This window comes from Labrenzia sp. CP4 (assembly GCF_001579905.1).
Lineage (GTDB): Bacteria > Pseudomonadota > Alphaproteobacteria > Rhizobiales > Stappiaceae > Roseibium > Roseibium algicola.
Genome location: NZ_CP011927.1, coordinates 4324477 through 4381117, shown reverse-complemented (window position 1 = coordinate 4381117; position 56641 = coordinate 4324477). Strand labels below are relative to the sequence as shown.

Below are 56641 nucleotides of genomic sequence, written 5' to 3'. Positions count from 1 at the left end.
GCCATGGAACAGATCCGCCAGCTCATTTTCGACGGTGAACTGGCGGCCGGCTCCGATCATCTCGAAAGCGAACTTGCTGACCGGCTTGGCATGTCCCGCACACCGGTGCGCGAGGCAACCTTGATGCTGGCCCAGCAAGGCCTTCTGGAGGTGCGACCACGCAAGGGTGTTCGCATCGCCACCTTGTCGTTGAAGGACATGGAGGAAATCTACGCCATCCTGACCGAACTGGAGAGTCTTGCTGCCGAAGAAGCCGCTGAAAAAGGCTATTCGGAAACGGATCTTGCGGATCTCAAGCAGGCGATCGAGGCCATGGAAGATGCATTGGAGCGTGAGGACCGGGAAGCCTGGGCGATAGCCGATGATGCCTTCCACACGGAGCTTGTCCGCCTCGGTGGCAACTCGCGTGTCCAGTCCATCGTCTCGATGATGTCCAATCAGGTGCGCCGGGCACGCGCCATGACGCTTTACATTCGCCCGCTGCCGGTCAAGTCCAACGAAGACCACCGGGCGGTCTTCGACGCGATCCGCAAGGGCGACGCCCAGGCGGCACGCCAGCGCCACCATCTTCATCGCCAGGATGCCCGCGAGGTGCTGATCGAGCTCCTGAAAAAGCACAAGCTGTTTCAGCTCTGAGCTTCACTCGGATGTATTTCTCTCGTCAGGTTCAACGATAACGGCGTAGGGGGGGTGGCAGCAGGTGGCAGTGCCTACCCGCCTTGCCAGACCTTGATCGCCTCCACCGGGTAGACCAGCATCAGAACGTTCAGCGTCAGATTGTCCTTTATCACCCAGAGCGCAAGCAGTTCGAAAGCAATCCCGACCAGGATCGTGACCCAGACCGGCATGCGCCAGGCAAAGAAGAAGCCGGCGAGCATCCAAAGAATATCGAAGACGGAATTCAGGACGCTGTCGCCGGTGTAACCAACGGCAATGGTCGCTTCGCGGTACCGGTCGATGATCCACGGGCTGTTCTCGACAATTTCCCAGGCTGCTTCGATGAAGATCGCTCCGAGCGCGCGCTCACCGACGGAACTGCGTCTGAAAACCAGCCACAGGAACAGATAGAACAGGAAGCCGTGGATGATATGCGAGGGCGTGTACCAGTCGGCGATATGTTGCGAGGAACCGGCGACATCGCTGGCCGGTGTCCACAACAGGACATAGCCGCAATCACAGATCGGGATCCGCCCCATGGCCAGGAGAATGGCCGCTGTGGCGGCAATCATCACCAGGCCGACGATCAGACATTTGCTTCGGCTCATGGGGTCTCCTCGGACTGTCGGGGCAAATCGGCGATTCTCTACTGGAAATCTTCAAGAATTCTCTCTATGACCTTCCGCCAACGAAACATCAATCCGTCCGGCTCTGAGTGGAAGGTTGCGCCCCGGTTTTCCCGGCGTGTTTGCGCGGCCCCGCCGGATTTGGGATCAGGAGATCTTCATGACTGGCCTAAACGGCACGGCGCCTTATCAGTCCCGGCGCACCTTCGCGATCATTTCACACCCGGATGCCGGTAAGACGACCCTGACCGAAAAGCTGCTGCTTTCAGGCGGCGCGATCCGGGCGGCGGGCCAAGTGCGCGCCCGCGGCGAACGCCGCCGTGCAAGGTCCGACTGGATGAAGATCGAGCAGGAACGCGGCATTTCCGTCTCGTCCTCCGTCATGACCTTCGAGCGCAAGGGCATCGTCTACAATCTGCTCGACACGCCTGGTCACGAGGACTTCTCCGAAGATACCTATCGCACGCTGACCGCCGTCGATGCGGCCATCATGGTGATCGACGCTGCAAAGGGTATCGAAACCCAGACACGCAAGCTGTTCGAAGTCTGCCGCCTGCGCGACATCCCGATCATCACCTTCGTCAACAAGATCGATCGTGAAGGCCGGCATGCGCTGGAGATTCTGGACGAGGTACAGGAGGCACTGGCTCTCGACGTCTCTCCGCAGACATGGCCCGTCGGGATGGGCTCGGACTTCTTCGGTGTCTATGACTGGCAGCAGAAGAAATTCCACACGTCCGACGGCGAGCGCGGTGGTGCCTTTACCCAGACCAAGGACGTTTCCGGTCTTGATGACGAGGTCCTGACCGGCACCGTGTTCGACCGGATCATGGATGAATTGACCGAGAACGTCGAACTGGGCGCCGAAGGCTACGCCGAATTCGACAAGGAAAGCTTCCTGGAAGGGCACCTGACGCCGGTTTTCTTCGGCTCGGCGCTGCGTGACTACGGCATCGAGGAAGTGCTCGATTTTATCGCCGACTTCGCCCCGCCGCCGCATTCGCAGCCGGCGACAGGCGGGCGCACAATCATGCCGCAGGAAGACAAGGTCACCGGCTTCGTCTTCAAAGTGCAGGCAAACATGGACCCCAAGCACCGCGACCGCATTGCCTTCGTGCGCCTGTGCTCCGGCACCTTCAAGCGCGGCATGAAGCTGAAGCACGTTCGCGCCGACAAGCAGATTGCCGTCTCCGCACCGATCTTCTTCTTTGCCGAGGAACGGGAAATCGCCGACCTTGCCTATCCGGGCGACGTCATCGGTGTTCCCAACCATGGCCAGTTGCGTGTTGGCGACACCCTGACCGAAGGCGAGAACATCCACGTCACCGGCCTGCCGGCCTTCGCACCGGAAATCCTGCGCCGCGTACGCCTGTCCGACACTATGCGCGTCAAACAGATGCGTCAGGGCCTTCAGGACCTGGCCGAAGAAGGCCTTGTTCAGATCTTCAAACCGGATCTCGGCTCCAACTGGATCGTCGGCGTGGTCGGCGCACTGCAGCTTGATGTCGTGGTGGATCGGCTGAAGGCGGAGTATGGCACTGAAATCGGCTTCGAAGCAGTGCCTTACACCACCGCCCGCTGGATCGAAACAGACAGCCAGACCCTGCAGAAGATGCTGGAAGGCCACCGCATGTCGATCGCCAATGACCGTGACGACAAGCCGGTGTTCCTGTTCAAGAACGCCTGGGAGATCGGTCACGTAACCGAAAAATTCCCGGACGTGAAATTCCGCGAAACCCGCGAGATCGTCTACGAGGCGTAACCGGAAAACTCGGCTCCAGCCTTTCTCCGTTCACTGAGCGCCCCAGTATCTTTGATATGGGGTTACCTCAGGGGCTGAGAGGAATGAGCATGGGAGCCGGACCACCTGGCTGGCCTCAACCTTTATCAGGCTCTTCGCCGCGCCCCACGAACCGTGCGCTGTCCACGGGGGGCTATGTTATCTCGCTTGGGTTTTTCACAAGAAACGATTTCGAGTTTCAGAAGTTGGCTCGTGACTAATGCGGATTCATGAAAGTTGTTTTGAGGATAATTTATTGTAATTTTTAACGGTTATTGTCTTTCAGGTCGAGTATTTGTGAAATATTTGGCTAAGTATTGATTTTAAATAATATTTCTTGTGTTGATAGAGCTGAAAGGCTTCTCTAGGATACTTGCAGCTGCCGGAATATAGGTATTCCAGCTGGAATGCAGCTAAGAGAGCGAATAAGCAAGTGCGATACGAGCCTGTCGGGCATGGTTCGCCGCCGCTTCAAAAGGCCAAGGGCGAAGCGCAAGCGGTAGAAATCCGCCGTCTGTCCAAGCCGTTCTGGATAACCGTGATCATCAGCGCGGTGAGCCTGATGGCGTTTGTGTCGTTCCTTTCCTGGACCCTTGACCGCAATTCCATCCGATCTTCAGAACATATTTTCACGGCCATGCTTGGCGATCGCTCCGATCATCTGGCGGACATCACGCTTGAGTACGGCTATTGGAACGACGCGGTCGAAAACCTTGTCGAATCCTTTGATATGACCTGGATACGGGAAACCTTTGTCGACTACATGCAGGAAGAACTGCAGATCGACGGGATCCACCTGCTGGATGGCAACAACCAGCCCAAGGTTCATGTGGTGGAAGGCAAGGTCGCCAATACGGACTTGCGGGTTCGCTATGGGCCTTCGATGAGCGTTCTGATTGCCGATGCCCGAAATACGCCGCAGGATGAGGCGCCGGTTCCGGCAACAGGTCTGGTTGGGAACCTTGAGACGCTTTACCTCGCCAGCGCTGTTTTGCTGACGTCCTACACAGAGGACAGCGACACCAGTACCGATCATGTGCTGGTCTTCGCACGGCCTATCAATGCCTCAGTCCTGGCGGATATGGCGGAGAAATATCACTTGCCCGGTCTTGGGTTGGCGCAAATACCCCCGGCCTTCTGGCAGGCTGGATACGACATTGAGACCGTGGACAGGCGGCACCTCGGGTTTTTCGTTTGGAACCCGGAACTGGCCGGATTTCGGATGTTGCCTCTTCTGGCCCTTGGGGTGTTGGCGGTCTATCTCGGCATGTACTTGTCCGCGCGCATGTTCTTCCACCGTGCAACAGATACGGTCCGGGCGCTTGCGGAAGCCAAACACCAGGCGGACAAGGTCAAGGAACTACTGGCCAATCAGGCCAGGAGCGACCCTCTGACGGGGCTGGGCAACAGGCGATTGCTGGATGAAAAGCTGGCGCTCCTGCAAGACGTCAAGCCGTTGGCAGACGGTCACGCGCTGCTCTATGTCGACCTTGATCGGTTCAAGGAAATAAACGACACCTACGGCCATGAAACAGGGGACCTGGTGCTTTTGCATGTCGCGGAAGCTTTGACCGGCCTTGTCAATGCGGACGACACGGTTGTCCGGCTGGGCGGGGATGAGTTCGTCATTGTGTTCGGCAGGGCACGGCGCGAGCGGGTGCTTTCGGCAAGCCGGGCGATCGTGGAACAACTCAGCCGGCCGGTGAACCTGGACGGTGCTACCTATACCTTCGGAGCCAGTGTCGGCGTCGCTTTTTCGCACAAGCCTTCGGAACTGCTTCGCCAGGCGGATGTTGCACTTTATTCGGCGAAACGGCGGGGCAGGGCACAGGTTGCGGTCTATTCTTCCGACCTGCTGGATTTCCGGCATGTCCCCATTCAGTCGGCAGCTCAGCCGGGCTGATAGGAAAAGACCGGCCAGAAGGCCGGTCTTGAACGTCAGGAGGCTTTCGCTGGCGGCAATTCGATATCGATGCCGAGCGTGGTGACGTCACCGGTCCTGTCCATTTCGAGACGGACGGAGTCCGGGTCGATCGCAACGCGCTTTGCCACGACGGCAAGGATGTCTTCCCGCAGACTTGAGATCAGGACCGCGTCGGAGCCGTCGTCGGCCCGTTCGTGCGCCAGCAGAATTTGCAGCCGGTTCTTGGCAACAGAGGCACTTTCACCTCTTTTGCCAAAGAGGCTCAGGATGTTCATGCGGCCCTCCCCTTGAAGAACTTGCCGAACAGGCCCTTCTTTTCCTCAGGGATTGTGACCGGGATATTTTCACCCAGCAGACGGCGCACGGCCTCGGTATAGGCCTTTGCGGCAGGCGAATTTTCGTCCGACAGCGTGATCGGCAGACCGACGTTCGACGCTTTCAGCACGTCCTTGCTTTCCGGCACGACGCCGATGAGCGGCACGGAGAGAATGTCGACGACATCGTCGGTTGCCAGCATGTCACCGGTCTTGGCACGCTCGGTGTCGTAACGGGTGATCATCAGGTGCTTAGGCATCCGGCCGCCGTCTTCGGCAATCTTGGTCTTCGCGTCGAGCAGGCCGATGATCCGATCGCAGTCGCGTACGGACGACACTTCCGGGTTGGACACGATGATGGCCTCATCCGCATGGCGCATGGCCAGCGTCGCACCGCGTTCGATGCCCGCGGGGCTGTCGCAGATCACCCAGTCGAAATACATCCGCAATTCGCTGATGACGCTGGCAACGCCCTCTTCGGTCAATGCGTCCTTGTCCCGGGTCTGGGAGGCCGGCAGCAGGTAGAGGTTGTTCAGCTTCTTGTCGCGCACCAGCGCCTGTTTGATCGAAGCTTCGCCGCGCACCACGTTGACGAGGTCGAACACGACCCGCCGTTCCGCACCCATGATCAGGTCGAGGTTGCGCAACCCGACGTCGAAGTCGATGGCGCAGACCTGGTAGCCTTCTTTGGCAAGCGCCGAGGCGATAGCTGCGGTGGTGGTGGTTTTGCCCACGCCGCCCTTGCCTGACGTGACCACAACGACAGTAGCGTTGCTCATGGTGTTCGTCCTGTTTTTGTTGTCAGTCCGGCGGCCTTCTGCAGCCGGCCCTGTGGTTAGTTCAGCTCTTCAAAGACGAGGGTCTCGTTTTCGAAGCGGATCTGCGCAGGTGCGTTGCGCAGGGCGCCATCGAAATCGTCCGCGACCTTGTAGAGCCCGTTGATGGAAACCAGCTCCGCATCCAGCTTGGAACAGAAGATACGGGCGCTGTCTTTCCCTGCGACACCGGCCAATGCACGTCCGCGCAGGGCGCCGTAAACGTGTATCGAGCCACCGGCGATTATTTCGGCGCCGGAACTCACGGAGCCGATGACAGTGACGTCGCCTTCCGGATGCAGGATGCTCTGGCCCGAGCGCACCGGTTCGGTAATCACGATGGAAGATCCGCTTGCGATGCTGGCCGGCGAGGTCTCCCACGCTTCCGGTTCGACATCGCTGTCACCGTTTGCCTTGCTCTCCTTGGCTTTGGGCTCAGCGGCTGTCTTCTTGGACTTTGCAGTTGTGTTCCTGGTCGAGCCATCTGCGTCCTTGGCGTCCGGCTTTTCGGTTTCAGAACCGTTTCCAGCCACGGCCGAAGCGTTTGCAGGGGGCGGGACATCCACGTCGGACGCCAGACGGCCACCGGAAAAGCTCGGCGGCATGCCGGCTTTCAGGCGTGTTCCGGCGACACCGTCAATTCCCATCACTCGGATCGAGCGTTCGGAAAGTTCGGCAAGAAGCTGTTCCAGCTCTTCAATCGGAATCTTGGTTCCCCGAACGTCCAGAATGATCGGCCTGTCGATGAAAAATCCCGGCGAGCGTTCGATGATCCGGTCGATTTCACGGAACCAGTCCGCGAAGGGCGGTTCCGGGCTCAGAACGATGGCAATGAAGGATTTTCCCTTGAACTTCATCAAAGAGTCCGGCGGCACAATTGGTCAGGTTGATTTGGTCGGATAAACCTATCATTAACCGAACCGGACAATCGGGCAGGCGACCGTTTTCCACCGATATCAATTTTCATCAGATATTTCAGATAATTGGCTCTTCCACCTAGTGCGCTGGTCAATTGCAATGGGACCCTCTTGCCAAAAATACCAAGAGAACCGCCAAGAATCGCAGCATTGCGTTGCTGCCCGCCTGCTTTGCTGGCGCATTGGTTAACTCAATTCCCGTAAAGAACTGGATTTTTGCCATATTGCAGTGCAAAATGTACGTTCTGGTGTTTAGGGCGCAGAGCGTCTTGGGGAAAAGAATGAGTAACTTCAGTGATATGATGACATATCTCGGTCTCGATACGAGTGAGGCTGCGATGGTGCTCAATGTATCTGAAGATGAAATTCTTCGCTGGTGCAATACGAGCGAGGCTCCTCCTATCCATATCTGGCAGGGCCTTGTGCGCATGCTCGACGAAATCCGCCTGTCGGCCGAGGAAGCCGCCAAATCGGCCGATCTCGATCATCTGGATGCAACGGACCTCAACCGGATCAACCTGATGGTGCCTGGCGGAACCACGTCGGATCTTGCAGGCCCGAAGCGGGCCGCAACTGCGCTCGCGGTCGCGACACTGGCACGGGTCTTCGTTTGATCTGAACCGAGCCTTCGGTTCGGTTCGCGCCTGCTCAGGCAGGTGCGTTGAGCTGCATCCCAATCTTTTCGGCCAGTGCTTCCGCATCCACCGGCTTGGGCAGCTTCGAAAAACGTTCCGGAAATCTGTCTGAAAACTGGTCGTCCTGTGGCAGATGCCCCGAAACGGCAACGACCCGGCAATCGGGGTGCACATCAAGAGCTTTCGCCACAAGGTCCCAGCCCGAGTGACCATTGTCGAGCTGCAAGTCCGTCACCATGATCGAATAGGGCATGTCGCGGCCAATCCTGACCTTGGCATCCTCAAAACAATGCTCTGTCGTCACCTTGTACCCGAACCTTGTCATGAGGTCCGATATCGCAGCTGCCGACCTCCGGTCGTCATCAACCACAAGTGCGTGCCCGATCCCGTTTCCGGCCACGGTCTCGACAGAATGGGCGGTTTGTCCACGAGGCTGCTGGGGAAAGGTCAACGTTACGCAGGTTCCGCGCCCCGGCTGCGATGCAATGTGGATGGTGCCGCCTGACTGGTGCGCGAACCCGTGCACCATGGACAGCCCTAGGCCCGTGCCTTCACCGTTCGCGCGGGCGCTGAAGAAAGGCTCTGCGGCCTGGCGCAACGTATCTGCATCCATGCCGCAGCCATCATCCTGCACCGATAGCGAGATCGTCCCGTCTGTCTGCCGCGTCACGGCAATTTCGATATGTCCTTGGTCTTCGATGGCCTGACCTGCATTCACGCACAGGTTCAATATGGCGCTTTCCAGCTGGCCGGGGTCGATCCGCGCATGCATCGGGCCTTCGTCGCACCTGATCGTCAGCGTTACGGTTTCGGGCAGGGCCATCGACAACAGGTCTTCCATGCCTTCCGCAATCACGGCGATATCGGTTTCGATGGGGGCAAGGTGTTGTTTGCGGGCGAAGGCCAGAAGCCTCTCGATCAGCGAAACACCGAGTTCGACGGCGTCATTGATCCTTGCTTTCAGCACGGAGGCCTTGGGGCTAAGCTCGCCCTCCAGCATGTGAAGATTTCCGGAGATCGTGGACAGAATGTTGCCGAAGTCATGGGCAACTTCGCCTGTCACCTTGCCGAGGCTTTCCACTCGCCGGATTTCTTCCAGCCGTTCGTCGATCCTTTTGCGTTCCGTCGTTTCGGAAAACAGCCAAACCGAGCCGCCGTCGGGCAATGCCGACTGGCGCACTTCCAGCACGCGGCCGGTGGTGTCGGCGTATTCGCCAAATCCGGCGCGGTCGTTTTCATTGGCGCGGCGTTCGAACGGTGACTTTTCCAGAAGTTCCGGCAAAGTCATGCGTTTGCCGCGGCCAGCCCTTTCAAGGCGCAACAACTCCCGGACACGATCATTTTCGGCCAGGATCTGCCCGGTTGGCGACAGGACCGCGACACCGTCGCTTATGTTCTGGAAAACGGTGATGAAAAGCTCGTTTCGACGCCAGACTTCCCTGGTTTTCCGTTCCAGGCGCAGGGCGTTGGACCGGAACTTGCGGAAGGCCTCTGACAACTGCCCGATTTCGTCCGACGAGCTTGCCTTCTTGGGGAGCCGCGCCTTCAGGTCTCCTGCTGCCAGCCGCCGCATGACTGCGGTGATCTGGTGCAGGTTGCGAACCACGTAGCGGGAGACAAACAGGGCGGAGCCGATGGCAACAATCAAACTGATGCCGGTCAGGACAAGAATGACGGCCTTTGCAAAGGTAATGCTGGTCGTTGTCTTGTCGCGTGAATCGCGAAGCCGCAGCTTTGTGTCCGTCACCTTCTGAAGGGCGTAGGCGTTCACCTGCGCGAGCTCTGTGCGAATACGGAAGAGTGCGTTTTCGGCATCGAGCTTGGCAGCGAGGCTGGCATAACGCAGCGAGAACAGGTCGCCCCGCCGCATCACGGCGTCATCGACCTCGGCCAAGGCGGCACGTACGGCGGCAGGGGCATTGGAAGCAATGTCCTGACGGATACGCCGGAAGCTGCTTTGCTGCTCGCCGACCTTGATCAGCTCCTGACTGCGCAACGCACCGATGGCCGCCATGACCAGTTGCTGCAGGGCTGACCAGTCCTGACGGTCCTCAGGCGATTGGTCCCGAGATTGTGCGAGCCTCCTGAAGCGTTTTTGAAGGCGCTCCAGATCCTGATCGATCAGTGCGAGTTCTGCAGCGTTCCTGCCTTGTGGAACCATTGCGCGGGCCAGATCGGTGATCGCGACCCGGATGCGGGCAAGAGGCCTGATGAGGTCGGGATCGCCACCACCCAGTGTCTCGATGTGATCAAGCGTTGCGAGAATTCGTTCGGCCTCGCTTTCCAGTTGGAAGCTGGGGCTTAGCGTCATCAGAAAGGGCGCGGAGGCGGCCAGTTTCGACGCGTTGCCGGAAAGTTCCAGGGCGTCGGAAACGTCGCTCAAGGTCTGGTCGTGAAATGTGCCGAGCTGCTCTTCGGCGCTGTTGAGAGTGATGAGGGCAATGGCCCCGACAACCATGACCACGACAAGAAGCAGGCCGATGGAGGAAAGCAGCAGCGAGCGGATACTGGGTTGGCGGAGCCGGGACGTGCTCATGGTCCGTCCGCCTGCAGGACGAAGATATATCCCTGTGCGCGGCGGGTTTGCAGATGAACGGGCTTGGACGGGACGTTCTCGATCTTGCGGCGCAACCTCAGGATCAGGACATCGATGGTCCGGTCGACATAGCGCTGCATGTCGCTGCCGATCTCGCGCATCAGGTCCGTACGGGGGATGATCCGGTCCGGATTCTTCACGAAATATTCCAGGAGGACATATTCCGCATTGGTCAGCGGAATCTCGTCGCCGTTGCCGTCAAGCAGTTCCCTGCGTTTCAGGTTCACCCTCTTGTCGCCGAAGATGATCTCCTGATCCTTGCCGGCTTTCGCAGCTGAAACGCCATGCCCGTAGCGTCGCAGAACCGCGCGGATGCGGGCGACGAGTTCGCGTGGATTGAACGGCTTCATCAGGTAGTCGTCAGCGCCTGTCTCAAGGCCGATGATCTTGTCGATCTCGTCGCCCACACCGGTCAGCATGACGATTGGAAGCTCGCTGGTTTCGCGAATGTGAATGGCAAGGGTCAGACCGGATTCGCCCTTGAGGCGCAGGTCAATCAGCGCGAGGTCGAAATCCTGGGGACTGCCAGCCGCCTTGAAGCCGTCGCTGTCCTGAAACGCAACCGGTTCGAACCCGCTTGCCTCCATGAGAGCAGACAGGGTTTCGCGCACATCCGCGTCATCATCGATGATGGCAATCACCGGTCTTGTCGCGCTTGCATCCATGCCGTCGCTCTCTTGCACCTTCATGAGCTGTCTAACACAAGGACCAGGTTGCGAGACCAGAATATCGTTACAATTGTTTCACCCGCCCATGGGTGGTTGTAACACTGTTAACAAAATAGGGCTGTCCAACAGCTTCTGTTAACACTTCGCCGCTCGTTTTCCCTCGCCACATCCCGCTAGGCTTAAGTCGATCTTTCAAGAGCCTTGCGGTGCGATGCGCTGTGAGGCGCGAGTGATCTGTAATGGGAGGAAAATATGAGAAATATGCTGGCCCGGCTCGGTTCCGTGGCTTTTGTGACCGGTTTTGCCCTTTCGTCCGCTTATGCAGCTGAATGCGCGAACCAGGGTGCACTTGATAGCATCTACTGCGATGCCAATGGCGATCTTGTCGCCGATGCCCCGTCCGATCCGGCCAAACTGAGCAACCCGGACACGCTCGTCTTCGCCTACACTCCGGTTGAAGATCCGGCCGTTTACGCCGACATCTGGGCACCTTTCATCGAGCATCTGGAAACCGTTACCGGCAAGGACGTGCAGTTCTTCGCCGTGCAGTCGAATTCGGCTGAAGTGGAAGCCATGCGGTCCGGCCGTCTGCATATCGCGGGCTTCTCGACCGGCCCGACGCCTTTTGCCGTCAATCTCGCCGGTGCTGTGCCGTTTGCGATCATGGGCAGCGAAGACGGTCAGTTCGGCTACCGCCTTCAGATCTACACCCAGGCCGATAGCGATATCAAAACGCCTGCCGATATGAAGGGCAAGCGCATCGCGCACACGTCTCCGACGTCCAACTCGGGCAACCAGGCGCCGCGGGCCCTGTTCCCGGACCTCGGTGTCGTGCCGGATCAGGACTATGAAGTCATCTATTCCGGATCCCATGACCAGTCGATGCTGGGTGTGGTTGCCGGCGACTATGACGCCGCACCGGTCGCTTCCGAAGTTGTTGACCGCATGGCGGAACGTGGCCTTTACGATCCGGAGGAAGTGCGCATTGTCTGGGAAAGCGATCCGTTCCCGACAACCTCCTTCAACTATGCCCACGACCTGGACCCGGCCCTCGTTGAAAAAATCAAGGAAGCGTTCTTCAGCTTCGACTTCAAGGGCAACAAACTGGGTGAGGAATTCGAGGGCGTAAGCAAGTTCGTCCCCATCACCTACAAGGATCAGTGGGCTGTCATCCGGCAGATCCAGGCCAGCAACGGTGTTGAATACACGCCGCAAGGTCTTGCCAAGTAAGACAACTGGCTTTGACGGCCCGCCGTGAGTTGAACTCCGGCGGGCCGGTTCAATCGAGGTAAAACATGCTAAAGATAACAAGCCTTGTGACACGTTACGGGGCCGGGGATCCTGTGCTCAAAGACCTGGACCTCGAGGTTCCCGGTGAAGAGGTCGTCTCCGTGATCGGCTCTTCGGGTGCGGGCAAGAGTACTCTGCTTCGCTGCATCAACCGGCTGGTCGAGCCGACCTCCGGCAAGATCTTCCTGAATGGTACCGATTTCACCAGCCTGGGCAAGCGCGAGCTGCGCGTCGGCCGCCGCCGCATCGGCATGGTGTTCCAGAGCTTCAATCTGGTTGACCGCCTGACCGTGATGGAAAATGTCCAGAGCGGGCGCCTCGGTTACATCTCGACCTGGGCAGCGCTTTCGAGACGTTACCCCAAGGAAGACATCCGCAGGGCCTATGAGCTCATGGAGCGGGTCGGGATCGCCCATTACGCCAACAAGCGCGCGGACGAACTTTCAGGCGGCGAACGCCAGCGTGTCGGCGTTATCCGGGCGCTGATGCAGCAACCTGAAATCCTTCTGGCCGACGAACCGACAGCTTCTCTCGACCCGAAGACCTCGGAACAGATCATGACGCTGCTGCGGGACCTCGCACGCGAACTGAAGCTTCCGGTGATCATCAACATTCACAACGTCAATGAAGCCAAGGAATTCAGCGACCGTATCGTCGGCATGCGCTATGGGCGGATCATTTTCGACGATCTGCCGGATGCCCTGACGAAGGACGCGATGCACGAGATCTACGCCGGTGTTCCTCACGAAGACCGGCAGATGGAAGGCGCTGCGGCATGAGTACGGCGAGGGATACCTGGCGCAAGCAGCCCTTCATCGCCAACCCGCTATTGCGCTACGGCCTTTATGTCGCAATAGCGGTCTATATCGTGACCACCTTTGCGACGCTGCCGATCGACTGGGACCGTATGATGCAAGGCTTGAGCCGTGCAGGGCGGATCTTCGGCGGGGCCTTCCCGCCCAGCTTCCAGCGCAGCGAGTTGCTCATCGACGGGTTTATGGAAAGCCTGAAGATCGCGATCCTTGCAACTGTCGGCGGCATCCTGCTGTCGATCCCGATCGCTTTCATGGCGGCCAGGAATATCGCACCGCTCCCGATCTATTATTTTGGCCGGGCGGTCATCATCATCGCACGAAGCTTCCATCCGGTAATTGTCGCCATCATCTTCGTGAAAGCGGTTGGTTTCGGTCCCTTCGCGGGTGTCCTGACGCTGATCGTCTACTCCATCGGCTTTGTTGCCAAGCTGCTGGCGGAAAAGATCGAGGAAATCGATCCGGGGCCCGTCGAAGCCATGAAGGCAGCGGGCGCACCGTTCCTGTCCACACTGGTTTACGCGGTGTTCCCGCAGATCATGCAGCGCCAGATCGGACTCGGCATCTATCAGCTCGACAGTAACCTGAGAGCCTCGGCGGTCGTCGGTATCGTTGGCGCAGGTGGCATCGGCGCCACCCTGGCGAATGCATTCGGGCGCTACGACTACGACTTCGCCCTGGCCATCACCATGGTCATCGTGGGTGCCATCCTGATTTCCGAAGCCGTCAGCGGTGCAATCAGAAAGCGGATCGCATAATGGAACAGGTACAGCTCCAAGACTGGGCGCGTTATACGCCGGCCCAACGGTTTCAGCGCTACGGCTACTTTGCCCTGACCGCACTCGTCGTTGCCTGGGCCCTCGGCAGCGTCAACATCATCTGGGCGTGGGTGTGGGACGCGCCGACCCAGATGGGCGATCTTTTCAGCCGCATGGTGCCTCCAGACCCGACCCACCTCGACCAGATTCTGAGTGCGTTGTGGGAGACGGTAAACCTTGCCACAATCGCCACGGCTATGGCGGTCGTGCTGGCTTTGCCGGTGGCCTATATCGCCGCGCAGAACACCACGCCGAACGCACTGACGCTGTGGCTCGGCCGGTTCATCCTGGTCTCGTCGCGTTCGGTGAACACGATCATCTGGGCCCTCTTGTTCGTGGCAATCTTCGGCCCGGGTGTTGTTGCCGGCATCGTTGCAATCATGTTCCGTTCCATCGGCTTCCTGGGCAAACTTCTGGGCGAAGCCATCGAGGAAATCGATCCGAAACCGGTCGAGGCGCTGAAGGCGTGCGGCGCAAGCCATTTCAAGGTGGTGCTCTATGCCATCGTCCCCCAGGTCATGCCGACCTTCTTTGCGGTGACTATCCTGCGCTGGGACATCAACCTGCGGGAATCCACGGTTCTCGGGCTGGTCGGGGCAGGGGGCATTGGTGTGATCCTGCAAGGGGCCATCGATACCTTCAACTGGCAGGAAGTCTCCATGGTGCTCCTGGCAATCATCGCCCTGGTGGTAGTGGGAGAGGTCGTATCGTCCTACCTGCGGCGCAAGATCCTCTGAAAAGAGCCGGAACCGGTTGCCAGGATTGAAAAGCCGTTTTGGCAAACTGCAAATGATGGCGCGGCAGCGGGAAACCTCTGCCGCGCCATTTGCTTTGTGGAAACTCTTCGTCATTTGGTCCGAAACCCGTCTGAAACGAAGCGGCCTTTCTTGAACTTTTCTTCGTTTCAGTGATGATCGAAGCAAGACATTGCCACCAACCGCTGATTTGCCATCACCGCTCGGCTGACGAAACAAGACGTCACGTCCGGAACCAGCCCAGCAACCGTCCGGTTTCTGCGGGCGGCCATCACACCATTAAGGCCCGGCCTATGACTGAATCGCTCAAGGGACTTGCCGCCGCGCTTCTCGCATTTGCCCTGTTTTCCACGCATGACGCCATCATCAAGGAACTCGGTGGCAGCTATCCGGTCTTTCAGATCATCTTCTTCACGATGCTTTTTGCCTTCGTGCCGATGTCGATGATGATGCTGGCGGACAAAGCAGTCGACAATTTCCGTCCAAGACACCCCTGGCTGGTGCTGTCGCGGGCAGGCCTGGCCATTATCGCCATGTCCTGCGGGTTCTACGCCTTTACGGCGCTACCGCTGGCCGAGGTCTATGCATTGCTGTTTGCCATGCCGCTTCTGATCACCGCCTTGTCCGTACCGTTGCTTGGTGAGACCGTGCGGGCGCAGCGCTGGGCTGCCGTGATCGTCGGTTTGATCGGCGTTCTAATCGTTTTACGTCCCGGCGTGACGGAGTTGACCCTCGGCCATGCAGCTGCCCTGACAGCGGCCTTCGCCAATTCGCTTTCCACCATTCTGGTGCGTAAACTCGGCGGCAAGGAACGTCCGGCCGTCCTGATCCTCTACCCGATGATCCTGTCCATGATGGCCATGTCGATGACGCTGCCGGTCTTCTATGTGCCGGTGGAGCTTCTCGACCTCGGACTTATGGCGGCGATCGGCTTTCTCTCGGTCATTGCCCAGTTCCTGACGATTTCGGCCTACAAGGCCGCGCCGGCCGCGGTCGTGGCACCACTGCAATACAGCCAGATCCTCTGGGCAAGCCTGTTCGGCATGCTGTTCTTTTCCGAAACACCGGATTTCTACGTCGGCCTCGGCTCAGCAGTCATCATTGCCTCGGGTATCTTCGTCGTGTGGCGTGAGAGCCGGGAGAATGTCTCTGTACAGACCCCGGTCCTGAAAACCGCCAACCCGCGTTTCGATACGGGCCCGCAGCCGAAGTAGGGGGCGAGGGAGTCTGGCTCCCAACGGGCGGCTATCCGGACTTCCCACAATAAGACAGCCTCATCCTGAGGAAGCGCGTGAGCGCTGTCTCGAAGGATGGGCCGCTTGCTCCTGAGTATGCCGCCCATCCTTCGAGACGCGCAGAAATGCGCTCCTCAGGATGAGGTCGCGAGGGAGGCGGGGGAAGGAAACCGGGTCACCACAGCAGTTGGCTAAGCAACCGGCCTCAGGCCAAACATTCCTCAGTCCAGCCGTTTCTTGAAGCGGAAAGCGGCGACGATCATGCCCAGAACGAAGAACCCGCACATCCAGAGCACGTCGCGGTGCAGCTCCAGCAGTCCGGCGTCCCGCAGGACGAACCCTCTGATCATGCGCATGAAATGGGTCGCCGGAAACGCCTCGGCAATATACTGCGCGATCACCGGCATGCCTTCATAGGGAAACATGAAGCCGGACAGCAGGATGGACGGCAGCAGCACGAACACCGTCATCTGGGTTGCCTGCAACTGGCTTTGGGCAATGGTCGACAGCACCAGGCCCAGTGACAGACTGGCTCCGATGAAAAGCAATGTGCCAACAAAGAGATCGAATATCTTGTCGCCGAAAGGCACGTTGAACAGCAGGTGTCCGAGCCCGAGGATGATCACCGTCTGCAATAGGCCGATGAAGATGTAGGGAATGATCTTGCCGATCATCAGCTCGATCGGCCGTACCGGCGTGTTGATCAGCATTTCCATGTTGCCGCGCTCGCGTTCGCGCACGATTGCCGCCGATGTGAACATGATCATGGTCATGGTCAGGATGATGCCGACCAGACCGGGGACGATGTTGATGGCGGTACGCTGTTCCGGGTTGAAGAACAGGGCCACCTCGAAGGTCGGCGTCGACCGGTTCGGGGCCTGACGGTTCAATTCGGCCAGCGGCATGTTGCGCAGCGACTTGATGGCGCCTGCGATCATGGTGTCGGAGCCGTCGACGATCCACTGGGCAACAGGGCGGCTGGTTTCCTCGTCGGTGGAAGGCGGCGTGCCCAGGTTGGCGGCGGGCGAGCGGGCGACCCTCTGGGAGAGGTCGTCCGGCAGGATGAAAACGGCGCGCACGCGCGCGGCCTTGATCGCGGTTTCCGCTTCCTCGATGCTGGTCAGGCGTTCGGTCACCTTTACGACACGGGTCGCTTCCACCATCTGGATCAGGATCCGGCTCAGCCCGGTCTGGCTGTGATCGACGACAGCTACGGGAATATCGCGAATGTTGGTGTTGATGGCGTAGCCGAACAGGATCAGCTGGATCAACGGGATCATGATGACCATGCCGAAAGTCATCCGATCCCGGCGCAACTGGCTGAGTTCCTTGAAGAAGATGGCCGATATCCGTGAAAGGGGTCTGATCATTGTCGGCCTTCTCCCGTTGCCGTCACGAAGACATCTTCCAGGTTCGGGCGCACCTTTTCGATCAACGTGGCACCGTTGGTCTCGTCCTTGTTTTTCAGGAACGCTTCAGGATCGGTAATGTCGTCCCGCACCAGAACACGCAGGCGTGCGCCCAGCTGCGCAGCGGTGATGATGCCTTCCGTTCCCAGCAGCCGGCGGCGGATTTCGCGCAGGTTGGGGCCTTCGATTTCCACGACATTGGCACCCATTGCCGCCATCAGGTCCTTCGGTGCCCCGTCAGCACGTTTCTGGCCTGCTTCCATGATTGCAATCTTGTGGCAGCGTTCCGCCTCGTCCATGAAATGCGTGGTCACGACAATGGACGTTCCGCCATCGACCAGGTCGAACAGCTGTTCCCAGAAATGGCGGCGCGACTCCGGGTCAACGGCCGAGGTCGGTTCGTCCAGAAACAGAAGCTGCGGTTCGTGCAGAACGGCGGTTGCCAGCGCCAGGCGCTGGCGTTGCCCGCCGGACATCTTGCCTGCGAACCGGTCACCCAGCTCGCTCAATTCATATCGCTCCATGACCTCGGCAATGCGCTGTTTCTTCCGCTTCGATGGCAGGCCGTAGATCGTTGCCATGAAGTTGAGGTTCTCCAGAACCGTCAGATCGCCATAAAGCGAAAAGGCCTGGGTCATGTAGCCGATCTTGTATTTCAGGGTCTCGGCATCCTTGGGAACGGAAAGCCCCAGCACTTCAACGGTGCCTTCGGTCGGCGTGAGAAGGCCCGTCAGCATGCGCATGGCCGTGGTCTTGCCGCAGCCGTTGGGGCCGAGAAAGCCATAGATCATGCCGCGCTCGATGGTCAGGTCCAGCCCGTCGACCGCCCGGAACCCCTTGAAGCTTTTCACCAGGCCCTCGGCCCGGATCACGATGTCGCCGTCGTTTGAACTCACGGCAGAACAACCTGGGCCGGAACGCCATTCGGCAGGTCGTTGGCGCTGTCAGGCAACTGCACTTCGGCGACATACATCAACCGGGCGCGCTCGGATTGATTGAGCGCGTAATAGGGCGTGAAGGAAGCTTCGGAACTGATCCAGCGCACAGTGCCTTCGATCGGCTTGTCGAGGCCGTCAATTCGCACCTCCAGCTTGTCGCCCTGCTTGACCTTCACCCGGTGCGGTTCGGGAACATAGACGCGGGCATAGGGTGCATCGCCGGCCAGCATCACAACGACCGGACTGCCGACCGTCACCCGTTCCCCAAGGTTCCAGGGAAGGTTGTCGAGCGTGCCATCACGCGAGGCGGTGATGGTCAGATCGGACAGGATCTTTTCCTGGGTGGCGAGGCTTGCCTGGGCGGCTTCCAGTTCGGCCTTGGCTATGTCAAGGTCTTCCGGTCTTGTGCCGGCGACAAGCTCCTTCAGTTGTTCCTGCGCACTTTTCAGGGTCGCGTCGGCTGCATCGCGCGCAGCCTTGGCACTGTCGAGCTGTGCCTGGCTTGTGGTGCCGCGTCCGGTCAGGTCGTCGTAGCGCCCGAACGAAGCCTGTGCATCTTCCAGCTCCGCTTTCGCACCCGCTACGGCGGCGCGAGCCTTGGCAATCTCCTCGTCGCGGGCGCCGTTTTCAAGCTTCACGAGATTGGCCTTGGCCTTCTGCACCTCCGCCTTCGCCTGGGCGACGATGGCCTGTTGTTCGGCCGGGTCCAGTTGAGCCAACACGGTGCCCTTCTTGAAGAAGGTTCCTTGTGGCACAGGCAGCTCGACCAGAACCTCGTTGGCTGTTGCGGTCAGTGCGACCCTGTCTCGCTCGAGGTTTCCAAGGGCAACATTCCCGTCTTCACTGTAACAACCGGCAGCAAACAGGCACACGGTGGCTGCGAGGACACTGCGCAGACGGGGTGTAGACATGAATTCCTCCCTATGGATCAAGGGTATGCGGCAAGAAGGGTATCGTCTTGCCGCCACCATAGCCTGCTTCGCGGGCCTGTGCCATGGCTGGTTGAGGCCGGTTCGGACCTGCCGTCTTCGGGGCAATGCCGGGCGTCAACGCCGGGCATCAACACCGGGCATGCCAAGCAGGAGGGTGCAGGTCCGGTCTTCTGCAAACGATACGAAAAAGGCCGCGGTTTGAGCCGCAGCCTTTCTTGCAAAAACGACAGGAACGAACGCCGTCAACTCGCCCGCTTGAACACGTTGTACCAGCGCTTCCTGGGAACGGTGATAGCCCGTTCGAGGATTTCCGCGGCATAAAGCGAAGCGTTTTCCCGGGCCTTGCCGACACCGGAGACCAGCGACGTGTCGAGGCCGGAGAGGCCGCCGCCGAATTCGAAGAGATCGCGGAACGCGGCGCGTTCCACAATCGGGGTCATAAGAACGTCGATATTCTGGGCGGAAAGGAAGTCCTGGACCGCCTTCATGGCACGCGTTGTCACCGCGGCGTTGGTACGGGTCAGAACCACGCAATGCTTGATGTCGTGGCGGACGATCTTTTCCAGCTTCTTGATCAGGGTCAGGATCTTGGCGCCACCGCGCGCATCCATCGAAGACCCCTGGATCGGCACGACCACAAGGTCGGACACTGAAAGTGCGTTGGCGACAATGAGGTTTTCGGTTCCTTCAAGATCGACAATCACATAGTCGGACGTTTCGGCGGCAAGTGTGATCTGCTCTGTAATGGAGGCCGGCGAAATTTCGCTGACGACGTTGATGCCCGGGCTCTTGCGTGGCAGCTCGTACCACTTCGAGATCCATTTCTGCGGGTCCGCATCAAAGATGGTGACACGCTTTCCCCGTGCTGCGACTTCTGTCGCCAGCAACAGAGCCGCCGTGGTTTTTCCGGCGCCGCCCTTTGCGTTTGCGAAGGAAATGACTGGCATCTGGCTTCTCCTGACCTTGCCGAGCATTGTCTGGAGCAACTTGCGTCTGCGAGCGCATGCCGAAAGCTGCCCCAACACCTTGAAGGCGATCTGTCAGCGGGTTCCCGAGTGTTCCGTTGCAAATCCGCTTGTGTCGCCGATGACCCATTGCAGGCCTATCTGTCTGGCAGTCTTGGATTTTTATGGTTACCAAATCCTTAAATTCGCAATTTGCAGCAGACTTATTCAACAAACGTTAGGATTTGTGGATAAAGACCAGCAAAACGCCTTGGCACTATTTGCAAGGGTCCGGCGAAAAGCTGCGTTCAGCCGCAATGGGCAGCCTGGATGACGCGAATTCGGCAACAGCAACGCCTCGTGCGTCTTCTGTCTGGGGTGGGGAGAAATCCTGCCGGATTTTGGATCGCCACCGATTGCATGCGCCTTGGGTGCCGCGTAGGTTGTCGGTGCGGAAGGGGTGCCTGAATCGGTGGTCTGCCGCTGTTGATCGGTCTCATGGTATTCGGGGCACTTGTCCGCGTTGATTTGAACGCCAGATGCTTTGGGGTCAGAATTATGTCTTTGATCCGCGCCTTGAAGGACGCCACATGCTGCACCGATTTCTCAACTCCCGCCCGGCCTGCTTGATCCGGAACCTTCTGCTTTGCGGGGTGTTGGCATTTGCGGGCACGGCAGGGGCAGCGTGGGCTGAGGCCTTGAAGCCTTACAAGGATGGGCTGTTCAGATACAAGAAGGTCTCAGAAACGCTCTATGATGGCGATTTTATCGTCGTTGAATATTCCAAACAGCGAGACCTGCGCGATCGCGACGAAGTCGACGAACGCAGGGTCTACGGAAACTATGTCTCCTACAAACCGAAGCGGGGCCGTGGCAGCGGAGAACTGAAAGCCAACGGCCGGGTTGTCGAATTCATGGGCACCGGCAACTGGAAGGGTGGTGCCAATGCCATCGTGATCTACATTCACGGGCAGGGCGGCAACCGCTTTCAGGGCATGAACGACGTTTCGTTCGGTGGCAACTTCAACCGCGTTCAGAACCTGATGGTCAGGAACGGAGGCGCCTACCTGACCGTCGACATAAAGAACTTCGACAATCGCGGCACGGCCGATGTGGCGGCCCTGATCCAGTATCAGAAGCAGCTGTCGCCACGTGCCAAGGTCGTGGTTGCCTGCGGCTCCATGGGCGGCATCATCTGCTGGAACCTGGTAAAGAACGCCAATTATGCCAGCATGCTTTCCGGCATTCTGCTGCTTGGCTCACCGAAGGATCCCAACTTCCTGTCTTCAGGTGCACTCGGGCGCAACGTGCCGATCTATATGGGGCAGGGGACGCTCGACCAAGTCTACAATTGGGAAGATCAGGCGAACTTCTTCAAGCAGATAAAGACCAGGGCTCCGAACTATCCGATCAAGTTTACGCTGTTCGATACAGGCACCCACGGCACCCCCATCCGCATGACCGACTGGCGCCTGATACTCAACTGGATGCTGGGTTAGGCGAAGGCTCGGCACTGTTGGGGATCAAAACTGGCTCGTGTTAATTGGTCTGCACGGCGCCAGAGCAAACTTGAAGCGCTTTTGCGGTTGCCCTTACGTCACTTTTAATTTCAAACTACCCTCTGGGCACCAGTGCCTGTCATCTGGAGACGGCTCGAAACCGCCGTTTTCGGCGTGCCAGCCTCGATCCTCGGGTTGGTGCCGCGTATCAGGGGGGATGTATCATGTCAGAGTATTTTGATCTCGGCCGCTATACGCGTGTCGTGACGTCTATACCGGAAGCGCAAGTCTGGTTTGACCGCGGTCTGGTCTGGCTATTTGCCTATAATCACGAAGAGGCGATTGTCTGTTTCGAAAAGGCGGTGGCAGCCGACCCGGCCTGTGCGTTGGCTCATTGGGGCATCGCTTACGGTGTCGGTCCGAATTACAACAAGGCCTGGGAAATCTTCACGCCTGAGGAAAAGGGGCCTGCGCTGGCTCGTGCAAATGCAGCGCTTGCCACCGCAAAGGCGCTGAAGGAGGCCAGGCCGGTGGAGCGTGCGCTGATCGAGGCCCTGGCGTCGCGTTATCCCACAGATCCGGAAATCGAAGACTATCAGCCCTTCAACGATGGCTTTGCGGAAGCGATGAAACCCGTTTACGAAGCCAACAGGGAAGACCTGGATGTCGCGTGCATCTATGCAGAGGCCTTGATGAACCGGACGCCCTGGCAATTGTGGGATTTCCACACGGGCGTGCCGAACCCTGAAGGTTCCACCACCGAGGCCGTGGCTGTTCTGGAACATGCATTTGAGAGGTTGCCGGGCGCCTGGGATCATCCTGGGCTCTTGCACATGTACATTCACCTGATGGAAATGTCGCCGCACCCGGAAAGGGCTTTGCGCCATGGCGACAGGCTGAAGGATCTCGTTCCGGATGCCGGGCATCTTGTGCACATGGGAACGCATATCGATGTCTTGTGCGGCGACTATCAGAATGTGCTCTACCGCAATCTTGCGGCAGCCAAGGTCGACGACAAGTTCAAGGCTTACGCTGGCCCGGCGAATTTCTATGCGCTGTACCGGATCCACAATCTGCATTTCGCATTCTACGGCGCCATGTTTCTTGGCAGAAAAGCCGCCGCGGTGGAGGCTGTCGAGCGATTGCGCGACGAGGTGCCCGACGAAGTTGTTCGATCGTATCCGGACGTGTTCGAAACCTTCGTGGCCGCCGCACCGCATGTCTACATCCGGTTCGGAATGTGGTCTGAAATCCTTGAGCTCGATCAGCCGGCGGACAAGGAGCTCTATGTCACCACCAATGCGTTGATCTACTACGCGAAGGCCATCGCCCTGGCCAACCTCGGCCGTCATGACGAAGCTCTGTCCGCCATGGCGGATTTCACCGCGGCTTATGCGCAGGTGCCGGATAGCAGGATGCTCTTCAACAACACCGCAAGGGATGTTCTCGCCGTTGCAGAAGAAATGATGAAGGGTGAGGTGGCTTTCAAGGCTGGACGGAAGGAAGAAGGACTTTCCCATCTTCGCACTGCCGTCGACCTGGACGACGGGCTTCAATACGAAGAGCCGTGGTCCTGGCCACAGCCAACGCGCCATGCGTTGGGAGCACTTCTGATGGAAGCCGGCAAGTATGGGGAAGCCGAGCCGGTCTACCGCGCGGATCTCGGATTGGACGGCAAGCTGCCGCGCCCGAGCCAGCATCCACGCAATGTCTGGGCGCTGCACGGATTGCATGAATGTCTGGTAAGGCGCTCGGAGAAGATAGAACTGCCGCACGTCAAGCTTCTGCTCGACCAGGCCATCGCGCGTGCGGACATTCCGATCCGGGCAAGCTGCCTCTGCCGGGCGAAGGCCGCATAAAGAAGAGTTCGGGCAGATCAACGACTGGTTTTGGATGCCGCTAAAAAATGACCGGATACCTGTGCCAAATGGCGGGAACCGGAGCGGGCGTCTAAATCTTGGTGAGCTTTGCCTTCAGCAAACCTTCCGCCAGATGATCGAACACTACGCGGATCCTCTGGCTGGTGTGAAGTTCGCGGTGGGTGACCAGCCAGATTGGAAACGAAACCGGTTCGATGTCGGAAAATGCGGGAACGATCTCGGGGAACCGGGCAGCGATTTCATCCGCCATGATAGCCAGACCGAGGCCCTGGCGGACGAATTCCCAGGCGACCACACCGCTGGGGGAGCCAAGGCGAATATTGGCCTCGGTCACCTTCAGACCGAAGGCGCGCAGGTAGCCGACCAGCTCTTCGTTGTTGTCGAAGCCGATAAAATCGAGATCTGGAGCATCGTCTCTCGTCAGGGGACGGCCGAATTGTTCAACCAGTGATCTGGCGCCGAAGATGCGGGCCGGGGCCGCGCGCAGTTTGCGGGCATAAAGGTCAGGATGGTCGGGTTCGACATGTCGAATGGCAATATCGGCTTCGCGTCGGCGCAAGTCGCTCAGGCTGTTGGTACAAAGCACTTTCACTTCGACGCCCGGTGCCTTTTTGCGCAGCTCACGCAAAATATCGGGCAAGAGATGAGCTGCCATCAGATCCGTCGTGGAAACGGTGACCAGTCCTTCGACTTGCTGTGATTTGCCGGATGCCGCAAGGGATATCCGGCTGGCCGCGTCGCCCATGGCGCGCACATGATCAGCCAGTTCGATCCCGGCTTCCGTGAGGATCAGGCTCTTCGACACACGCTCGAACAGGGTCACGCCAAGTGTCTGCTCAAGCGCTGCCACCTGCCGGCTGAGCGTGGGTTGGGTCAGTCCGAGTGCCCGGGCAGCTGCGGAGAGAGACCCTTCCTCTGCCGTTACCAGGAACGCACGGGCCTGGTTCCAGTCGAATGTGATGGTCTGCCAGTTCATGCAAATATGTATATCAACTAGCCAGAATTCGGCAATTCTCATTCATTTCTGAAGCAAGTAGATTTCTTGTCGAAAGGAGACGCCAATGAGCCCGTCATCTTTGATGATCCAATTGGCAAACATCGTTCTTTCGGTTCTGGAGTTCCTGGCTTCACCCACTGGCGGCCGCGATATCGGCCGCGACATTCTTCATCAGATCGGTCTGCGCGGCGGCCGCAAGAAGAAGAAATAGCGGGTACGGGAGTTTCAAGCAGCCTGTGCTTCGAATCTGTTTCGAAGCACGGATAACTGTGTGCCGGCTGTCATATTTGCAGTCGGACCAGGTTCGACCGGTTACTGCCGTTCCCGCTTATCTGTTAGAAATGGACTATTCGCCATGGCGACAACATGGACCAATGAAATGCCGTCATCTGCCGGTTTCTGGAGCAAGGCTGCGCGCAAATATGCTGCATCTCCAATCCGCAATCAGGAAGCATATGAAAAGACGCTGGAGCGTACGACGGAACATCTGGGGCCGCAGGACAGTATTCTGGAACTGGGCTGCGGCACAGGATCGACGGCACTATTATTGGCCGGCAATGTCAGGTCTTATCTTGCGACCGATTTCGCCAGCGGCATGATCGAGATTGCACAGGCGAAATTGAAGGATGGACCGGACGCGAAAGATCATCCGCAAGGGTTGAGGTTTGCCGTTGCCGATGTCTTCAGCGACAAGGTCGAGCCAGGTGAAGCCGGGTACGATGCCGTCCTTGGCTTCAACTTCCTGCATCTGGTGGAAAACGCCGAAGACACCCTGTCCCGTATTCATCATCTCCTGAAACCGGGTGGGCTTTACATTTCCAAGACCGTTTGCCTGAAAAGGCGCGCGTGGCTGTTTGCTCCCCTCGTCAAGTTGATGCAACTGGTTGGCAAGGCACCTTTTGTCCGTTTCTTTTCCTTCGACACACTGGAAGACAGCATCCGGTCGGCAGGGTTCGAAATCATCGAGACAGGAACCTATCCTGCACCCTACAGCCGCTTTGTCGTGGCAAGGAAACTCTGACGGGGCGCGCAGAAAAGAAGCGTCCCTGATATTCCTTAAATCGATTGAATTGGCCCGTTGCGGCGACTTGCAGATGAGGGCTGTTGAGTGCTAGGTGTGATCTGTCTCGCCACTCTCGCTCCCTCGAAAGCTGAATATGCTCGTCCGCGACCGCGCCTTTTTCGCGTCCATGTTCCTGACGGTTCTGGCCGACCAGATCCTCCTGTTTCTGGTGCCGCTGGTGATCTTCCAGATAACCGGCGATGTCGCCTGGTCCGGCCTTGCCTTCTTCTTCGAAACCTTGCCGCGCTATCTGACATTTCCAGTCGCAGGCATTCTGTGTGACCGGTTCTCGCCGATCCTGCTGCTGCGTGTCAGCCGCATTTTGCGGGCTGTGGCCTGTATTGTCGGTATAGCCGGTCAGCTTGCATTTGGTGGGGTCTGGTGGCTGATCGGGCTTTCTGCCGTCGTCGGCATTTTCACGACGCAGGGCATGCTGGCGCTGGAAATGGTGCTTGTACGTGCCTTCTCCGACCAGCGTTTCGAAAAAGTGGCGAGTTACGGACAGCTCGCCTCGCAAATGGGCGTCGTGCTCGGTCCGTTGGTCGCCGCCTACCTCATGGCGTTCTGGCCCTGGCAGGCAGTGGTCGTGCTGGCAACGGTCCTGTTTGTGTTGGCCGATCTTGCGTTTCACTTCTGGCCCGGTCAGGCGCGAATGGAAGACGCTCCAGGCAAGCGTGTTTCACGCCATCCCGTGGCGGACCTCAATCACGCGCTCAAGCTGGTCTGGACATTGCCGGGCCTGACGCGGGCAATCCTGCAGGCCGCCGGCGTCAACCTGATCATTGGCGCGACGCTGGCAACGGCTGCCGCCATGATGACGGGCTTCTTCAGTCAAAGCGAACAGGTCTACGCCTGGCTTCAGGTCGGCGGAGCCTTGGCGACACTTGCCGTCCTGACGCTGACCGCACATGTCGCCTTCAGCCTGAAGACCCTCGGCGTTACGGCTTACGGATTGATCTGCGCGGGGGCCGTGCTGACAGGCCTTGGAGCCCATCCGCTGATCTATGCGGCAGGTTTCCTGCTGATTGCCGGGTTCGACAAGATGTTCAACATCTATGTGCGCACCTTGCGAAAGGAGATCATACCGCCGGAGGAATTCGGCAAGACAACCGGCGTGATCATCTGCCTCAACAATCTGTCGCAGCCGCTGGCGGGCCTCATCGTTGCCATCTTCGCAGCTGGAGACGACGCAAGGGCCGTCCTGCTTGGCCTTGCCGGCGCAATGGCAGTGCTGGGCGTCATGACATTCCGGCGCGCCGCCACGCAGTCGTAACACGTGGCATGGGGTTGCGATCAGCTGATAGCCGGCTGGTCTCGCAAGGCCGTCAGTCCTTCTGCTGACCGCCTGACGATATCGGCGATCTCTGTGAGCTGGCCTGCCAGCGGGCTCCTTCTACGCCAGACCATGCCGATTGTCCGGGTCGGCTCGGGGGCTTCAAAACGCGAAATCGCAACCGATGCCGAACGGGTCTCCACGGGGACTGCCATTTCCGGAATCAGGGTGACGCCCATCCCTGCACTGACCATCTGAACCAGCGTTGAAAGGGAACTTGCGTCCAGAACTTCGCGTGGCGGGCCGGATTGCAGGTTGCAGAAGGACAGGGCCTGATCGCGAAAACAATGGCCTTCCTCCAGCAAAAGCAACCGCATCTCGCGCAGGCTGTCAGCGCTCGGCATTGGCGCGTTGGCTTCCCGTGCGGAGCGCACCAGCACGAAGCGCTCGCTGAAAAGGGCCGTTTCGGCAAGTGTGCCTTCGGAAACCGGCAAGGCTACAATGGCCGTGTCGAGGCGACCTTCTTCCAGCTCGTCGATCAGGTTCGGCGTCACTGTCTCGCGCACATGAATGTCCAGCTCCGGATAGCTCCTGGTCAATGCTCCGACAACGCTCGGCAGAAGATAGGGGGCGACAGTCGGAATGACGCCGATGCGCAGCCGCCCGACAAGCCTTTCGCGTGATGCCCTGGCAAGGTCACCCAGCTCCTCGGTGGCCCGCAGGATGTCGCGGGCACGCTCGGCGGCAACTTCACCAAAATGTGTCAGGCGGATTTGTCTGGCCCCGCGTTCGAACAAGCTCGCGCCGAGCACTTCCTCCATTTCCTTGATCTGCATGGACAGCGCCGGCTGCGAAATGGCGCAGGCCTCGGCTGCCTTGCCGAAATGACCGTGCCGGGCGAGGGCCTCGAAATAGCGCAACTGTTTGAGGGTGATATTGATCATAAGAATAACTTATCGAACTTATCAGAAAATTCAACTTCCTCTGATCGATTGCCTTTGCTAGCGTCAATCTGCACAGACGAGATCAGGTGGCATGCAAACACCCCTTGCGATGCCGGTTGATTTTTGTGCGCGGAGATTTTGGGAGATTTGAGGAAACCGATCTGTCCCGGGCCCATACGGGCCTTGCGGATATCACGGGCGTCTCACGCGGCCCGAATAATCGAACGTTTCAGATGACAGTGGAGAGAGTTATGGACGCTAAGGTGGAAAAGACAGGCGGTTGCCCTGTAATGCACGGCGGCAACACGGCGATGGACAAGCCGGTAACGAAATGGTGGCCGGATGCGTTGAACCTCGACATCCTGCACCAGCGCGGTGCACGCACCAATCCGATGGACCCCGACTTTAACTACCGTGAAGCCGTGAAGGGTCTCGACCACGAGGCAGTCAAGGCCGACGTCCGTGCGCTCATGACCGAAAGCCAGGATTGGTGGCCGGCTGACTGGGGTCACTACGGCGGTCTGATGATCCGCCTGGCATGGCATTCTGCCGGTTCCTACCGCATGCAGGACGGCCGCGGCGGCGCGGGCTCCGGCAACATCCGGTTCGCTCCGCTGAACTCCTGGCCCGACAACGCCAGCCTGGACAAGGCCCGCCGTCTGCTGTGGCCCGTCAAGAAGAAGTACGGCAACGCGCTTTCCTGGGCCGACCTGATCATTCTGGCCGGTAACATGGCTTACGAATCCATGGGTTTCAAAACCTTCGGTTTCGGTTTCGGCCGCGAAGACATCTGGGGTCCGGAAACCGATGTCTACTGGGGCTCGGAAAAGGAATGGCTCGCACCGGTCGAGAACCGTTTTGAAAACGCCGATGATGCGACCTCCCTGGAGAATCCGCTTGCGGCGATCCACATGGGCCTGATCTACGTCAACCCGGAAGGCGTGAATGGCCAGCCGGACCCGGTCAGAACCGCAGCGCATGTTCGCGAAACCTTCAAGCGCATGGCGATGAACGACGAGGAAACCGCGGCATTGACTTGCGGTGGCCACACCGTCGGCAAGGCCCACGGCAACCGGTCTGCTGAAGGAATTGGTGTCGAGCCGGAAGCCGCCGGCGTCGAGTCGCAGGGCTTCGGCTGGGCGAACACCGAACAGGGTGGCAAGGCTTCCAATGCGTTCACCTCCGGCATCGAAGGTGCCTGGACGCAATTCCCGATCCAGTTTGACATGGGCTACTTCGACTACCTGTTCAACTACGACTGGGAACTGCGCAAGTCCCCGGCTGGTGCCTGGCAGTGGGAACCGGTCAACATGCCGGAAGACAAGAAGCCGGTTGATGCATCTGATCCGTCGATCCGCCGGAACCCGATGATGACCGATGCCGACATGGGCATGAAGATGGACCCGGTCTACAACGAGATCTGCCGGAAGTTCATGGCTGACGAAGCCTATTTCCGCGATTGCTTCGCTCGTGCCTGGTTCAAGCTGACCCACCGCGACATGGGCCCGAAGGTCAACTACCTTGGTCCGGACGTTCCGGCTGAAGACCTGATCTGGCAGGATCCGATCCCGGCTGGTTCCACCTCCTACGATGTGGACGCCGTGAAAGCGAAAATCGCAGCCAGTGGCTTGACCGCTGCAGAGATGATCGCAACCGCATGGGACAGCGCCCGGACCTTCCGTGGCTCCGACAAGCGTGGTGGTGCCAATGGGGCGCGCATCCGTCTCGCGCCACAGAAGGACTGGGAAGGCAATGAACCGGCACGCCTCGCCAAGGTTCTGGCCAAGCTCGAGCCGATTGCTGCCGAAACCGGTGCTTCGGTTGCCGATGTCATTGTTCTGGCCGGCAATCTTGGTGTGGAACAGGCAATCAAGGCAGGTGGCTTCAACGTCTCTGTACCGTTCGCTCCGGGCCGTGGTGACGCAACCGCCGAACAGACGGATGCAGAGTCCTTTGAAGTTCTGGAGCCGCTCGCTGACGGCTTCCGCAACTGGCAGAAGAAGAAATACGTTGTCAGCCCGGAAGAGATGATGCTCGACCGTGCACAGCTCTTGGGCCTGACCGCGCGTGAAATGACTGTCCTGGTGGGCGGCCTGCGTGTGCTGGGGACTAACTACGGTGGTTCCAAGCATGGTGTCTTCACCGACCGTGAAGGTGCCCTGACCACGGACTTCTTCGTCAACCTGACCGACATGGCCAACAGCTGGCATCCGGTTGCTGACGGTACCTACGAAGTGCGCGACCGTCAGCTGGGCACGTTGAAGTGGACCGCAACCAGCGCAGACCTGGTCTTCGGCTCCAACTCCATCCTGCGGGCCTATGCGGAAGTCTACGCTCAGGACGACAACAACGAGAAGTTCGTGAAGGACTTCGTCGAAGCCTGGACCAAGGTCATGAACGCAGACCGGTTCGACCTGATCTAAGGACGGTATCTGCAATTTGAGACAGATGGCGGCGCCCCGGGGTTTCCCGGGGCGCCGTTTTCATTGGGCGGGCTTTCCTTCCGGTGCTGATTTTGCGCTGCAGCAGATCATTTTCATCAGCACTAACCCTTATCTCCTTGAAAAGGTCATTGTTCCGTCACAAGGTTTATGTTGCACTGCGAAGCAGTTTCAGGTTGCGCTTGAGACAGCAAAGTGTGGTGGTCGGCCGGTTTCCCTCCGTCCTGGCTGCCCAAGGTTTCGGGAGCTGTGCGCATATGTTTGATTTGACGGGCCACAAGGCCCTTGTTGTCGGGGTCGCCAACGATCAGTCCATTGCCTATGGCTGCGCCAAGGCCTTCCGTGCGCAGGGAGCAGATCTGGCGATCACTTATCTGAATGAGCGGGCCGAAGCCTACGTGCGGCCTCTGGCCGAACAGCTCGATGCGGAAATCATTGCCCCGCTCGACGTGCGTAATACCGAGCAGATGGACGGGCTGTTTTCCGAGATTGAGGCCAAATGGGGACGTCTGGACACTTTGCTCCATTCCATCGCCTTCTCCAAAAAGGAAGACCTGCACGGCCGTGTGATCGACTGTTCCGCGGACGGCTTTTCGCTGGCCATGGACGTTTCCGTCCACTCCTTCCTGCGGCTTATCAAAAGGGCCGAGCCGCTCATGCCCCATGGCGGTACCTGCATGACAGTCTCTTTCATGGGCGCGCAGAAGGTCGTCGAGAACTATGGCGTCATGGGCCCGGTCAAGGCCGCGCTGGAAGCGGCCACCCGTTACGCGGCAGCCGAGCTCGGATCGAAGGGGATCTCGGTCCATGCGCTGTCGCCAGGTCCGCTCAAGACCCGTGCCGCATCGGGCATTGCCGAATTCGACGCATTACTGAACGACGCGGCTGAACGCGCGCCGACACACCAATTGGCCACGATCGACGATGTCGGGGCCTATGCCGCCTTTCTTGCCAGCCGGGAGGCGTTCAACGTCACCGGGGCAGTGCACCCGATCGACGGTGGCTACAGCATTCTTGGATAGGAGGTCCTGATGAAGGACATTTTTGACGCGCTTGAAAAAGGCCAGAACGAATTTCTGGAATCGCTGCATGATGCCACCGCCTGGGGGCCTTCGGAGCGTTTTACGGCACTGCAGGCCCAGGCGACGGAGCTGTCCAACCTTGCGGAACTGATGGGCAGGGGACTGACCAAGCACCTGACCCGGATCTCGGACGATCACAAGACCCGTTGGCAGTCGAATATTTCCGAGTTCGGCAAAGCCGTGGAAGCCATGGGCGGTGCGCAGGAAAAAGGGTCATTATACGAGGCCTGGGAAGACTATTGGAAGGATGCGGCCCAGCGCATGGTCCTCACAATGGACACGCTTCGTCAGCGCGGTGACATCTTCCTGGATCACGAAGAGGCCGGCTGTCCACCTGTCCTGATCTATGACTATGAAGTGGTTCTGGATGGTGCCGATCTGCCGCGCCCCAGCTGTTACATGCTGCTGAAAATCATTCCGCCCGCAGATCTGCCGTGCCGTGATCCGAAACCCTGGAAACGGCCCTATATCATCATCGATCCACGGGCCGGACACGGAGCCGGGATCGGCGGTTTCAAACCGGACAGTCAAGTGGGCGTTGCCCTGCATGACGGTCACCCGGTCTACTTCGTTGCCTTCAAGCGGATGCCGGAGAAAGGCCAGACACTGGCGGACGTGACCCATGCCGAGGCGGCCTTCGTGCGCAAGGTCATGGAGCTTCACCCCGAAGCTCCGAACCCGGTGGTGACGGGGAATTGCCAGGGCGGCTGGGCGACGCTGCTGCTGGCTGCCATGAACCCGGATCTGACCGGGCCGGTCATCCTCAATGGGGCGCCTGTGTCCACATGGTCCGGCCGGGTCGGTGAAAACCCGATGCGCTACAATGCCGGCGTCCTGGGTGGGACCTGGAACGCGATGTATTACTCCGACCTTGGTCACGGCATCTTCGATGGCGCCGACATCGTGCAGAACTTCGAACTGCTCAATCCGGCCCGGAACTACTTCGGCAAGTACTACGATCTCTATGCCAAGGTCGACACCGAGCCAAAGCGTTTCCTGGAGTTCGAACGCTGGTGGGGCGGGTATTTCCTGCTGAACGAAGCGGAGATGAAGTGGATTGTCGAGCAGCTCTTCGTCGGCAACCGTCTTTCCAAGAACGAGGCACAGCTCGAGCCTGGCCGAAACGTCGACATCAAGCATATTCGTGCGCCGATCATCGTTTTCGCCAGCTATGGCGACAACATCACACCGCCGCAGCAGGCCCTCAACTGGATCATCGACACCTACACGGATGAGCGGGAAATCGCCATTCGTGGCCAGCGGATCATTTATATGGTCCACGAACAGGTTGGCCATCTCGGCATTTTCGTGTCCTCCAAGATTGCGAAGAAGGAGCACACGGAAGTCACCTCGACACTGAAGACAATCGAGGCGCTGGCGCCAGGCCTCTACGAAATGACCATCGACGACTATGAAGGCCCGCTGCTGGAGCGGGAATTCACGGTCAGCTTCCATGAGCGCAAGATGGAAGACCTGACGAAGATCGATGATGGCCGGGACGATGAAATACCCTTTGCCGCTGTTGCCCGTGCATCCGAGCAGCAGGCCGAATTCTACGATGTCTGCGTACGGCCTTTCGTCCAGGCTTTCGTCACCGAGCAGAGCGCGGATCTGCGTCGCAAGAGCCATCCGCTCAGAATGCAGCGTGCGCTGTTCTCCAGCCTCAATCCGGCTCTCGGCTGGTTGCCCGGTATTGCCGAACGTGCAAGGAACGAAAGGTCTCCGGCCGCTGCAGGCAATCCGTTTGTCGAACTGGAAAAGGTCAATGCAGCCTTGATCGAGCAGTCCATGGATCTTTTCCGGGATTTGCGCGACACAGCCTACGAGAACCTCTTCTATTCCATCTGGGGCACGCCCTACATGCGCTGGTTCGGCCGAACCAAGCAACCGGGCCGGACGCTGAAGCGCAAGGATGAGTTGCGCAGCTTGCCGCCGGTCCAGGCAGCCCTGATGCATATCGAGGAAGGTGGTTTCTGCGAAGCGGTAATCCGTATGCTGATCCTGCTTGCCGACAGCCGGGGCAATGTTCGCCGCGACCGTCTGGAACGCTCGGCCCGTGTCCTGACACAGGACGAACCGTTCAAATCGCTCAATGCGGACGAACGCAGTTTCATTCTTCAGGAACAGACGCTGATCGTCGAATTTGCCCCCGAACTGGCAATCGAAACCTTGCCAAAGCTTCTGAAAACCCCGGAAGAGAGGGAACTTGCGGCCAAGGTTGTGCGGTTCATTCCCGGCGCAATAGACGAAATGACGCCGCATACACTGGAAACGCTGCAGCAGTTCCACAAGGTGCTGGGCCTGCCGCCTGTTTCGGGAGACATCACGGAAGATCCCCTTGCCGCGACCGATGTAGTCGTCGAGCCGGGCAAGGAAGATGCCCGTGCGGCACAGGAAGAGGCGGCGAGCAAGGCCCCCGCGAAGTCGGCGCCAACGCGGACAGCTCCCGTTAGGGCGGCTTCGGCTGCGGCAGTGCCGAGCAAATCGTCTCCTCGCAAGACTACAACGCGAAAGGCAGCGGCGCGCAAGACGACGGCTCCACGCAAATCACGCAGCAGTGCGAAAAAACCGCACGAACCGGCTGAATAATAATAGGGGGCGTCCGGGCCTCTCGGACGCCCCCACAGAGCCCCCCTGGAATTATTTTTGGAGTTTGGCTCTGATCTGAAACGGTGTTTCGCTTAGCAGGCTAAGACATGTTTCCGGCAATCCGGCACAGGTGGCGCCGATGCCCGACCGCCGGATTTGTCCGTTAAGCATAGCAAGATCGGTGCTGCTCACAAGTGCCGGAACGCTGCTTCCGGCAGGAATTTGAGCTGCCGAATTTCGAACTCTGTTTTTATTGCATTTTTCGCTACGCTCCCGCGTGATGGCGAAAGACAAACTTCCTATTCGCCACCCGAATGCCTACTTCTTGTCCGAAGCAGAGCCGCTCGTGGTTCGGAAACCCGTGTACCTGGGTGAGGGAAAACCCTGCTGCGAGAGAACAATGAAGAGAAAACTGGCGGAGCCGCATGTTCGACTGGGCCTATAGGAAACGCTTGAAGGACGACCTGGAACTTTGGGTCGAGAAGGGCTGGGTGAGTTCTGCCGGTGCAACGGCCATATTGAAGGAGCAGGATCAGGACGACGGTCGTTCACGCCTGCCCATGGCCCTTGCCGGAATCGGAATGGTCTGCGTGGCTTTGGCGCTGCTGGCGTTCATTGCGGCAAACTGGGGAGCTATCCCGAAGTCCGTGAAGCTCGTCGGCATTGCACTGCTTGTCGTTGCGAGCAACGGTCTTGCGGCCTTTGCTGCAACAAGAGGGCGCAAGGGTGTCGCGGATCTTGCCACTGGCTTTGCCACGCTGGTTTTTCTCGGTGGCATGGCGCTGGTCGGACAGATCTTCCACTTGCCCGCCGACTGGCCCGGTGGCGCTTTCCTTGTCTGTCTCGGTGCATTGGCTGCCGCGTGGCTCACCGGTTCGAAAACATCCCTGATCGTCGCTGCCGGTGCTGCCATAACCTGGCAGGTCATGCGGTCCGAATTCGGTTCGGCACCGTTGATGGAAGATCTGATCGGGCTTCTCCTTCTTGTCGCTGTGTTTGCACATCCGGTCATCCATCCCGCACGGCTTTCGCGCTGGGCCGCGATTTCGCTGCTCTGGGTAACCTATGGCCGCTGGTTTGGCGAAACAGCGGAACTGATGAGCTCCAGCGATGATTTCATCACTGCAATGTTCCTAGCCGGAACCGGTGGTATGGCGGCCGCGATGATGTTGCTCGATCCCGTTGCTGATCTTTTCGTGAAGTGGTCAAGCGACCGGCCGACGCGCAGTCACGGGCATTGGCTGATGGCAAGGTCCCTTCAGGATGTCGGTATTCTGGTCTTGTCGGTGCTGGTCGTCCTGGCGCTCGTGTTTGTTCCCGAGGTTGCGGATGAACCGTCCTTGGGCGGCCTTGCAACGCTCCCTGCCATGGTGCCGTTGGCCGTCGCTCTGGCTCTCTTGGTGACAGGCCTGCTGCTATCCTACAAGACCGTGAAGTCGGGGGCGCTCTTCGGGGCAACCGGCTTGGCGCTCGTGGCCGTGCTGATGCCGGTTCTGACGGCCAACGTTCTCGTTCTGGCAGCCTTTGTTCTGGCCGCACTGATCGGTCTGTGCGCACTGGGGACATGGTATAACAACAGGTTCTGGATGCTTTGTGCCTATTTCGGCCTGACTGCGGTCGCGCTCTGGCTGCTTCAGGTCACCATCGGCAGTTTGCTGGGGCAGTCGCTGTTCTTCCTGGTGGCAGGAGTTCTGCTGTTGGCAATGGCCCTTTGGCTGGCACGTCTGATGAGGCGCGGTGGCCGGACGCCGGAACAAGGTGACGTCACCGGGGAGGTTCAGGAATGACCACGGCAACTGCAACTCCCGTTTCAAAACCGCAGTCCCGCGCCCCATGGCTGCTTTGGGGACTTCTGGCCCTGATCCAGCTTGGCCTCATCTCAATCCCGTTGTTCGACCGGCTGGACGTGCAACACAGCGGAAGCGCTGTTTCGCTTGCCGTGGTGCCGGTTGACCCGAGAGACCTGCTCCGTGGCGACTATGTAGTGATCAATCTTGCGATCGGCACCATTTCCAGGACGGTGCCCGGTGCTGACAAGGTCCAGTCGGGAGACAGCATCTTCGTCGGTCTGAAGTCAGAAGGAACGGGCGCTGCCGTGCCGGTCCTGATTGCGAAGGAAAGAGCTGACGCCGGTGATCTGGCGATCGCCGGTACCGTTCGCTCCGTTCTTGGTGACGAAATACGGGTGGACTACGGTATCGATGCCTTCTTCCTGCCCGAGGGCGAGGGACTTGAAATCGAACGCATGGACACATCGCGCATTCTTCTTGAAATCTCGTTGACCGAAGACGGCCGGTCGCTGCCCGTAAACCTGCTGGTGGACGGAAAAGCTTTCCGGTCTGATGCGATCTTTTGACCTTCGGCCATTCTGGCGGTATGAGCGCGTCAGCTGAAACCCGTCTGAAAGACCGCCATGTCCGATCCCGCGCTCGATACACTCGTCTTGCCTCTTGAAACCGGGGCTGTCGAGCTTGCCGACAAGAGCCGCGTCCTGTTCCTGCGCGCAAGGACAGGACGTTCGCTTGCAGCGCTTGTGGACGCAGATCTTGTTTGCGAACAGAGTTTCGCACCAGACCGGGATGCGCTGCAAAAGGCAGGGCTGAAGGTAGACGCGGAGACGGAAGACAAAAGCTTCGACGCTGTTCTCGTTCTTCCTGGTCGTCAACGGCAGGAAGCAAGGGCACAGCTTGCCCGTGCGGTTTCAAAGACACGGCCGGGTGGAACCGTGATTGCCTGCGCGCCCAACACCGAAGGTGCCAAGACGCTGGAAAGCGATCTTCAGGAGCTTCTGGGCAGCGCCGAGAAAATGACCAAGAACAAGTGCCGGGTTGTCTGGAGTGAACTTTCCGATGATAGCCTGAACACCGCACTTCTCGACGAATGGCTGGTACTCGATGCGCCGCGGACCGTGCTTGACGGCGCATTCGTCAGCCGGCCGGGCATCTTCGCCTGGGACAGGATCGACCCGGCCTCCAGACTTCTGGCAGACCTTGTGCCGGCAACTCTGAAGGGCAGAGGCGCTGATCTTGGAGCGGGCTTCGGTTATCTGACACGTGCCGTTTTCGAGAAGGCTCCGAAGGTCACTTCGATGGATCTCTACGAGGCGGAAAAGCGTGCGCTGGATCTGGCCGAACAGAACCTGGCTGCCTTCAAGGGCCTTAGAACGATGAACGGCATCTGGTCGGATGTGACCCAGGGCATCGAAGGACCTTACGACTTCATCGTCTCCAACCCTCCGTTCCATCAGGCCGGCAAGGCAGATCGCGCCGACGTCGGTCAGGGCTTCATTCGCGCCGCTGCCCGCGGACTGCGGCCGGGTGGCGAGTTCTTCATGGTCGCGAACCGGCATCTTCCCTACGAGCACACGCTGGGCGAAGTCTTCGCCGATGTGAAACAGCTCGCCGACGAAGGTGGCTACAAGGTAATCCGGGCTGTCAAAGGCAAGGGAGGTCGGTAAGATGCGTCTTGTAAAACTCCTTGCCAATCTCGGCTATGGCAGCCGGAAGGAAATGCAGGTCGCCATCCGCAACGGGTGGCTCACAGACCGCGAGGGCAGCCGTTTGAAGGCGGATGCCAAGACCGCTCACGAGGACATCCTCTTCGACGATGAGCCGCTCGACCCCGCACACGGGGTGGTGATCCTGATGAACAAGCCGCTCGGCTACACCTGCTCCATCAAGGATCAGGGCCGGCTGGTCTATGACCTGTTGCCGGACAGGTTCCGCATGCGCAAGCCGGTTCTGTCCACCATCGGTCGGCTGGACAAGGAAACGTCCGGTGCCTTGCTGTTTACCGACGACGGCACATTCCTGCATCGCGTCATCTCGCCGAAGTCCGAAGTTCCCAAGATTTACGAAGTGACGCTCGACCGCCCGATGAAGGGCGACGAAGGCGCGCTGTTTGCCTCCGGCGACATGATGCTGGAAAGTGAAGACAAGCCGCTGAAGCCGGCGGAGCTTCAGGTTCTGGACGAAACCCATGCCCGGCTGACCCTGCATGAAGGCCGGTATCACCAAGTACGCCGCATGTTTGCAGCAACGGGCAATCATGTCACCGACTTGACCCGCAGCCACATCGGCGGCCTCGGTCTGGAAGGTCTCGAAGAGGGCAAATGGAAAGTGCTGTCCGAAGAAGAAAAGACACGCATTTTCGAAGGCGGATGAGGTCACGGTTTCCTGTTTCTGCTGCGAACCAGGATTTTTTTGTGATGAGAGGTTTCTCTTTTAAGTTCAATAAATTCAGATGCTTATATTTTATCTGATCGTCAATTTCTGAAAAATTCCAAAAAAGATTTTCCCCTGCTGCATCTAAAATTCGATCTGCCGTGTTTCGGGGAAGTGAGGCCAATCCGATGCCTCCTGCCTTTGAAAGACGGAGATCTGAAATGCCCCTTATTGCACGTAGTCTTCTGACAGCATCCGCCCTTGTTCTTGCCGCTGGCGCTGCTCACGCGACCCCTGCGATCGGTCTTGCCGGTGAAAAGACCCTGGTGGTCATCGATAGCAATTCCGGAAAGGTCACCGACACGATGGAAGTTTCCGGTGTCGACAGCCTGCTTGGCATTGACCTGCGGCCGGCGACGGGGCAGCTGATCGGCGTCAGCGGCGCTCATGAAATCGTCGAGATTGATCCGAAGACCGGTGCGGCAACGGTGATTTCCAAGATGGACAAGATGCTGCCGCTGAAAGACGGGCAGCCTGTCATCGTCGACTTCAACCCCAAGGCCAACAAGTTGCGCTTCATGACCGGTGTGACCAACCACCGGGTTGATATCGAAAGCGGCAAGGTGACCGTCGACGGCAGCCTGGCCTTTGAGGAAAAGGACATGCATGCGGGTGAGGCGCCGAACATCGTTGCTGCCGCCTACATCAACTCCTACGGCCAGCCGGAAACGACTGCGATGTACGACATCGACGCGACCATTGGTGCCGTCATCCGTCAGACTTCGCCGAACGATGGCACCCTTGCGGCCGTTGGCAAACTGGGTGTGGACGCTGCCGAAACCTACGCCTTTGATGTCGCCACCGACGCGGAAGGCAACAACAAGGCCTGGCTGGCAACCGGCACGTGGCTGCACACCGTTTCGCTGGAAACCGGCAAGGTGACCGACAGCTGGGAGCTGGGTGGCCTGGAATGGCCGCTGCGCGACATCACCTTCATGACCGCGATGTGAGCCCCACTCAAAACTCATACTGACAGAGCATCTTCAGCCCGCTGAATGAACAAGGATGCTCTGGGCTTTGCGGCCCCGTCCCACCTGGTTCGCAAAGCCGATTGCCGGAGCAGCCTGGACCACCCACCCCAGGCTGCTCCGGTCCCTTACCGGTACGACTGGTCCGGCAACGCTTCTGATGCGTAGCAGTCAGGAGCCCTGGTGAGATTGAACAAGTGAGACCAACGTGCTGGATATGCCGGAAAGCGTAAGCGAAGTGGATCACGCGGCCCTTCTGGCCGCCTGTGCACGCAAGGACCGGCAGGCCCTGCGACAGATCCTAGAACTGGAAGGCCCCAAGATGCTGGGCATTGCCAAGCGCATGTTGCGCCGGCAGGACCTTGCTGAAGATGCGCTCCAGGATGCGTTGGTCCTGATCTGGCGCAAGGCCTCCCAATTTGATCCTGCGAAAGGATCCGGGCGCGCGTGGATCTTCGCGGTCCTGCGGAACAGGACCTTGAACATGCTTCGTGACGGGGCCCGGGAAGCGGCAACCGATGACGACAAGCTGGAACGCCAGATCGACGGCAGCGAACTGAACGAGGCGTGGGAAATGCTGGGCCATGACAGCGAGTTGCGCCGTTGTCTCGGACGACTGGAAACGGAAAAGCGCAGTGCCGTGCTGATGTCCTATATCTGGGGCTACACCCATGGTGAAATTGCCGGCCGTCTGTCGGCCCCCCTTGGAACGGTAAAGGCGTGGGTGCGCCGTGGCCTGACTTCCTTGCGGGAGTGCATGTCATGAGAACGGCCCGCCGAAATCTTGCTGAACTTGCCGACGAATTCGTCATTGGCCTGTGCGACCCAGAAGAACAGCGCGAAGTGGAAGATCGCCTGATGAAGGAGCCGGAATTGGCCGTTCTCGTGGAACTTGCCCGTCAGCGGTTCGCCGCTCTGGACGCCGCGACGCCCCGTGAAGCCGTGCCGGAGAGCCTTTGGCATCGCGTTGAAAGGCGTCTGGACGCGGTGGAAGAGAGTATGGCCGCTCCCGAGACGAAAGACAGTCGTGTTGAAGCGCCGGTGGATCTCAAGTCCGAGAGAGAAAAGCGCAGCAGGCCAATGATGTGGACGGCGGCAGCCAGCCTGGCGGCGAGCCTCGTACTTGCCATCGCGCTTGTCTGGAACCTCATGACGACGGTTGAACCGCAGGTAATTGCCGTGCTTGTCAACGATGCCGGGCAGCCTGTTGCGATGATCGAAGGGGCTGAGAACAACGCGACACAGGTCACGCTTCTGGGGCAGACCGATGTCCCGGCAGGCACGATCCTTCAGCTCTGGACCAAACCGGATCCGGATGGGCCGCCGGTTTCCCTGGGCATCTTCGATGAGCCTAAACAAACGATCCTGCAAGCTGCCGGGTTGCCGGTTCCCAAGCCTGACCAGCTTTATGAGATCACCTTCGAACAGCCGGGAGGCTCTCCAACCGGGTTGCCGACCGGCCCCATCCTCGGCAAGGGTCTTGCGAGGGAGCCTCGCTGATCATCGGTGTGAAAAGCACCGGAAGGTGTAAAGAACTGGAGAGCGCCCGGACATGTTCGGGCGCTCTTGACTATGAGACCCTTAATTTCTTTTTCGGCTGAGGACTCGTATGCGGCTGTCGAATTCGCCGCGGTCGACATAACAGCCGCGCAGATGGCGGAACCCGGTGCCAGGGTCGAAAGCGGCTCGGCCATGCAGGACCCGCCGATTGTCAAAGATCACCATCTCTCCGCCTTTCAGCCGTGTGGTGATGACGTAATTCCTTGATCGGGTCATCTGCATCAAGGTGCGATACGCCCCGTAATAAGCTTCCATTCGATCGGCCGGCAGATCGAAGATCCCGGCGAGATGGGCGTTGAAATGGAGTTCCTGCACGCGTGCGAACAGATCGAGTTCGATCACCGTGTGATGGCGGCGGATGTCGTAGTCCTCGTCGTGAAAGCGAAAGGGCACCGGCGTCTCGGCAAGGAGCCGGAAGGCCTCCGGATCAAGCCGGGCGAGATCGTCCGCAATCGCGAAGCCGTCACAAAAGGTCGAGCCGCCACCTTCTGCTTCATTGGCAAGACAATGCAGGAACTGGAAGCCTGGTGGCAATTCCTGATTGGCCAGGTCCGTATGCAAAGGAAGGGCATGGGACGTATAGGCCAGGTTGTTCGGGTTCGGTTTGGAAATGACCTCAAATGTCGTGCCGAAATTGGTCTCCCGAAGAAAACCGATCCTGCGGGCGACATCGACACCTGCCTCCACGTCGTCAGCCATGCCGTCGACAAGAGCAAGGCCGGTTTTCTTGGCTTCGATCAGGAAAGCGAGAAGGAGATCGTCGTTGACCATCAAGTCGGCGGCCGCCGCGCGCGGAAGGCTTTCCGGGACAAGATCACCGCGCCACAGCGCAGGTTCGATCTCGGCTGGATCGGCAAGTCCGACCCCTGGCCGGTGATCGAACAACCAGTCGGCCCTGTAGCGGCTGACATGGCCGTCGCCGGACCAGGTAAGAATAATTTCATCCGCATCCTGTTCCGCCTTCGCGATGGAAATATCCATCGCAATGCCGGTCAGGTCGAACTGGCGTTCCTGCGTTTGCGGATGAAACCCGCTCGGGCAGTTGTCGTGAAGCCAGATGAAGGGAAAGTCGGTGCTGGTGCCATCGGTCCAGGCGACAGAAATCATGCGGTCTTCACCGCGCAAGGTCACGTTCGTCATTTCGAAAATCCGTTGATGTCTTGGAGGGGAAAGACGCCGGCAAGAGCCGGCATACATCAACGGTCGGCGGGGGGCGGCCACCACCAATAGGCCTTGTTGTGCGGATTGCCGCCATTGCGGCCGAGAACAGAAACCATCCACGGAACAGCCTGAACGCAGGTGATGCCTGCTGTTGAACCTGAAAAACGCTACATCAAAAAAAGCACCCGGCAAATGAAATTCTGCCGGGTGCCAGTCATCTCAAATAATTTCAGGTTCAGTTCTTGGATGCCTTGGCTGCAAGGGCAATGGCGATGTAGCTCCAGCCGTTGATCAGCACCGAAATGCCGGCCAGAAGGCCAAGCGCCCAGGCGGCCGAACTCGGCAGCTCCAGCCAGATCATGGCACCGGCCACAAGGGATACGAGCCCTGCGATCAGCACCCAGACCCAGCCGTCATGCGGCTTCAGTTTGAAGGCCAGCAGGATCTGGCTGATGCCCTGCGCCACGAAGATGGCGGCAATCACCAGTGTCAGCGCGATGGTTCCCGCGAGCGGGTTCACATAAATCACGATCCCGCCGATGACAGCGATAATGCCGGTGATCAGGTTCCAGAGGAAACTGGCGGTACCATGAGTCTTGAAGGAATTGTAGATCTGAACCAGGCCGCCGACGAATAGCACGGCCGCGATCAGGATCGTCACGGCAATCGACGTTGCCAGGGGAGCGGCGATCAGGATGATGCCACCTATGACCAGCGCAATGCCGAGCGCCAGAAACCAGCCCCAGTTGTCCTGGATCTTTCTTCTCATATTCTCTACGGCCTGAACAGCATCTGTCATTTTGACCTCCTCACGCTCCGGTTGCCGTTGTTGACCGTAACCCCTTTGCAAATAAACGCAATATCCTGATGACAAATTGCCCGGGAAGGGGATCGTTCGACTGTGACTTGACTTTTGATGTGTATATGCACACAAAGCCCGCATGGAAGAAGACGATTTCTCGCTCTGCGTTCTCGACAACGCGCGCAAGGCCGCACGTGCCGTCAGCCGACACTACGACAAGCTGGCGCGGCAGGTTGGCATGACGGCCGGTCAGTTCTCCGTTCTTGTCTCGATCCGGAAATACGAAGGCGTGACGACGGCAGCACTGGCCAAGCGGCTGTCCATGGAACGTACGACGCTGGTGCGCAATGTCGCTCTTCTGGAGCGCAAGGGGCTGGTCGCATCGCAACCCGTCCGGGACGGCCGCAGCAAACAGTATCGGCTGACCCCGAAGGGTGCGGAGCTTCTTGATACTGCCGTCCCGTTGTGGCGGCAGGCCCAGGCAGACGTGAAGGGACATCTCGGCAGCGATGAATTTCTGCGTGCCATCGACACCCTGAAACGGCTCTCGGAGCTATAGCCGGGCAAAAAGAATTTCCATTTCGGGCGGACTGGCAAACCGCCTCGACACATCTTAACTGCCGGGGCGGGGGCGCTGGCAAACCAATGTGAGGTAAGACATGCGACGTGTGGTCGTGACGGGACTGGGGATCGTTTCCCCGCTGGGCACCGGGGTAGATGCCTTCTGGAACCGGGTGAAAGACGGGAGCAACGGCATCCGCCAGATCACCCACTTCGATGCAGGGGAGCTGGCTTGCCAGATTGCAGGCGAGGTTCCTTCCAAAGCAGAAGACGAGCATGGCTTTGATGTCGATGCAGTGATGGATCCGCGCGAACAGCGCCGCTCTGACCGGTTCATCCATTTTGCCATGGGGGCGGTTCAGGAAGCGCTGGCCCATGCGGGTTGGGAGCCGAAGTCCGACAGGGACAAGGAGCGCACAGGCACGATCATCGCGACCGGGGTTGGCGGGTTTCCGGCCATGACCGCCGGTACGCGGCTGGTGGACGAAAAAGGTCCCCGCCGCGCGTCGCCTTTTCTGGTGCCGTCGTTCCTGGCCAACCTGGCTGCCGGGCAAGTCTCCATCCGACATGGCCTAAAGGGGCCGATTGGCGCGCCGGTAACTGCCTGTGCCGCCAGCCTTCAGGCCCTTGGCGATGCCGCCCGTATTATCCGTTCGGGAGAAGCCGACGTGATGGTGGCAGGCGGGTCAGAAGCCTGTATCGACAAGGTTTCCTACGCCGGGTTCTGTGCCGCGAAGGCCATGTCCTCCAAACGCAATGGCGATCCGGCCCATGCGTCCCGGCCATTTGACCAGGACCGTGACGGATTCATCATGGGCGAAGGCGCTGGCATCCTGATCCTGGAAGACCATGACCATGCCACCGCCCGTGGTGCGACGATCCTGGCCGAGTTGGCCGGTTACGGCACCAGTGCCGACGCCTATCACGTTACCGCGTCTTCGCCGGACGGTGAGGGCGGTCTGCGGGCAATGCGGCAGGCCCTGTCGACGGCCAATCTCTCGCCCGGTGAAATCGGTTACGTCAATGCGCACTCCACATCGACACCTGTCGGCGATGCTGCCGAAATTGCTGCACTGACAACGCTTTTCGAAAACCGTGGCAAGGACCTTGCAGTGTCGTCGTCAAAGTCGATGTTCGGCCACCTGCTGGGGGCCGCCGGAGCCGTGGAGGCAATCGCTTGCGTCAAGGCACTGATGAGCGGTCTGCTGCCGCCTTCCCGCAATCTGGAAGCGGCCGACGAGGCCATGAGCCGGTTTGAAATGATCCCCGGCAAGGCCATTGCTCGTGACGTCAACCACATCCTCACCAATGGCTTTGGTTTCGGCGGTGTGAACGCCAGCGCGGTGTTCTCGAAGGTGTGAATCTAAACGACCGTCAGACACTGCTCATTCTTTGAGCTTTTTAAAATCAAGAATCCCATATATGAGAAATTTCTCATTTATGGGATTTTTTGATGTCAAACCTTGATCAAGATCTTGCCCGGCGGCTGACCGAGCTGCGACGGGCCAGAAACTGGCCACTGGAAGATCTGGCCGAACGCACCGGTATCAGCCGGGCCACCCTGTCGCGGATCGAGCGCGGGGATACCAGCCCGACCGCAAGCTTTCTCGGAAAACTTGCCGCGGCATTCGGCCTCTCAATGGCCGAACTATTCGGAGCAGCCTCCGCTACGATCGAGCGCCTTGTTCCTCGGGACGTGCAGGCCGTCTGGACGGACCCGGAGACAGGCTATGTCCGCCGCACATTGACGCCGGCAGCAAGCGGGTATCGCGGGGCCATGATCGAAGGTTGCATTCCCCCGGGTGCCACCGTTGCCTATGCCGCTCCGCCGGTTCCGGATCTGGAGCATCAACTTGTGCTTCTGGAGGGGAACCTGCGGATGGTCATCGGCCCGGATGTCTACGACCTGGAGCCTGGTGATGCCCTGCGGTTCCGTCTCAACGCCCCCAACAGTTACCACGCGTCTGGAACGGTTCCGGCACGCTATTTCCTGACGGTGATCACGCCATGACACTTCCCGTTACCGAAACCGGACGTCTGCAAGTCCGGCCGTTCACGCCTGAAGCTCCCGTCGATCTGATGTCCGCAGATGAGGTGCGCAGGTCGCTTCCCGCCCTGGGGCAGCTTCTGAAAGCATGTGTCGAAGATGGTGCCGGGATCGGCTTCCTGTTGCCGATGCCGCAGGACAAGGCGGAAGCCTTCTGGGCGAGCAAGCTGCCCGCCATCGAAAGTGGGGAGGCATTTCTGCTTGCCACGCGTCAAGGGGCGGACATTGCGGGCGTGGTGATGCTTGTGAAGGCAGGAGCCGACAACCAGCCCCATCGGGCGGACGTCGCCAAGCTGATGGTTCATCCGGAACATCGGCGCAAGGGACTTGCCAGAAAGCTCATGTCGGCCATCGATGGCCTTGCCCGTTCCGAGAACCGCTGGATGCTGGTGCTGGATACGGTCACCGGAGATAGGGCGGAAAAGCTCTACCCGACTTGCGGATACCAGAAGGTCGGCGTCATTCCGGACTACGCCTATAACAGCCACGGCCATCTGGACGCGACAACCGTGTTCTTCAAGGATTTGCGGTGAGGGGAAGCGATTTGCTCCGCAGTACAGGCGGCGGAGGCCCGAGGCTCGGGTCTCCGCTGGGCTTTGCCTGGTTTGTCAGTCGCCAGGGTGGCTCAGCTGAGGAAGCAGACCCCCACGCCTGCGTTAGTCGCTGAACTCCACGGAGTCCGCCTTGACGCCAAGTTCCTCGAGCACTTCCTGAACCGCCTCCATCATGGGCGGCGGTCCGCAAAGGTAGAAGTGACGGTCCAGATCAGGCACGAATTCCTTGATCATGTCCGCGTCGATCATGCCGTGGTGGCTGCCGGCCGTGTCTTCGTCTGACAGAACGTGATCGATCTTCAGGCCGTCCATAGCCTCCAGTTCCTTGCGGTAGATAATATCCTCCGAGGTCTTGTTGGCAAAGATCAGCTGGTTGCCGTTCAGCTTTCCCTTCTTCTCCAGGTCCCGGAATATCGCAAGGAACGGCGTGATGCCGGCGCCGCCGGCAATGAACACACCCGGCTCGTCATAGCGGAAGGTCTTGAACGGATCGGCGATCAGCACGTGGTCGCCCTCCTTCAGCTTGTGAAGGCGTTCCGTAACCCCGTCATGATCGGGGTATCCCTTGATGGTGAATTCGAGAGTTCGCTCTTCGGGCAAGGACGTCATGGTGAAGGGGCGAGTCTCGTCCCGCCAGCCGTCTTCATCGAGCGCAATCTCTGTCGCGTCACCGACCTTGAAGTCGAACCCTTCAGGCTCGACAAGACGGAAGCGTTTCACATCGTGAGTGACCTGGTCGATCTTGAGAATGGTCGCCTTGTGCATCTGTGCGTCTCCTTCTTTCTCGAAAAGGAAACGCGGCAGGTGGCGGCAGGTTCCGCCAGAACACGGTGTCCCGGCTGGGTGCCATAGGTCCGATTTGGTGCAATGTGCCCGGTGAGGTGCCCAGTGCTCCCGAGACCATGTGATCGTGGTGCCGGAGCGCAGAGCTGGGCGGTCCCTGAGTTGAATCAATTTCTGAAGTTGATGTGCCGAACGGCTTGCCTAACCTGCCTCGTTCAGCATTTCCAGCTCCAGCCACTGCTCTTCCGCAGCATCCTTTTCATTTGTGAGATCAGTAATTTGCTGGGATATCTTGGCAAATTTGTCAGGGTTCTTCGCGTAGAGCTGCGGGTCGTTCATTTCCGCCTGAAGCGTTTCAAGGCGCGCTTCAAGTTTTTCGATCGTGTCCGGCAGGGTTTTCAGAAGATGCTGCTGGGTGAAGCTCAGTTTTGATTTTGCCTGAGGCTTTTGCGGCGAAGCCTCTGGGGCGGAAGGCTTTTCCTTCTTCACGGGCGCTGCCTTGTCGGCCTTGCGGGCGGTCACGCCTTCGCCGCGCTGTGCCAGCATGTCGGTGTAGCCACCGGCATATTCACGCCACAGGCCGTCGCCCTCCGAGACGATCACGGAGGTTGCCACCCGGTCGAGAAAATCGCGGTCGTGCGAGACGATCAGGGCCGTGCCGGGATAGTCGGCCAGCAGTTCCTGCAGCAGGTCGAGCGTTTCAAGGTCCAGGTCGTTGGTCGGTTCGTCGAGCACCATCAGGTTCGACTTGTTGGCCAGTGCCCGGGCGAGCATGGCGCGGGCGCGTTCACCGCCCGACAGCACCCCCACCGGCGTACGGGCCTGTTCCTGCGAGAACAGGAAGTCCTTCATGTAGGACATGACATGCTTGGTCTCGTCGCCGATCACCACCGTATCGCCGCGCCCGCCGGTCAGGACCGAGGACAGCGTGTCGTTGAGGTTCAGGTTCTCGCGCTTCTGGTCGAGTGTGACCATTTCCAGATTGGTGCCGAGCCGTGTCGTGCCCGTGTCCGGTGCCAGTTCGCCTGTCAACATCTTCAGAAGCGTCGTCTTGCCGGCGCCGTTCGGGCCGACAAAACCGATCCTGTCACCGCGCTGGATGCGGGTCGAGAAGTCCTTGACGATGGCACGGTCGCCATAGGTCTTGGAAATGCCTTTGGCTTCGATCACCAGCTTGCCCGAAACTTCGGCATCCGTGGCAGCAAGCTTGGCGGTGCCTTGAGGCCCGCGATGTTCCCGCTTCTGTTTGCGAAGGTCGGCAAGCTCGCGCACGCGCCGCATATTGCGCTTGCGCCGGGCGGTGACACCGTAGGTCATCCAGTGCTCTTCGCGCTTGATCTTCTGTGCCAGTTTCTGCTGGTCGACCTCTTCCTGCTCGAACACCTCGTCGCGCCAGGCTTCGAAGTGGGCAAAGCCCTTGTCGAGCCGGCGGGCGACGCCGCGGTCGATCCAGACAGTGGTGCGCGACAGGTTTTCCAGGAAGCGACGGTCGTGGGAAATCAGCACCAGGGCAGACTTCAGGCTCTTGAGCTCCTGTTCCAGCCATTCGATGGCGGGAAGGTCCAGGTGGTTGGTTGGCTCGTCGAGCAGCAGAATATCCGGCTCGGGGGCAAGCGTCCGGGCGAGGGCAGCTCGGCGGGCTTCGCCGCCGGAAAGGGACTTCGGGTCTTCCGTGCCGGTGAGGCCCAGGACTTCCAGAAGATAAGCGCCGCGATAGGGATCGTCGCCCTCGGTCAGGCCTTCGTTGACATACTCCAGCGTGGAGGCATAGGCGGAAAGGTCCGGATCCTGCGGGAGATAGCGCACCGTGCGGCCGGGCTGGAAAAAGCGTTCGCCCTTGTCCATCTCCACCATGCCGGCAGCAATCTTCAAAAGGGTCGACTTGCCGGAGCCGTTGCGGCCGACAAGGCACATGCGTTCACCTTCGGAAACGGAAAGCTCGGCACCGGTAAGAAGTGGCGTGCCGCCAAAGGTCAGATGAACGTCGCGAAGTATCAGCAGCGGTGGAGCCATGAGGGTCTTGTTTTCCCGGTCGGAATGTCGGATCGGCGCCCGGTTTACTGGCCGCGCGTGAACCGCGCAAGCGGCCCGGAAAGAACGCCCAGCATTTTTGATCGGGATCGGAGAGATTTTGGTGCCCGAATGCGTTATTCTGGGCAGCGTGTGGACAGGGGCGACCAACAGGCGCGGGGCGTGCGCCGACAGGAGAGAGCATCATGTCTGACCTGAACCTGGCGAAACGCGAAAGGGGCGCTCTTGCCCGCAAGCGGTTTCGGATCTGTCTTGCCGCTGTCGCCATGTGTCTGGCCGGGGCAGTCGCCGGCTTGACCGGCACATCGCCCGCACGTGCCGACGGGATCTATTTCAATGGTGTCGGTATCGGCTTCGGTTTCGGCAATCGTGGTTATCGCGGCGGCGCCTTCTACGCACCTTATGGTCTTTACGGCCCGCCTTACCGTCCCTATGGCGCACCTTACTATTACCACCCCTACGACATGCGGGCCTATCCCTACCGGTCGCGGGTCTATGTGAACCCGCCGCGCTATCGCGGACAACCGCAGCGTGTCCCCTATACCAAGACCGGACTGGCTCCTTTTACCCCTCAGTGGACGGCCTATTGCGCGCGGAAATTCAAGTCTTTCAACCCTGATACGGGCATGTATCTGGCTCATAGTGGAAAATATCGATTTTGCCGCTAGGATTGAAACATAATTGCGCGTGTTGAGGTCAAATTATTTGACCGCCGAGTAAAACAACGGAAAAATTTTCCGGTTTCGTTTAAAAACAAGCAAAAACATCGCCTTTTTGCGACTAAGGTCGAAATGTGCCGTTGGGGGATGCTTGATTGCTCGCAAAGAGCGTGGAATCTTGTGACCCATCGTTCCATTTGCTTCAACTATAACCCAAGAGGGGAGAGCGATATGTTCAAGTCCATGCGTGTGACAGCGCTTGCGGCTGCCTTGATGGCTGCTACATCTATTACTGCGGTTGCAGAGGTGGTCTACCACCGCGGCAACACTGCCGACCCGGAAACCCTGGATCAGCACAAGACCTCCACAACCTATGAAGCGCATATCCTGCGTGATCTTTACGAGGGCCTGGTTGCCTATGGCGCCGATGGCCAGATCATTCCGGGCGTGGCTTCGGAGTGGAAGGTTTCCGACGACGGCAAGACCTATACCTTCATGCTGCGCGATGATGCCAAGTGGTCCAATGGGGATCCGGTTGTTGCCGGCGATTTCGTCTTTTCGCTTCAGCGCATCATGAACCCGGAAACAGGCGCGAAATACGCCAACGTTCTGTATCCGATCCTGAACGCCGAAAAGGTCAACAAGGGCGAAGCCAAGCCGGAAGAACTCGGCGTGAAGGCGCTTGACGATCATACGCTCGAGATCGCTCTGGAGTCCCCGACGCCGTATTTCATTGACCTTCTGGGCCACCAGACCGGCCTTCCGGTCCATCCGGCTTCCGTTGAAAAATTCGGCTCCGATTTCGTGAAAGCCGAAAACATCGTCACCAACGGTGCCTTCACCCTCGCTGAATTCGTGCCGAACGCACATGTGAAAGCGGTCAAGAACCCGCATTTCCATGACGCAGATCAGGTGAAGATCGACACTGTCTTCTTCTATCCGACCGAAGACCGTGGCGCGGCTCTGCGCCGGTTCCAGGCCGGTGAGCTGCACACCAACAACGATGCGCCGACCGAGCAGGTCGCCTTCATGCGTGAGAACCTGGGCGACCAGTTCCACGTGGCGCCGTATCTGGGCACCTACTATTACGCCCTGAATCACGAAGACGAAGTCCTGAAGAACCCGGACGTCCGCCAGGCTCTGTCCATGGCGATTGACCGTGAGTTCCTGGCCGACGAAATCTGGGGCTCCACCATGGTTGCCGGCTATTCCTTCGTGCCGCCGGGCATCGGCAACTACGGTGAACCGGCCTATGCCGACTACAAGGACATGTCCCAGATCGACCGTGAAGAAAAAGCGATCGAACTTCTGACCAATGCCGGTTTCGGCCCGGACAATCCTGTCGAACTGACGATCAACTACAACACGTCCGAAAACCACAAGAATACGGCAGTCGCGATTGCCGACATGTGGAAACCTCTCGGCGTCAACGTCAAGCTGATCAACACCGACACCAAGACGCATTACGCCATGCTGCGTGACCGTCAGGACTTCGACGTCGCCCGCGCCGGCTGGATTGGCGACTACTCCGACCCGCAGAACTTCCTGTTCATGGTCGAGAGCGACAACGACGGCTTCAACTACGCCCGCTACAACAATCCTGAGTATGATGCACTCATGGACGAAGCGGCCGTCACGGTGGATCTGGAGAAGCGTGCGGACATCCTGAAGAAGGCTGAAGAGCTCTTCATGCGGGACCTGCCGTTCATTCCGATGATGTACTACGGTTCCATGAACCTGGTCTCCGACAAGATGGCAGGATTTGAGGACAACCTCCTCAACATCCATCCGTCCCGCTGGATGAGCATCTCCGAATAACCTGACAACATCGAGACCGGCAGGGCTTCCCTGCCGGTTCTTGCAAGGCGGCATCAATCAATCAAGATTGACCGAAAGACCGCCGTTTAACAAACAGAGGCAAAGCCTATGCTCCGATATGTCCTCGGACGATTGCTCGGCGCAATCCCGACGCTTTTTCTGATTGTCACGATTTCCTTTTTCCTCATCCGCATCGCGCCGGGTGGACCGTTCGATCTGGAACGTCCCCTGGAAGCAAAGGTGATGGAAAACCTGAACAAGATCTACCATCTCAACGAGCCCCTGTGGAACCAGTACCTGTTGTACCTGCAGAGCGTGGCCCGTCTGGATTTCGGTCCGAGTTTCTACTTCCGCGACTTCTCGATCAATGAACTGTTTGCGGAAAGTCTTCCCATCTCCATCCAGCTGGGCTTGTCCGCGCTCTGCCTGGCTCTGGTGGTCGGCGGTTTCCTGGGCGTGGCGGCGGCGCTGCGCCAGAACAAACCGGCAGACTATTCGATCATGGCTGCGGCAACGCTCGGTGTCACGATCCCCAACTTCGTCGTTGCGCCGATCCTGACCCTGATCCTCGGCGTGTGGCTCGGCTGGCTGCCCGTGGGGGGCTGGAATGGTGGGGCTTTCGTCAACCGGGTGCTGCCGGTCGTGACACTCGCGCTGCCTCAGATCGCAGTCGTGGCACGTCTGACGCGCGGCTCGATGATCGAGGCGCTCAGGTCCAACCATGTTCGCACTGCAAGGGCCTATGGGCTGACCTCCTACATGATTGTGGTGGTGCATGCGCTCAGAGGTGCGATCCTGCCGGTCGTTTCCTATCTCGGCCCGGCTGCGGCAGCGCTGCTCACCGGTTCCGTCGTGATCGAAACCATCTTCGGTATCCCAGGCATCGGCCGCTACTTCGTGCAGGGCGCTCTCAACCGTGACTACACCCTGGTCATGGGGACGGTTGTTGTCGTTGCCTGCTTTGTTATCCTGTTCAACCTCGTCGTGGATCTGCTCTATGCGCTGCTCGATCCGCGTGTGCGCTACGACTGAGGAGGAGACGACTGTGACCCTCACTGCAACATCATCCACCGGGGCGCCTGCGAAAGGGCGTTCCCTGTGGGACGACGCGCGCGACCGGTTGCTCGCCAACCGTGCGGCGGTCGCCTCCATCATCGTGCTGCTGACAATCGGCCTGATCTCGATCCTTGGTCCGATCCTTTCTCCCCATCACTACGACACCGTCTATCGTGACTACGTGAAGGTGCCGGCCAGCCTGGAAGCCTATCCGAAGCCTGAGCAGGTCGAGCCCGGTTTCATGTCTTCCGCCAAACGGGCGCGTCTGACCGTGGATGCGTTTGAGCGCGAAGGCGACACGATTGTCGCCAAGGTCACCTCCAGCCGGGATATCGATCCCCGGTCCGTGCTGTATTTTGACCGCAGCGACCTGTTCAAGAATACCGAGCTGACCGACATGTCCGCGGACAACAAGTCTGCAACGGTCAGGACCGACATCAACTTCATGCATTTCTATTTCGGCACCGACGCCAATGGTCGTGACATGATGACCCGGACCTTCATCGCCGGCCGCGTGTCGCTGACCATCGGTCTTCTGGCAACCATCGTTGCGATATCGATCGGTGTTCTCTACGGGGCGACTTCAGGATATCTCGGTGGCCGGGTCGACCAGATGATGATGCGCGTCGTCGATATCCTCTATTCGCTGCCGTTCATCTTCTTCGTGATCATGCTCGTCGTGTTCTTCGGCCGGAACTTCATCCTGATGTTCATCGCCGTCGGTGCCGTGGAATGGCTCGACATGGCGCGCATCGTGCGCGGGCAGACGCTGACCATCAAACGCCAGGAATATGTGCAGGCGGCGGAAGCACTCGGTGTGGCCGATGGCGGTATCGTGCGCCGGCACATCATCCCGAACACGCTTGGACCGGTCGTGGTCTACATGACCCTTCTGGTGCCGAAGGTGATCCTGCTGGAAAGTTTCCTGTCCTTCCTTGGCCTCGGCATTCAGGAGCCGATGACCAGCTGGGGCGTGTTGATTTCCGAAGGCGCGCGAAATCTGCAAGGGGCGCCCTGGATGCTGATTTTCCCGTCCATCTTCCTGACATCGACCCTGTTCGCGCTGAACTTCATCGGCGACGGCCTGCGCGATGCCCTGGACCCGAAGGACCGGTGAGGAGAAGACCATGACCAGCGAAACCAACAAAACGGTCCTCTCCATCAAGGATCTGAAGGTCGACTTTGAAACCGCGACCGGTACCGTCAATGCGGTTCAGGGCGTCGACATTCACGTCCAGGCGGGTGAAACCGTCGCGATCGTCGGGGAAAGCGGCTCGGGCAAGAGCCAGACCATGATGGCAGCTATGGGCCTTCTGGCGTCCAACGGGCGCACACGCGGCGAGGTGATCTACGAAGGCCGGAACATTCTCGGCCTGCCGGTGGGCAAGCTCAACAAGATCCGCGGTGCCAAGATCACCATGATCTTCCAGGAGCCGATGACCTCGCTCGACCCGCTTTACACCATCGGACGGCAGCTGGCCGAGCCCATGGTCGTTCATGGCGGATTGTCGTGGAAAGCGGCCAAGGCAAAGGCCCTCGAGCTTCTGAAACTCGTCAACATTCCCGAGCCGGAACGCAAGATCAACGCCTATCCGTACGAGATGTCAGGCGGCCAGCGCCAGCGTGTGATGATCGCAATGTCGCTTGCCAACGATCCAGACGTGCTGATTGCCGACGAGCCGACCACTGCGCTCGATGTCACTACACAGGCGCAGATCCTGGACCTTCTGGCGGATCTGCAAAAGCGGCTCGGCATGGCGGTGATCTTCATCACCCATGATCTGGGTATCGTTCGCCGTATCGCGGACCGGGTCTATGTCATGAAGACCGGTGAAGTGGTGGAAAGCGGCGAGACCGGGCAGATCTTCACCCGGCCTGCGCATCCCTACACAAAGATGCTTCTGGATGCGGAGCCGACAGGCCACAAGCTGCCGGTGCCGGACAGCGCGCCTGTTCTGCTGGAAGCGCAGAAGGTCGAAGTAGAATTCGAGCTCGATTCCGGTTTCCTGAAGCCCAAGCATGTGTTGCGTGCCGTTGACGACATCAGTTTCTCGCTGCGCAAGGGCCAGACACTGGGCATCGTCGGCGAAAGTGGCTCTGGCAAGTCCACCCTCGGTCGTGCAGTGCTGAACCTGTTGCCGGCCGGTGGCCGGGTGGTGTTCCACGGACAGCAGATCACCGGCAAGAACCGCTCCGAAATGCGCGCGCTTCGCAAGGACATGCAGCTTATCTTCCAGGACCCTTTCGGGTCTCTGTCCCCGCGTATGACGGTCGGCCAGATCATTTCCGAAGGGTTGATGGTGCACGAACCCTCGCTCAACGCCCGCCAGCGGGATGAGCGTGCCTGCAAGGCACTTGAGGAAGTGTCACTCGACCCGGTCATGCGCAATCGCTATCCGCACGAGTTTTCGGGCGGACAACGTCAGCGTATCGCGATTGCCCGCACCATGGTTCTGAAGCCGGAACTGGTCGTGCTCGACGAGCCGACCTCGGCTCTCGACCGGACGATCCAGAAGCAGGTGGTGGAACTGCTGCGTGACCTGCAGAAGGCTCATGACCTGACCTATCTGTTCATCAGTCATGACCTTGCCGTCGTGCGCGCGCTGTCCGACACGGTGATGGTGATGCAACGTGGCAAGGTTGTTGAGGCGGGGTCCGCCGACGCGATCTTCGAAGCGCCGAAGTGCGATTACACCAAGGAGCTGATCGGGGCCGCAATGCTGACCCAGCAGCAAATGATGGAAAGCGCCTGAGGGCGAACCTTCAAACAGCATCTCGGGTGCGCGAGCGGTCAATCCAAAAGCGGTTGGCCGCCCGCACCCTGTGGGCTCTCGGCCTGTGTGTGCGGGGAGGTCGGTTGAACTTACCCTAGCGCCAATTGAAACCAGCTGCCTGAACAGGCAGCGCGTCGAACTGGTCCTGCAATTCCACGATATCCGTACCGTAAAAGTGTGGGGCCAGCAAAACGGCGCTCGACAGGATATGAGCTCGAAGAGCCGTCAGTGTCGCGTCGACATCATGAGCTTCCAGCGCTTCGATGACGGACCGGTGCGGGGTCACATTCGGCCTGGTCCATGATTGTTCGGAACGCGGTCTCGACAGCATGACCCGTTGCAGGATCATGAAGGTCCTGACCAGCATAGGATCCAGAACCGGCATCCGGGCAATTCTGAAGAGTTTCAGATGCAGAGCACGATCGATCTCGGCACAGCCGAACACGTCCCGCTTGTCGCGGCAGGCTTCGAACTGGTCTTCAAGGTCATAGAGCTCGTTCACCTGGTCCTTGGTGACATGTTTGACCGCTTCCACGACGCCGGTCGATTCAATGTCGATGCGCAGTTTCAGCATCAGACGGGCTTCCAGCGGGCTCGGATCTGTGACGTAGGTGCCTTGATAGCCGCGGCGAACAACGAGGCCGCATTCCTGAAGCAGCATGAGCGCTTCACGGATGGTGCTCTGCGAGCAGCCATAGTCCTGGGCGAGGGATTGTTCTGTAATCGGGCTTTCCGAGGTCATTTCCCCGGTCAGGATCTGGCGTTTGAGGTCCTGATAGACTGCATCGGACTTGCGCGCGCGCTTGCCCCTGTTTTCCGCATGAACCGGCGAACGTCTGTCCGCGGTAAGTAGTACATTCACGTCGCTGCCCCCCACTGGCATCGCGTCTGAATGGCAACGCAAAGAAAGACCACAGCCGACAAATATCGCCGTCTGCAATCTCGCGTTTTTTTCTCCATCCGGCCATCCGCTGGTGCGAAGGAACGGTCAATGGGACGTGCCAACCACGCACAACCGCCTGAATACTGCAACCTGCCTGCATCTTGTGCCACCGATAAGGGTGGGTCTTGAACGTGCAGTTCAGGTGGAATTCCGGACCTAATATTTAGACGGCTGCCAAAAAATAACAATAAATGCATTGTTTCTCCGCCCGTCCACAAATGCAATCGCTAACTGTTTACGCATGGTAACAAGTTTGCGAGGCGGGCGGAGTGATCTTGATCAAAGGCGAGACAGGCCCGTTCAGCCGGCAGCTTTCTCCAGTGCGGAGATCCAGTTTTTCCAGGCGATCTTCTCCAGAACCGGTGTATTGAAACCGCGGCCGTCGAGCTCTTCCATCAGACGGGACAGACCGGTGACATCTCCGATGTCGCGCGGCAGGACACAGCCGTCGAAGTCCGAGCCGAGAGCCACGCTGTCTTCGCCGAGGCGGTCAACCAGATAGGCTGCATGGTCGGCAATGACCGAAAGCGGCGTGTCACGCGAATGACCGCCGTCCTTGCGCAGGAAGGCAACGTGGAAATTGATGCCGACGAGACCTCCGCTTTCCTTGATGGCATCAAGCTGCTTGTCCGTCAGATTGCGGCTGCTTTCGCAAATCTTGTGAACGTTGGAGTGGCTGGCAACGATCGGCCGTTCTGTGATGCGCGCCAGGTCCCAGAAACCCTTTTCGTTCAGATGGGACACATCAAGCAGCACCCCAAGCTGGTTGCAGGCGCGAACCAGATCTCGCCCCGCGCCGGTCAGGCCGGGGCCGATATCCGGTGAAGCCGGGTGCGCCATCGGCACACCGTATCCGAAATCATTCTCT

51 protein-coding genes (2 of these 51 running past the window's edge) are annotated in these 56641 nt (G+C 59.1%); 33 read left to right on the top strand and 18 right to left on the bottom strand.

The features are described from left to right. Positions 1–636: the 3' portion of a GntR family transcriptional regulator gene (locus ACP90_RS20135; protein ID WP_055658487.1), read on the top strand. Its footprint begins 39 nt before the window's first position; only the last 636 of its 675 coding nucleotides appear in the window; its start codon lies off the left edge, out of view; its stop codon occupies positions 634–636. Between the two features lie 74 nt (positions 637–710). On the opposite strand, the gene ACP90_RS20130 is transcribed toward ACP90_RS20135, so the two are convergent. Then, positions 711–1265, bottom strand: a complete 555-nt coding sequence (locus tag ACP90_RS20130; RefSeq protein WP_055658489.1) for a DUF2585 domain-containing protein — start codon at positions 1263–1265, stop codon at positions 711–713. Between the two features lie 178 nt (positions 1266–1443). Here ACP90_RS20130 and ACP90_RS20125 point away from each other — a divergent pair, with 178 nt between their 5' ends. Together ACP90_RS20125 and ACP90_RS20120 are read left to right on the top strand one after the other, a co-directional pair. Then, positions 1444–3045 carry a peptide chain release factor 3 gene (locus ACP90_RS20125; protein WP_062491811.1) on the top strand — a complete coding sequence of 534 codons (1602 nt, stop codon included), beginning with the start codon at positions 1444–1446 and terminating at the stop codon, positions 3043–3045. A 451-nt stretch (positions 3046–3496) separates the two neighbouring features. Then, a complete protein-coding gene (locus tag ACP90_RS20120) occupies positions 3497–4966 on the top strand; it encodes a diguanylate cyclase (protein ID WP_062489625.1) in 1470 nt (489 codons plus the stop codon). A 35-nt stretch (positions 4967–5001) separates the two neighbouring features. Here ACP90_RS20120 and minE read toward each other — a convergent pair whose 3' ends face one another. The 3 genes from minE to minC are packed head-to-tail and all read right to left on the bottom strand — an operon-like array spanning position 5002 to position 6973. Further along, the gene (gene minE / locus ACP90_RS20115) at positions 5002–5262 is read right to left on the bottom strand and encodes a cell division topological specificity factor MinE (protein ID WP_023000012.1); all 261 of its coding nucleotides are present in this window, start codon (positions 5260–5262) and stop codon (positions 5002–5004) included. Then, the gene (minD, locus tag ACP90_RS20110) at positions 5259–6080 is read right to left on the bottom strand and encodes a septum site-determining protein MinD (RefSeq protein ID WP_006939389.1); all 822 of its coding nucleotides are present in this window, start codon (positions 6078–6080) and stop codon (positions 5259–5261) included. Before minD ends, minE begins: the two co-directional genes overlap by 4 nt. 56 nt (positions 6081–6136) lie before the next feature. Further along, positions 6137–6973, bottom strand: a complete 837-nt coding sequence (minC, locus tag ACP90_RS20105; protein WP_062489623.1) for a septum site-determining protein MinC — start codon at positions 6971–6973, stop codon at positions 6137–6139. A 341-nt stretch (positions 6974–7314) separates the two neighbouring features. On the opposite strand from minC, the gene ACP90_RS20100 reads away from it, so the two are divergent. Next, on the top strand, positions 7315–7647 hold the full coding sequence (locus tag ACP90_RS20100) for a hypothetical protein (RefSeq protein ID WP_139314017.1): 333 nt from the start codon (positions 7315–7317) through the stop codon (positions 7645–7647). Positions 7648–7681: 34 nt separating this feature from the next. On the opposite strand, the gene ACP90_RS20095 is transcribed toward ACP90_RS20100, so the two are convergent. Next, on the bottom strand, positions 7682–10204 hold the full coding sequence (locus ACP90_RS20095) for an ATP-binding protein (protein ID WP_062489621.1): 2523 nt from the start codon (positions 10202–10204) through the stop codon (positions 7682–7684). Next, a complete protein-coding gene (locus tag ACP90_RS20090) occupies positions 10201–10953 on the bottom strand; it encodes a response regulator transcription factor (RefSeq protein WP_023000016.1) in 753 nt (250 codons plus the stop codon). The genes ACP90_RS20095 and ACP90_RS20090 overlap by 4 nt, the downstream gene beginning before the upstream one ends. Positions 10954–11184: 231 nt before the next feature. On the opposite strand from ACP90_RS20090, the gene phnD reads away from it, so the two are divergent. The 5 genes from phnD (at position 11185) to ACP90_RS20065 (ending at position 15821) form a co-directional block, all read left to right on the top strand. Further along, entirely contained in the window at positions 11185–12162 is a 978-nt protein-coding gene (gene phnD / locus ACP90_RS20085; protein WP_208984471.1) for a phosphate/phosphite/phosphonate ABC transporter substrate-binding protein, read from the top strand. Positions 12163–12227: 65 nt separating this feature from the next. Continuing rightward, positions 12228–13001 (top strand): phosphonate ABC transporter ATP-binding protein, encoded by a 774-nt coding sequence (gene phnC, locus ACP90_RS20080; protein ID WP_062489619.1) that lies wholly within the window; start codon positions 12228–12230, stop codon positions 12999–13001. Then, positions 12998–13792, top strand: coding sequence for a phosphonate ABC transporter, permease protein PhnE (phnE, locus tag ACP90_RS20075; protein ID WP_023000018.1), 795 nt, complete (start codon positions 12998–13000; stop codon positions 13790–13792). Before phnC ends, phnE (ACP90_RS20075) begins: the two co-directional genes overlap by 4 nt. Beyond that, positions 13792–14589 carry a phosphonate ABC transporter, permease protein PhnE gene (gene phnE / locus ACP90_RS20070; protein WP_023000019.1) on the top strand — a complete coding sequence of 266 codons (798 nt, stop codon included), beginning with the start codon at positions 13792–13794 and terminating at the stop codon, positions 14587–14589. Before phnE (ACP90_RS20075) ends, phnE (ACP90_RS20070) begins: the two co-directional genes overlap by 1 nt. A 311-nt stretch (positions 14590–14900) precedes the next feature. After that, positions 14901–15821 carry a DMT family transporter gene (locus ACP90_RS20065; protein ID WP_023000020.1) on the top strand — a complete coding sequence of 307 codons (921 nt, stop codon included), beginning with the start codon at positions 14901–14903 and terminating at the stop codon, positions 15819–15821. A gap of 242 nt (positions 15822–16063) precedes the next feature. Here the strand turns inward: ACP90_RS20065 and ACP90_RS20060 are convergent, their stop codons facing one another. From ACP90_RS20060 to ACP90_RS20045, 4 genes are all read right to left on the bottom strand, one after another. Further along, a complete protein-coding gene (locus tag ACP90_RS20060) occupies positions 16064–17212 on the bottom strand; it encodes an ABC transporter permease (protein WP_062489617.1) in 1149 nt (382 codons plus the stop codon). Beyond that, positions 17209–18147, bottom strand: a complete 939-nt coding sequence (locus ACP90_RS20055; RefSeq protein WP_208993376.1) for an ABC transporter ATP-binding protein — start codon at positions 18145–18147, stop codon at positions 17209–17211. The genes ACP90_RS20060 and ACP90_RS20055 overlap by 4 nt, the downstream gene beginning before the upstream one ends. Then, positions 18144–19100, bottom strand: a complete 957-nt coding sequence (locus tag ACP90_RS20050; protein WP_062489615.1) for an HlyD family efflux transporter periplasmic adaptor subunit — start codon at positions 19098–19100, stop codon at positions 18144–18146. Before ACP90_RS20050 ends, ACP90_RS20055 begins: the two co-directional genes overlap by 4 nt. Before the next feature lie 263 nt (positions 19101–19363). Continuing rightward, a complete protein-coding gene (locus ACP90_RS20045) occupies positions 19364–20068 on the bottom strand; it encodes a ParA family protein (protein WP_035908315.1) in 705 nt (234 codons plus the stop codon). 587 nt (positions 20069–20655) lie between these two features. On the opposite strand from ACP90_RS20045, the gene ACP90_RS20040 reads away from it, so the two are divergent. Together ACP90_RS20040 and ACP90_RS20035 are read left to right on the top strand one after the other, a co-directional pair. Further along, complete coding sequence (locus ACP90_RS20040; RefSeq protein ID WP_062491807.1) at positions 20656–21564, top strand: phospholipase; 909 nt, start codon at positions 20656–20658, stop codon at positions 21562–21564. Between the two features lie 224 nt (positions 21565–21788). Beyond that, positions 21789–23423 carry a hypothetical protein gene (locus ACP90_RS20035; RefSeq protein WP_062489613.1) on the top strand — a complete coding sequence of 545 codons (1635 nt, stop codon included), beginning with the start codon at positions 21789–21791 and terminating at the stop codon, positions 23421–23423. A gap of 91 nt (positions 23424–23514) precedes the next feature. Here the strand turns inward: ACP90_RS20035 and ACP90_RS20030 are convergent, their stop codons facing one another. Continuing rightward, positions 23515–24420 (bottom strand): LysR family transcriptional regulator, encoded by a 906-nt coding sequence (locus tag ACP90_RS20030; RefSeq protein ID WP_062489612.1) that lies wholly within the window; start codon positions 24418–24420, stop codon positions 23515–23517. 85 nt (positions 24421–24505) lie between these two features. On the opposite strand from ACP90_RS20030, the gene ACP90_RS28450 reads away from it, so the two are divergent. The 3 genes from ACP90_RS28450 (at position 24506) to ACP90_RS20020 (ending at position 26777) form a co-directional block, all read left to right on the top strand. Further along, a complete protein-coding gene (locus ACP90_RS28450; RefSeq protein WP_023000028.1) occupies positions 24506–24652 on the top strand; it encodes a hypothetical protein in 147 nt (48 codons plus the stop codon). A 144-nt stretch (positions 24653–24796) separates the two neighbouring features. Next, positions 24797–25462, top strand: coding sequence for a class I SAM-dependent methyltransferase (locus ACP90_RS20025; RefSeq protein WP_062489610.1), 666 nt, complete (start codon positions 24797–24799; stop codon positions 25460–25462). Between the two features lie 136 nt (positions 25463–25598). Beyond that, positions 25599–26777 (top strand): MFS transporter, encoded by a 1179-nt coding sequence (locus ACP90_RS20020; RefSeq protein ID WP_062489608.1) that lies wholly within the window; start codon positions 25599–25601, stop codon positions 26775–26777. A gap of 20 nt (positions 26778–26797) precedes the next feature. Here ACP90_RS20020 and ACP90_RS20015 read toward each other — a convergent pair whose 3' ends face one another. Continuing rightward, on the bottom strand, positions 26798–27721 hold the full coding sequence (locus ACP90_RS20015) for a LysR substrate-binding domain-containing protein (RefSeq protein WP_062489606.1): 924 nt from the start codon (positions 27719–27721) through the stop codon (positions 26798–26800). Positions 27722–27972: 251 nt separating this feature from the next. Between ACP90_RS20015 and katG the strand changes: the two genes are divergently transcribed. The 10 genes from katG (at position 27973) to ACP90_RS19965 (ending at position 40524) form a co-directional block, all read left to right on the top strand. Continuing rightward, entirely contained in the window at positions 27973–30144 is a 2172-nt protein-coding gene (gene katG, locus ACP90_RS20010) for a catalase/peroxidase HPI (protein ID WP_062489604.1), read from the top strand. 275 nt (positions 30145–30419) lie between these two features. Then, complete coding sequence (gene fabI / locus ACP90_RS20005; protein ID WP_062489602.1) at positions 30420–31184, top strand: enoyl-ACP reductase FabI; 765 nt, start codon at positions 30420–30422, stop codon at positions 31182–31184. A 9-nt stretch (positions 31185–31193) separates the two neighbouring features. Then, positions 31194–33833: a DUF3141 domain-containing protein gene (locus tag ACP90_RS20000; protein WP_062489600.1), complete on the top strand. Its 2640-nt coding sequence runs from the start codon at positions 31194–31196 to the stop codon at positions 33831–33833. Between the two features lie 425 nt (positions 33834–34258). Continuing rightward, a complete protein-coding gene (locus ACP90_RS19995; protein ID WP_062489598.1) occupies positions 34259–35620 on the top strand; it encodes a DUF2157 domain-containing protein in 1362 nt (453 codons plus the stop codon). Next, the gene (locus ACP90_RS19990) at positions 35617–36189 is read left to right on the top strand and encodes a GDYXXLXY domain-containing protein (protein WP_062489595.1); all 573 of its coding nucleotides are present in this window, start codon (positions 35617–35619) and stop codon (positions 36187–36189) included. The genes ACP90_RS19995 and ACP90_RS19990 overlap by 4 nt, the downstream gene beginning before the upstream one ends. A 57-nt stretch (positions 36190–36246) precedes the next feature. Next, on the top strand, positions 36247–37290 hold the full coding sequence (locus ACP90_RS19985; protein WP_062489593.1) for a class I SAM-dependent methyltransferase: 1044 nt from the start codon (positions 36247–36249) through the stop codon (positions 37288–37290). A gap of 1 nt (position 37291) precedes the next feature. Further along, the gene (locus ACP90_RS19980; RefSeq protein ID WP_055658527.1) at positions 37292–37996 is read left to right on the top strand and encodes a pseudouridine synthase; all 705 of its coding nucleotides are present in this window, start codon (positions 37292–37294) and stop codon (positions 37994–37996) included. 221 nt (positions 37997–38217) lie between these two features. Further along, positions 38218–39006: a DUF4394 domain-containing protein gene (locus tag ACP90_RS19975; RefSeq protein ID WP_023000039.1), complete on the top strand. Its 789-nt coding sequence runs from the start codon at positions 38218–38220 to the stop codon at positions 39004–39006. Positions 39007–39241: 235 nt separating this feature from the next. Further along, the gene (locus ACP90_RS19970; RefSeq protein ID WP_062489592.1) at positions 39242–39790 is read left to right on the top strand and encodes a sigma-70 family RNA polymerase sigma factor; all 549 of its coding nucleotides are present in this window, start codon (positions 39242–39244) and stop codon (positions 39788–39790) included. Next, a complete protein-coding gene (locus ACP90_RS19965; protein ID WP_055658531.1) occupies positions 39787–40524 on the top strand; it encodes an anti-sigma factor in 738 nt (245 codons plus the stop codon). The genes ACP90_RS19970 and ACP90_RS19965 overlap by 4 nt, the downstream gene beginning before the upstream one ends. A gap of 81 nt (positions 40525–40605) precedes the next feature. Here ACP90_RS19965 and ACP90_RS19960 read toward each other — a convergent pair whose 3' ends face one another. Beyond that, positions 40606–41724: a TauD/TfdA family dioxygenase gene (locus ACP90_RS19960; protein ID WP_062489590.1), complete on the bottom strand. Its 1119-nt coding sequence runs from the start codon at positions 41722–41724 to the stop codon at positions 40606–40608. 256 nt (positions 41725–41980) lie between these two features. After that, positions 41981–42544 (bottom strand): HdeD family acid-resistance protein, encoded by a 564-nt coding sequence (locus tag ACP90_RS19955; protein ID WP_031268980.1) that lies wholly within the window; start codon positions 42542–42544, stop codon positions 41981–41983. A gap of 142 nt (positions 42545–42686) precedes the next feature. Here ACP90_RS19955 and ACP90_RS19950 point away from each other — a divergent pair, with 142 nt between their 5' ends. The 4 genes from ACP90_RS19950 (at position 42687) to ACP90_RS19935 (ending at position 45688) form a co-directional block, all read left to right on the top strand. After that, positions 42687–43106 (top strand): MarR family winged helix-turn-helix transcriptional regulator, encoded by a 420-nt coding sequence (locus ACP90_RS19950; protein WP_023000044.1) that lies wholly within the window; start codon positions 42687–42689, stop codon positions 43104–43106. A gap of 100 nt (positions 43107–43206) precedes the next feature. Then, complete coding sequence (fabF, locus tag ACP90_RS19945) at positions 43207–44469, top strand: beta-ketoacyl-ACP synthase II (protein WP_023000045.1); 1263 nt, start codon at positions 43207–43209, stop codon at positions 44467–44469. Between the two features lie 92 nt (positions 44470–44561). Beyond that, positions 44562–45119, top strand: a complete 558-nt coding sequence (locus ACP90_RS19940; RefSeq protein ID WP_062489589.1) for an XRE family transcriptional regulator — start codon at positions 44562–44564, stop codon at positions 45117–45119. Continuing rightward, positions 45116–45688 carry a GNAT family N-acetyltransferase gene (locus ACP90_RS19935; RefSeq protein WP_062489588.1) on the top strand — a complete coding sequence of 191 codons (573 nt, stop codon included), beginning with the start codon at positions 45116–45118 and terminating at the stop codon, positions 45686–45688. Before ACP90_RS19940 ends, ACP90_RS19935 begins: the two co-directional genes overlap by 4 nt. A gap of 123 nt (positions 45689–45811) precedes the next feature. On the opposite strand, the gene ACP90_RS19930 is transcribed toward ACP90_RS19935, so the two are convergent. Continuing rightward, a complete protein-coding gene (locus tag ACP90_RS19930; protein ID WP_062489587.1) occupies positions 45812–46474 on the bottom strand; it encodes an FAD-binding oxidoreductase in 663 nt (220 codons plus the stop codon). 219 nt (positions 46475–46693) lie between these two features. Further along, positions 46694–48505, bottom strand: coding sequence for an ATP-binding cassette domain-containing protein (locus tag ACP90_RS19925; protein ID WP_062489585.1), 1812 nt, complete (start codon positions 48503–48505; stop codon positions 46694–46696). Positions 48506–48708: 203 nt separating this feature from the next. Here ACP90_RS19925 and ACP90_RS19920 point away from each other — a divergent pair, with 203 nt between their 5' ends. From ACP90_RS19920 to ACP90_RS19900, 5 genes are all read left to right on the top strand, one after another. Continuing rightward, entirely contained in the window at positions 48709–49191 is a 483-nt protein-coding gene (locus tag ACP90_RS19920) for a BA14K family protein (protein ID WP_062489584.1), read from the top strand. Positions 49192–49413: 222 nt separating this feature from the next. Then, on the top strand, positions 49414–51000 hold the full coding sequence (locus tag ACP90_RS19915) for a peptide ABC transporter substrate-binding protein (protein WP_062489583.1): 1587 nt from the start codon (positions 49414–49416) through the stop codon (positions 50998–51000). 108 nt (positions 51001–51108) lie between these two features. Continuing rightward, positions 51109–52032, top strand: a complete 924-nt coding sequence (gene oppB / locus ACP90_RS19910; RefSeq protein WP_031268981.1) for an oligopeptide ABC transporter permease OppB — start codon at positions 51109–51111, stop codon at positions 52030–52032. A gap of 13 nt (positions 52033–52045) precedes the next feature. Next, entirely contained in the window at positions 52046–53173 is a 1128-nt protein-coding gene (locus tag ACP90_RS19905; protein WP_062491806.1) for an ABC transporter permease subunit, read from the top strand. Between the two features lie 10 nt (positions 53174–53183). Continuing rightward, positions 53184–54809, top strand: a complete 1626-nt coding sequence (locus ACP90_RS19900) for an ABC transporter ATP-binding protein (protein WP_062491804.1) — start codon at positions 53184–53186, stop codon at positions 54807–54809. A 115-nt stretch (positions 54810–54924) separates the two neighbouring features. Here the strand turns inward: ACP90_RS19900 and ACP90_RS19895 are convergent, their stop codons facing one another. Beyond that, entirely contained in the window at positions 54925–55692 is a 768-nt protein-coding gene (locus tag ACP90_RS19895) for a GntR family transcriptional regulator (RefSeq protein ID WP_158514199.1), read from the bottom strand. 381 nt (positions 55693–56073) lie between these two features. Continuing rightward, positions 56074–56641: the 3' portion of a dipeptidase gene (locus tag ACP90_RS19890; RefSeq protein WP_062489580.1), read on the bottom strand. Its footprint extends 500 nt past the window's final position; only the last 568 of its 1068 coding nucleotides appear in the window; its start codon lies beyond the right edge, outside the window; its stop codon occupies positions 56074–56076.

What these genes read in the sequence shown, in the direction of transcription:
- phnD (WP_208984471.1), top strand. Translation starts at nt 11,185, where the DNA reads ATGAGAAATATGCTGGCCCGGCTCGGTTCCGTGGCTTTTGTGACCGGT.
- ACP90_RS20030 (WP_062489612.1), bottom strand. Translation starts at nt 24,420, where the DNA reads ATGAACTGGCAGACCATCACATTCGACTGGAACCAGGCCCGTGCGTTC.
- ACP90_RS20065 (WP_023000020.1), top strand. Translation starts at nt 14,901, where the DNA reads ATGACTGAATCGCTCAAGGGACTTGCCGCCGCGCTTCTCGCATTTGCC.
- ACP90_RS20090 (WP_023000016.1), bottom strand. Translation starts at nt 10,953, where the DNA reads ATGAAGGTGCAAGAGAGCGACGGCATGGATGCAAGCGCGACAAGACCG.
- katG (WP_062489604.1), top strand. Translation starts at nt 27,973, where the DNA reads ATGGACGCTAAGGTGGAAAAGACAGGCGGTTGCCCTGTAATGCACGGC.
- ACP90_RS19970 (WP_062489592.1), top strand. Translation starts at nt 39,242, where the DNA reads ATGCCGGAAAGCGTAAGCGAAGTGGATCACGCGGCCCTTCTGGCCGCC.
- ACP90_RS19975 (WP_023000039.1), top strand. Translation starts at nt 38,218, where the DNA reads ATGCCCCTTATTGCACGTAGTCTTCTGACAGCATCCGCCCTTGTTCTT.
- ACP90_RS20100 (WP_139314017.1), top strand. Translation starts at nt 7,315, where the DNA reads ATGAGTAACTTCAGTGATATGATGACATATCTCGGTCTCGATACGAGT.
- phnC (WP_062489619.1), top strand. Translation starts at nt 12,228, where the DNA reads ATGCTAAAGATAACAAGCCTTGTGACACGTTACGGGGCCGGGGATCCT.
- ACP90_RS20060 (WP_062489617.1), bottom strand. Translation starts at nt 17,212, where the DNA reads ATGATCAGACCCCTTTCACGGATATCGGCCATCTTCTTCAAGGAACTC.
- ACP90_RS19995 (WP_062489598.1), top strand. Translation starts at nt 34,259, where the DNA reads ATGTTCGACTGGGCCTATAGGAAACGCTTGAAGGACGACCTGGAACTT.
- ACP90_RS20050 (WP_062489615.1), bottom strand. Translation starts at nt 19,100, where the DNA reads ATGTCTACACCCCGTCTGCGCAGTGTCCTCGCAGCCACCGTGTGCCTG.
- ACP90_RS20035 (WP_062489613.1), top strand. Translation starts at nt 21,789, where the DNA reads ATGTCAGAGTATTTTGATCTCGGCCGCTATACGCGTGTCGTGACGTCT.
- ACP90_RS19920 (WP_062489584.1), top strand. Translation starts at nt 48,709, where the DNA reads ATGTCTGACCTGAACCTGGCGAAACGCGAAAGGGGCGCTCTTGCCCGC.
- ACP90_RS19955 (WP_031268980.1), bottom strand. Translation starts at nt 42,544, where the DNA reads ATGACAGATGCTGTTCAGGCCGTAGAGAATATGAGAAGAAAGATCCAG.
- phnE (WP_023000019.1), top strand. Translation starts at nt 13,792, where the DNA reads ATGGAACAGGTACAGCTCCAAGACTGGGCGCGTTATACGCCGGCCCAA.
- ACP90_RS20000 (WP_062489600.1), top strand. Translation starts at nt 31,194, where the DNA reads ATGAAGGACATTTTTGACGCGCTTGAAAAAGGCCAGAACGAATTTCTG.
- ACP90_RS28450 (WP_023000028.1), top strand. Translation starts at nt 24,506, where the DNA reads ATGAGCCCGTCATCTTTGATGATCCAATTGGCAAACATCGTTCTTTCG.
- ACP90_RS20130 (WP_055658489.1), bottom strand. Translation starts at nt 1,265, where the DNA reads ATGAGCCGAAGCAAATGTCTGATCGTCGGCCTGGTGATGATTGCCGCC.
- ACP90_RS19915 (WP_062489583.1), top strand. Translation starts at nt 49,414, where the DNA reads ATGTTCAAGTCCATGCGTGTGACAGCGCTTGCGGCTGCCTTGATGGCT.
- ACP90_RS19900 (WP_062491804.1), top strand. Translation starts at nt 53,184, where the DNA reads ATGACCAGCGAAACCAACAAAACGGTCCTCTCCATCAAGGATCTGAAG.
- fabI (WP_062489602.1), top strand. Translation starts at nt 30,420, where the DNA reads ATGTTTGATTTGACGGGCCACAAGGCCCTTGTTGTCGGGGTCGCCAAC.
- phnE (WP_023000018.1), top strand. Translation starts at nt 12,998, where the DNA reads ATGAGTACGGCGAGGGATACCTGGCGCAAGCAGCCCTTCATCGCCAAC.
- fabF (WP_023000045.1), top strand. Translation starts at nt 43,207, where the DNA reads ATGCGACGTGTGGTCGTGACGGGACTGGGGATCGTTTCCCCGCTGGGC.
- ACP90_RS19935 (WP_062489588.1), top strand. Translation starts at nt 45,116, where the DNA reads ATGACACTTCCCGTTACCGAAACCGGACGTCTGCAAGTCCGGCCGTTC.
- ACP90_RS20125 (WP_062491811.1), top strand. Translation starts at nt 1,444, where the DNA reads ATGACTGGCCTAAACGGCACGGCGCCTTATCAGTCCCGGCGCACCTTC.
- ACP90_RS19930 (WP_062489587.1), bottom strand. Translation starts at nt 46,474, where the DNA reads ATGCACAAGGCGACCATTCTCAAGATCGACCAGGTCACTCACGATGTG.
- ACP90_RS19950 (WP_023000044.1), top strand. Translation starts at nt 42,687, where the DNA reads ATGGAAGAAGACGATTTCTCGCTCTGCGTTCTCGACAACGCGCGCAAG.
- ACP90_RS20095 (WP_062489621.1), bottom strand. Translation starts at nt 10,204, where the DNA reads ATGAGCACGTCCCGGCTCCGCCAACCCAGTATCCGCTCGCTGCTGCTT.
- ACP90_RS19990 (WP_062489595.1), top strand. Translation starts at nt 35,617, where the DNA reads ATGACCACGGCAACTGCAACTCCCGTTTCAAAACCGCAGTCCCGCGCC.
- ACP90_RS20045 (WP_035908315.1), bottom strand. Translation starts at nt 20,068, where the DNA reads ATGCCAGTCATTTCCTTCGCAAACGCAAAGGGCGGCGCCGGAAAAACC.
- minC (WP_062489623.1), bottom strand. Translation starts at nt 6,973, where the DNA reads ATGAAGTTCAAGGGAAAATCCTTCATTGCCATCGTTCTGAGCCCGGAA.
- minE (WP_023000012.1), bottom strand. Translation starts at nt 5,262, where the DNA reads ATGAACATCCTGAGCCTCTTTGGCAAAAGAGGTGAAAGTGCCTCTGTT.
- minD (WP_006939389.1), bottom strand. Translation starts at nt 6,080, where the DNA reads ATGAGCAACGCTACTGTCGTTGTGGTCACGTCAGGCAAGGGCGGCGTG.
- ACP90_RS19965 (WP_055658531.1), top strand. Translation starts at nt 39,787, where the DNA reads ATGAGAACGGCCCGCCGAAATCTTGCTGAACTTGCCGACGAATTCGTC.
- ACP90_RS19980 (WP_055658527.1), top strand. Translation starts at nt 37,292, where the DNA reads ATGCGTCTTGTAAAACTCCTTGCCAATCTCGGCTATGGCAGCCGGAAG.
- ACP90_RS20015 (WP_062489606.1), bottom strand. Translation starts at nt 27,721, where the DNA reads ATGATCAATATCACCCTCAAACAGTTGCGCTATTTCGAGGCCCTCGCC.
- ACP90_RS19985 (WP_062489593.1), top strand. Translation starts at nt 36,247, where the DNA reads ATGTCCGATCCCGCGCTCGATACACTCGTCTTGCCTCTTGAAACCGGG.
- ACP90_RS20025 (WP_062489610.1), top strand. Translation starts at nt 24,797, where the DNA reads ATGGCGACAACATGGACCAATGAAATGCCGTCATCTGCCGGTTTCTGG.
- ACP90_RS19960 (WP_062489590.1), bottom strand. Translation starts at nt 41,724, where the DNA reads ATGACGAACGTGACCTTGCGCGGTGAAGACCGCATGATTTCTGTCGCC.
- ACP90_RS20020 (WP_062489608.1), top strand. Translation starts at nt 25,599, where the DNA reads ATGCTCGTCCGCGACCGCGCCTTTTTCGCGTCCATGTTCCTGACGGTT.
- ACP90_RS19940 (WP_062489589.1), top strand. Translation starts at nt 44,562, where the DNA reads ATGTCAAACCTTGATCAAGATCTTGCCCGGCGGCTGACCGAGCTGCGA.
- ACP90_RS20040 (WP_062491807.1), top strand. Translation starts at nt 20,656, where the DNA reads ATGCTGCACCGATTTCTCAACTCCCGCCCGGCCTGCTTGATCCGGAAC.
- oppB (WP_031268981.1), top strand. Translation starts at nt 51,109, where the DNA reads ATGCTCCGATATGTCCTCGGACGATTGCTCGGCGCAATCCCGACGCTT.
- ACP90_RS19925 (WP_062489585.1), bottom strand. Translation starts at nt 48,505, where the DNA reads ATGGCTCCACCGCTGCTGATACTTCGCGACGTTCATCTGACCTTTGGC.